Here is a 57,671-nt window from a genome sequence, read left to right on the forward strand (position 1 = left end):
TATAGTGTGACCCCGATGGGGTCAGATGTTTATAGGAAATCATGATAGCTATAAACATTCGACCCCATCGGGGTCGTACTAAAAGAATTACCCAATTCAATTCAACCCTATGACTTACAACCTCAGCCGTACTGGGATTGAAAGCTAAAAACCTCCATTCCTAGCGGTAACGCTAGGAATGGAGGTTTTTTAATGGGTAGTAAATCTTACTTTATTTTTTTGTTGAATCAGGCGAAACAATCGTAGCCGAATCTGTAACCACAGTAGCGCTGTCGCCAGTAGCAATGGTTTCGCTTTCAACAACAGTCGTAGTGTCGGTGTTGGTGGCTTCCGATTCCGTTTTTTTCGACTGACAAGCTACAGTCATCGCCAACATAGCGGCAAAAAAGATCGCTGATTTTACGTTATTTTTCATCGTTTAGATCATTATTGTGCCCGTTAATACCACTACCCACCAAAAGGTAACCCAATCTTTTTTTTTACTTCATTAAATTATTTCTCCTGTCAGAAGAGAACTCTAAAGGGAGGAAAGCTTTACTTAAACTTGCTCTCATCCAACCGGAAGAAACGAACGGCATTGTTGAAAAAAATGTCGCGCTTTTGCTCGAACGATAAGAAGTCGGCATTTTCGATCACACTCATTGAGGTTTCGAATAACTTAGGCCACACCATGAAATCAGTGCCGTAGAGAATTCGTTTGCCAAAGCCTGCCTGCACCAGGCGTTTGAGGTACGCATGAATTTCGGCCTGCGGATAGCTCCAGATAAAACCAGCCAGATCAACGTATACATAGGCATTTGCGCCCATTAACGCGATCATTTCATCGGCCATTGGATAACCCGCATGCATCACCCATATTTTCATTTTAGGATGGCGAGCCAATACATCTTCCAGTAAGAACGGACTCCCCAGCGAAGCCCGGTACTTGGCCTGTGTAAGGTTGGCCATGCCATTACCGCCGGTTCCCATGTGAATCCCTACGGGAATATTCAATTTTTCGGCAGCAGCAAAATAACCATCCAACGACATATCGCTAGGCGATAAGCCCTGATACTGAGGAGCTACTTCGCCCATCACCTTATAAAATCCCGACGACAATGAATCGGTAAAGGCCTGCACCGTCATGTCTTTGGGCGAGCTTACGCCAATTCCTGGAATAACCCGGTTAGGAGCTGCTTTTTTCCATTTCCGTAAGATTTGGGGGTCGCCATAGGCTACGATGGTCATGTTGAGCCGCTCCATCGTTTCCAATACCGCCTTCTCCATTTCTTCGTCCGACTTCGCCGGTTTCAGTGGGTCTACACAATCTTTATTCAGAAAAGAGCTCGTCTGCAAATTCTGGGTCGGGTCGCTGCCAGGCATATCTTTCAGGAACCAGGGACACATTTCGACGGCAAAACCAGGACTTACTTTCATGGCATGCACATGCACATCAATAATAGGCAACGGTTTACGATTGACAGCCTGTGCCATCAACGCACCGACAGATACAACCAGGCAGGCAACTACCAGGACAAGTTTTTTCATAGGATAAATTGGGGAATTGGTAAGGAAAAGCATTACGCATGCCTTTATGTCAAAAGTACATAAAGATAGTTTACCGCAAAACGAGATGAAGCTTTTTATCCGGAATTTGTTAAAATTCGACTACGTATTATACTACAATCAAGCTATTCTGTAGACTTATAGAAGCAGAGCTTTCAAGCTGGTTTTAACGAATTTCCTTAAAAATGACCATGCCAGAAAGGACTTCATCACCAACAAGGCACCAACATTCCGCGTCGAAATCGTTACCTTTGTAACACCCACTTACCACTTGATATCACTTCATGAGTGCCAGTCAACAAACGAAATACCGATGGATGGGCATCTCGCTGGGGCTGAGCATTGTTCTGCTGATTCTCAAATTCACGGCCTATTTCCTGACTTATTCGACCGCCATCTTGTCCGATGCCGTTGAGTCCATCGTTAATGTTATTGCCAGCGGCTTTGCCTTTTACAGTATCTATTTAGCCAGTCAACCTGCTGATCAAAACCATCCTTACGGACACGGTAAAATCGAATTCCTGTCGTCGGGTTTCGAGGGCTCCATGATACTGTCGGCTGGGCTGGTCATTATCTGGCAAGCAATTCTCAGCTTTTTTGAGCCCAAACCGTTAAGCAATCTCGACTGGGGTCTGGTACTCGTTGGCATCACGGCAGGCGCCAATGCATTTGTAGGCTGGCGACTTATTCGATCGGGTCAACAAACGGATTCGGCAGCCCTGACGGCCGACGGCAAACACTTACTAACCGATACCTTTAGCAGTATCGTGGTGATGGTTGGGGTAGCACTGGTAGCTATAACGGGGAAACACTGGATCGATAGTGCCCTATCGGTTGTACTGGCTGTCGGGATCATCTACAACGGATTCCAGATTACCCGCCAGTCAATTGCCCGACTCATGGATGAAGCAGATATCCCGACGCTTCATCGAGTAGTCACATTGCTCACTGTTCATAAGGACCAAAACTGGATTGATGTACATAATCTACGAGTTCAGAAATACGGCGCTGATCTACACATCGATTGCCACCTAACGCTCCCCTATTACTGGGAATTAACGAAAGTACACGATGAGGTGCATCATTTTGAAGATACGCTCAAAGATGGCTTTCAGGGTGGTGTCGAAATTTTTGTTCATACTGACCCCTGCGAGAAAGAATGCTGCCACTATTGCCGCGTAGCCGACTGCCCTGTGCGCGCCTTTGCTTTTGTCGAAGATATTGAATGGACAGCCGAGAATCTTCCGCTGAATCAGAAGCACTTTGTGCCTGTATTGGCGACGGGGATTTAAGAACCGCCTTTAAGGAGCAGGTTGCGCAAGGCAAGCATATTGGCCGCCGTATTGAACAAGGCTCTTACCGGAATGGTAAAGCCAGTAATAGCATGACTAGTTACAGTTTCTTTAATACCAAACGATCCTATCAGCGCATATTCTTCTGTATCAGCATTAATACCATATTGCTCAATTGTTCGGCGAAGCGGGTCAATGATCCAATATTCCGCAACTCGGTGAGCGGCATAATCGGCGAATTTGAGCTCACGATCATTCTTTTCGGTACTTTTTGAAAGCACTTCTGCGATAAAATCAGGAGCAGGATAGTATAATTGATCGTCTGTAATCTGAGAAGCTTTAGCAGGCCCAAAGTAGCAAACATCGGGCTCGTAGCTGTTTCGGGTTAATTCCACTAAAGCCTTTTCAGCTCGGACATAGCCTAACTCACGATCATCTACATAGACACTTAGTAGTGTCGCAAGAAACAACATTGTGGAGTTATGTCGATCCAATGTAGGTGATTGTATAACGATCTCTCCATTAACAAACTCAGCCTTCTTGTCTTCATCGAGCCATTCATAGAACGGCTGCCGTTTCTGGTGCTCATTGTTCAGAATGGCCTGTGCCTGTTGCCAAATAAGCAGAACCTGGGGCGTATCTAAAATTCGTAACAGCAGATCTATTTATCAAAGATAACAGGTTACAGTCAGATACTGCGTTATCTACAACTGGTTGCTCTTGGTTGTTGTGTTTGCTCGTTGAAAATAAATCGAGTAGGGATTTTGTGCGCTTGCGAAAGCCTGAATACTAAAATCTCTTTTTTATTTTATCGAAATAGTTGTATTAATTCTTTTTATTTACCAATTTTGAATCACTTACTGCTTAGGCAGTAGCCAACATTGCTTTTTTCAATTCAGGTTGTATTCAACAGGAAAGGCTGGTCGCCCTACGACCAGCCTTTTTTTATTGGATTTACTAACCTTCTAAGGATTGGAACTCGTACCTTTGCGGCTTCAATCGCCCGCGTTCGGTAATGCCGCTGATTGCCCCATCAAGTTATGTGCCACCCACGCGTTTGTGGAACGGCCACCTGCAAACCATCATTCCCTCGCTGTTCCGCAAGGTAGCAGTCTCCTACGTCCGCGAACGTATCGAAACACCCGACGATGATTTTCTGGATTTGGATTGGTGTTATGGGCACGGAGCAGGGAGCAAGGAGCGGGGTATCGATGTAGTTGCTAACCCCGCACCGAGCACCGAGCACCGAGCTAAAACACTTGTTATCCTCTCTCACGGATTGGAAGGGAGTTCAAAAAGCCCTTACCTGGCGGGAATGGTTAGCCATTTAACGCAATTGGGGTTCGATTGTCTGGCCTGGCATTATCGGTCATGCAGTGGCGAAATGAATCGGCAGGAGCGGTTTTACCATGTTGGTGAAACCGGCGACCTTGATCTGATCATTCAACACGCTCTCACCAAAGGCTATCAAACTATTTATTTGATGGGTTTCAGTGCGGGAGGCAACGTAACCTTAAAATACCTCGGTGAAAAGGGGAAAGCCATTCATCAGGCCATAAAAAAAGCGGTCGTTTTTTCTGTTCCGTTAGATTTAATGGGCTCAGCCAAACGACTCGAACAATGGGATAGCCTGGTTTATAATTACCGATTCAACCGAACACTGAAACGAAAAGTACTGGATAAAGCCGCTGTTATGCCTGGCATTTTTCCTACAGAAGCCGTTCGGAAGGTGCGTAGCGTCCGAGAATTTGACAATACATTTACAGCGCCGATGAATGGGTTTCAGGATGCCAGAGACTACTATACCCGTAGTAGTTCATTGCAATTTATACCCTCTATTGCTATTCCAACACTGATTGTCAACGCTAAAAATGATCCGTTTTTATCACCCGAATGTTTTCCGGAAACAGTAGCTCGGGAACTACCGAACGTCTGGATGGAGTTCCCTGACCAGGGAGGGCATTGTGGCTTCCCGGCAAAAAGCGAAGGGATTCAAGGTACCTATTGGTCGGAGAAACGGGCGGGAGAGTTTTTACAAACCAATAACAGCTAATATATATGGATGGCACACATATTAAACAACTGTTACAAGCAAATAAAGAGCGTTTGTTTGCCGCCTATCCATTGGCTTCATTAGCTTTATTTGGTTCCTATGCTGACGGGACGGCAACTGAAGATAGCGACGTCGATATTTTAGTAGAATTCAAGGAACCTGTTGGCTTTGAATTTATTGATTTATCCATTGAGTTAGAAAATTTGCTGCATAAGCCAGTCGATCTGGTAACTCGCCAGGCAATTAAAACAAAGCTGATTCCCTACATCACTCATCAACTGCAATATGTCTAAACGGTCATCCTACGTCTTGTTAACAGATATGCTGGAAGCCGTCGAAGCCATACAAGAATACATTATCGGTTTAGACTATGAATCTTTTCTTGCAAATAGAATGGCACGCGATGCAGTTATTCGAAATGTGCAAGTTTTAGGGGAAGCTGCGAACCGTATTTCGAAAGAATTTCGTGATCGGCATTCAACAATTGAGTGGATGCGTATTATTCGGACTCGACATATTCTGGTACACGATTATTTTGGTCTGGATTACGAAATTATTTGGCGAATTATCACTGTTCATTTACCTCCTCTTCAAGGAGCCATTAAACAGATTTTAGAAAGTGACCCGCTAGAAGACGCGGATATTGACCCCGTTTAAATCATGCTCACCAAACAATCGAACGTCGGCCAGGCCGAACAAACGTATTACATTATCGATTTCGATAGCACCTTCACGAAAGTAGAAGCGCTAGATGTGCTGGGTGAAATCTCGCTGATCGGTCGCCCCGACCGAGACGATGTGCTCAATCAGATCAAGGCCATTACCGATCGAGGTATGTCGGGTGAAATTTCGTTCACCGAATCGCTTGTCTTACGGCTTGGCCTTTTAAAAGCCCACCGCGACCAGTTGCCTGCGCTCATCGAAAATTTGATGGGTAAGATATCGGATTCGTTTCAGCGCAATAAGCAGTTTTTGACTGAAAATGCGGCCAATATCTATATCGTTTCCAATGGCTTTCGCGAGTTCATTGTTCCTATTGTAACGTCGTTGGGTGTTCGGGCCGATCACGTGTTTGCCAATACGTTTGTGTTCGATGACGCAGGTCTTATTGTCGGATTCGACCCTAAAAACCCACTATCGGCGAATGGCGGGAAATCGCAGGTGATTCGAAATTTGAAACTCGATGGCGAAGTGTATGTTATTGGCGATGGCTATACCGATTATGAAATCAGAGCATCGGGTTTGGCCAATCGCTTCTACGCGTTTACCGAAAATGTACTGCGGCCTCGCGTCGTTGAAAAAGCCGACCACGTAGCCCCTTCACTCGACGAATTCTTATACCATAACAACTTGAGCCGGAGCCAATCGTACCCCAAAAGTCGGATTAAAGTGCTGCTGCTGGAAAACGTTCACCCGGTAGCCGTTCAACTGTTTGAGCAGGAAGGATTTAACGTTGAAATTCGGAAAGGCGCGCTGGATGAGGACGAACTCATCGAAGCTATCCGCGACGTATCGATTCTGGGCATCCGCTCAAAAACGAATGTAACAGCCCGCGTTCTGGAACACGCCAACAAACTCATGACCGTTGGCGCGTTCTGCATCGGTACAAACCAGATTGATTTAGACGCCTGCACTCAAAAAGGCGTCGCCGTTTTCAATGCGCCTTACAGCAACACGCGCTCGGTAGTCGAATTAGCCATCGGCGAAATCATCATGCTGATTCGGAGCATTGTTCCCAAAAGCAACTTGATGCACCTGGGAGGCTGGGACAAGTCGGCCAAAAACAGCTTCGAGGTTCGTGGCAAGAAACTTGGACTGGTTGGTTATGGCAACATCGGTACACAATTATCGGTCGTAGCCGAAGCCCTCGGTATGGAAGTTTATTTCTACGACATTGTCGACAAACTGGCGCTTGGTAATACCCGCAAATGCAAGTCGCTGGACGAACTGCTGGCTATTGCCGATATCATCAGCTTACACACCGACGGTCGGAAAGAAAACAAAAACCTCATCAGCTATCGGGAATTTTCGCTGATGAAAAACGGGGTTATCTTCCTGAATCTGTCCCGTGGGCACATCGTCGATATTCCAGCGTTGGTCGATGCCATCGAGCGCGGTAAAGTTGTGGGCGCGGGTATCGATGTGTTCCCAGACGAACCAAAAACCAATAACGAAGAGTTTATGAGCGCTCTTCGCAAACTGCCCAATGTTATTCTGACTCCGCACATTGGTGGTAGCACCGAAGAGGCCCAGGCGAACATCGGTAACTTTGTACCGGCCAAACTGCTCGAATACATCAATAACGGTAGTACGTATGGCAGTGTAAACTTCCCCGAATTGCAACTGCCTCTGCTGAAGGGAGCGCACCGATTGTTACACATTCATGCCAACGTACCGGGTATTCTGGCCAAAATGAACTCTATTTTTGCCAAATACCACATCAATATTCACGGTCAGTACCTGAAAACCAACGAGCAGATTGGCTACGTAATTACGGACGTTGCCAAAGAATACGCCGACGAAGTGGTTGAGGAACTGAAAGGAATTGACAATACAATTAAGTTTAGATTACTTTATTAAAGAGCGAAAGAGTGAAAGAGTGAAAGAGTGGACGATCCATCTTTCGCTCTTTCACTCTTTCATTCTTTCACTCTTTAAAAATGAAAAACACCTACTTCACTCCCGGCCCAGCCGAACTTTATCCAACGTTCTATCAGCATTTGCAACAGGCGATGGATGAGCAAATTGGCTCAATTTCTCACCGTAGTCAGAAGTTCCGGGATATTTACAAGTTTGCCGATGAACAGTTACGAACACTGTTGAGTATCCCGGCCACGCACGGTATTTTCTTTACAGGATCAGCCTCGGAAGTGTGGGAGCGTGTCTTGCTCAACTGCGTCGAATTCGAAAGTTTTCATGCAGTGAATGGGTCTTTTTCCCAAAAGTTTTACGATTACGCCGTCTCGCTCAAAAAGCACGCGCAACTTCTTCAGAAACCTTTCGGTGAGGGTTTCGATGCGGCAGAAATAGAGGTACCGGCTTACGCTGAACTGGTTTGTCTGACCCATAACGAAACCTCGTCGGGTGTGCAGATGAAGACGTCGGAGATCCACAAACTCAAGCGCAAATACCCTAAAAAGTTGTTTTGCGTGGATATGGTCTCATCGGCTCCCTACCCAGACCTGGATTTTGGAATCATCGACTCGGCTTTTTTCTCGGTTCAGAAAGCCTTTGGTATGCCTGCCGGTCTGGGCGTATGGATCGCCAGTCAAACCTGCCTCGAAAAAGCAGAGCGTCTACAGAAAACAGAAGACTTCACGATAGGTGCGCACAATACATTACCGATGCTCTGGAAGCATTATAAAGATTTCGAAACGCCAGCCACGCCTAACGTGCTCTTCATCTATCTGCTGGGTAAGATCGCCGAAGATTTCAATCGAATTGGGATCGATAACATTCGAAAGCAGACCGAAGAAAAGGCTCGAATGATCTATAAATTTCTGGATAGTTCAGAAGCCTACGAGCCGTTTGTTAAAAAAGAACAGCACCGCTCTCAAACGGTTGTTGTTGCTACGACGAAGAAACCATCTGCCGATGTCATTGCTTCAGTCAAAAAGTCTACTATGATTGTGGGTAGTGGCTATGGTAAGTTCAAGGATTCACAGATACGGATTGCCAATTTCCCAGCTACATCAGCGGAACAAGTAGCCGCCCTGCTTGAGCAATTGGCGTAATACTGAGCTAATTCTGATTATTTTACAGATACCGTCTTTTCCGATTGTGAGAAGACGGTATTGTTTTGTCAATCGACGCGTTGAGTGTAACCACAAACCTTATCTGGGGTTTATAGTTAATAGAACAAGTATTTATATATACTCACTCAACGACGATGAAAAAATTACTTACTCTCCTACTAGTATCGACAAGCGTGTCGATAGTTGGGCTAGCACAGAATCGGTCCGACTCAACAGAACGTTCTAAACCACTCGTGGATGAACGGACGAAACAGGACATGCGTCGCACGGTGAACCGAGCGGGCGACAAATTAGAAGACGAAATCGATAAATCGCTCAGTTATCAGGAAACACACCAGCTCAGTTGGTTCGATCCAGGAAACGTCTTTTTAGGGGGCGGCATCGGCTTTGGCGCAACTAGTGGCCAGGTCTACTTCGATGTCAATACACGCCTGGGTTACTTTTTCCAGCCAGGTTTTGCCGCAGGTTTACGCTATGATGCCGACCGACTGGTAGGTAATAAGTACCACGCCCGACAGGTTGGTGCCTTTGCCCGTTACTACCCATTCCGCACGCGAATCAGCAGTTTTGTGGGCGCGAGTATCAACAGCGGACGCGAATTTTCGGAAGTAATTCCGGAAGGTGTAAAAGCCAAATACACCAGTGTAGGGCTTGAAATAGGGGTAATGGCCTGGATTTTACACCGTCTCGGCGCCGAGGTCTCTTATGAAAGTAACTTTTACAACAAAATTGATCCAACCGTCAGCCGGGGCAAAGGCGGTCGACTGAAATTCGGCGTCAATTATTACTTTGGCCGAGTGGGGAATAAAGGATTGAAACTCGCTCGATAATAGTCAGAAATTGTCTGACTATACTTGACCACCATACGGTAGTAGCTTCAAATGATGTTGCGTATGAATACTCGTAAAGAATAACATCTCCCGAACAGACAGTTTACCAAGCACCGGATGAGGCATACAATAGGTGTCTAACTCCGAATCGGACCAGGTGCTTATAGCATCGATCAGCGTCTGATATATACTAACGAATCGCTCCACAAGCTCACTTTTTTCAGCCTTCATATCCTCCGCACGAGGAGACATGGCGGCAGGTGCTTTAGCTCCTGTCGCCAATATTTTTTTGTAGGCGGATGCTATTTCTTCGTATGCTCTTGCGGGCAATGGGGCCTTGCCCCACTGCGTCAGTACATCACGCGGGCCTGCCATCAACCGGGATACGGGTCGAGCCGACAGATATAGATGCTGCATCACTTCAGCAACGGACCATTTATCGTCAAGCGGTTTACGAAATTGGTCGGCCGATAAGGCATTTACGACAGCGACAAATGCGTTGCAGTCGGCAGATAGTTGTTGTTGCATGGTTTTGTTTGGTTTTACTTATTTTACCCTCACCCCAACCCCTCTCCCGTTCCGGGAGAGGGGCTTTTTTAGTACTCACGTTCTTTTTTAGTACTCACGTTGTGGCTTACTAGCAGGTTTGTCGTCTACTGCGAAAGACATAAAGTTATGAAACAGCATTCGAGCACACCGTCTATGAAAGAGCTTCGCCGGGAACTTCGGCAGAAACAGACTGAGTCCGAAATTTTGCTTTGGGCTGAATTACGTGGACGGCGTTTGGCAAATATAAAATTTCGCCGTCAGCATAGTTTTGGCCATTTCATTGTTGATTTTTATTGCGCCGAGTATAAACTCGTAATTGAAGTCGATGGGTCAGTACACAATACAGCCGAAGCTCGTATGAATGACGCAGAACGTGAAGCAATACTATGTGATCTTGGGCTGACTGTAATGCGCTTTACGAATGACGATATTCAGTATAGGCTAGATTATGTATTGCGAAAGATTCAAGAAAATCTTAGCTAAACACTCCCCTCTCCCGTTTTGGGAGAGGGGCCGGGGGTGAGGGTAAAGCAAAAATCACTAATTTTGATTACATCTAAATACCAGCCAGGTCTAACTCAATTCACAAATCAACCGCAAAATCCATGAAAAGCTTCTTGTTTATACTACTCCTTAGCAGCGCATCCATCATCGCCTTTGCCCAAAACGACGTCAGTTATCATGGCAAAAAAATAACCGAAAAAGGAGCCATTCCAGCTACACAATTAGCCGCAAAAATGATGGACAAGACCGAAATGCCCGCCAAGGTTGAAGGTACGGTAGAATCGGTCTGTAAAGTAAAAGGCTGCTGGATGAAAGTAAAAACGGGCGATAGTCAAACGATGCGCGTTACGTTTAAAGATTATGGCTTCTTCGTTCCGAAAGACATTGTCGGCAAAACCGTTGTCGTTGAAGGTCTTGCAGAAACCTCCACAACACCCGTAGCCGACCTGCGCCATTACGCCCATGACGCCGGAAAATCGAAGGAGGAAATCGAGAAAATTACCGAACCCGAAAAAGCCTTGACTTTTGTAGCTGACGGAGTAATTGTAAAAAAATAAGCGCGTCTTTCCAACCTTTCTCGGGGCAAGAGTATCCTGTTAGAAAACAAATTGCAAGTGCCATGTTAAACTCAATGAAATGGCTTTCTGGTTTTCTCATCGTTGGAACAACACTCTTTTCAGCCTGTAAATCGTCGGATGCGACTCCATACCCCTCTGTTTCGGTTGGCTTACATCAGTCAGCACGCATCGGCACAACGGTTATAGTCCGTGCCGACTCCATTCAGGATAGTCGTTGCCCAACTGGGCTTGTATGCATCTGGGGAGGAGAGGCTAAAGTCAAACTGTTGCTTTCGACAGCTACCGACTCCAGTGCTGTACGCTTGAAATTAGGGGCTGGCGCTAATCGAACAGATTCGACCACTACTGTTCTTGACAACACTATGTACAAAGTGCTTCTGCTTGGGGTGAACCCGTATCCAAGTTACCCATCTACGAATGAAGCGCAGACGGCAACCGTTCAGCTAACAAAATTATAAGGGTTCTTCCCTATCTTTTTGTATTTTGAAGGCAGTAACCAGTGGTTACTGCCTTTTTTGTACCCAACCAACTTCATTTATGAAAAAACTATACCTGCTGGCAGGCTTATCGCTGCTGGCTTCTCCTCTATTTGCCCAGCGGACACTCATTCACTGCGGAAATCTGTTCGATGGTACCGGAAACACGTTACAACCCCAAATGACGGTTGTTGTTGAAGGCAACAAAATTACCGCCGTTCAGAAAGGCTATACAACGCCTTCGGGCCAGGATAAAGTCCTGGACATGAAGGCGAAAACGGTTCTTCCCGGTTTAATCGATATGCACGTCCATTTGGAGATGCAAACCCGCCGGGGCGGTGCCATTGATGGCTTTACCAGCAATCCAGCGGATGTTGCCTACCGGGCAGCAGGTTACGCCAAAACAACGCTACTGGCAGGCTTCACAACAGTCCGCGATTTGGGTGGCTCGGGCGTAAATGTCTCGCTACGTAACGCCATCAATGCTGGTCTGGTAGAGGGGCCTCGCGTCCTAACCGTTGGCAAATCGATTGCTACAACGGGCGGCCACGCCGATCCTACGAATGGCTATCGGAAAGACTTGATGGGTGACCCAGGTCCGGCTGAAGGCGTGATCAACAGCCCGGAAGATGCACGTAAAGCGGTTCGTCAACGGTATAAAGACGGCTCTGACCTGATCAAAATTACGGCAACAGGTGGTGTATTGAGTAATGCCAAAGATGGTTCTAACCCACAATTCACGGAGGAGGAAGTAAAAGCGGTTGTCGATGCGGCCAAAGATTATGGTTTTGCCGTAGCAGCTCACGCTCATGGCGCCGAAGGGATGAAACGGGCAATTCGCGCTGGTGTGCAGACTATTGAGCACGGTACATTGATGGACGACGAAGCCATTGAACTGTTCAAGAAATACGGCACCTATTACGTTCCAACCATCATTGCCGGTAAAACAGCCGCTGATTCGGCCCGGCACTTTGGCTATTATCCGCCTTTAGTAGTTCCTAAAGCACTGGCGATTGGCCCAAAAATTCAGGCAACATTCGGAAAAGCGTACAAAGCTGGTGTAAAAATCGCTTTCGGTACCGATGCGGGCGTATTTATTCACGGCTACAACGCCAAAGAGTTTGAATATATGGTCGAAGCGGGAATGCCAGCCGTAGAAGCCATCAAAGCAGCGTTGATGACCAATGCCAAATTGCTGGGAATGGATGCCGTAGTCGGTTCAATCGAAGCTGGTAAGTTTGCCGATATTATCGCTGTCGATGAGAACCCCATTCAGAATATCAAAACCCTGCAAGCCGTCAAGTTTGTCATGAAAGACGGGAAGGTGTATAAGCAGTAAGTGTAATGTTCTAATCTGGCGCGGGTATTCACCCGTGCCTTTTAATCCAGTCAGCAAATGCTGACGCTTTACTCCAAAACGCCAGTGAATACTGGCTAGATTAAAAGGAACGGGTAAATACCCGCGCCAGCCTCATCCACTAATGATCAACTCCGTTACACGTTTGGCTTCTTCATGTTGAACCCAGTGCGTGGCGGAGTTGATAAATACTACCCGTCCGTTGTCGCAGAGATCAATGCTGGGCTGAGCCATTTCCCGTTTTAGGAATTGGTCTCTGACGCCCCAAATCAGCAGCGTTGGCACAGTAACCCAAATGCTGGCCCGTCGGGCGGGTGGCTTTTGGAACGAAGCCCGGTACCAGTTAATCATGGCCCTAGCAGCATCCGGTTGCGACCAGGCTGCCCGATACTGTTTCAGGTCTGCCTCTGTGAATGTGCCCCGTCGGCTACTACGTTTCATTGTTTGTGCCAGGAAAGCCCAATTTCCTAACCGCACCACAACTTCGGGAAGCCAGGGTATCTGAAAAAAGCCGATGTACCAGCTACGGAACAGTTGTCCCATATCTCGGCTGGCAAACCGCTTCATAACAATTGGATGTGGAACATTGAGGACAACCAGGCGCTCCACTCGCTCCGGGTATGAAACGGCTGTCCACCAGGCCACAGCCGCTCCCCAGTCATGTCCCACGATCACCGCCTTTTGTCGGCCTGCGGCATCAATCAGACTAACCACGTCGGACGCTAAGGTATCAAGCCCATACGCATCAACAGCCGTTGGCTTATCACTGATGTTATACCCCCGCTGATCGGGTACCCAAACCCAGAAGCCCTCTTCGGCTAATGCCTCAATCTGATGTTTCCAGCCGTACCAGAACTCCGGGAAACCATGCAGCAAAATAATGAGTGGCCCCGTTGCCAGACCCGCCTGAACGACATGCAGTCGAACCGGATCAGAATCGGCAGTGGGGCCACTCGTGTTAACAAATGTGTGCGTCACCGTTCGAAGCTAAAATCCGAAATACCGTTCGGCATTGCGGTAGCAGATGTCCTGTATAATCTGGCCAACCCAGGCAACATCGTTGGGGAGCTCGCCATTTTCAATTTCGTTGCCGAAAATATTGCATAGAATCCGTCGGAAATACTCATGACGTGGGAACGATACGAATGAACGAGAATCGGTAAGCATACCCACAAAAGCACTCAACAAGCCCATGTTCGAAAGCGCGTTGATTTGCTTTTCCATACCATCTTTCTGATCCAGAAACCACCAGCCCGACCCAAACTGTACTTTCCCACGAATCGACCCATCGTTAAAGTTTCCGATCATAGTGGCCATCACTTCGTTATCGGCCGGATTCAAGTTGTACAAAATTGTTTTAGCTAGTTGGTCCCGATCATCCAGCCCACCCAGAAAGCGGGAGAGCGAAGCCGCCTGCGGAAAATCGCCGATACTATCCCAACCGGTATCAGGGCCCAGTTCACGTAGTCGACGGCGATTATTGTTGCGGAGGGCGCCCAGGTGAAATTGCTGTGTCCAGCCTTTTTCATGATCCCACTCGGCAAACTGCACCAGCATAAAGGACTTAAATTTCAACACATCTCCGGCCGAAATAGCCACTCCCCTATTCAGGTGATCGAAAATCCATTGAACCTCACCGATGGTATATGGTTCCGCATAGATCATTTCCAGACCATGATCGGACAACCGACAGCCCATTTCGGCAAAATAATCATGTCGGGATTTGAGCGCGTCCAGATAATGGGTTAACGTATGAATTTCGGTATTGGTCAATACGGCCAGTTTCTGCACATAGGCCCGAAAGGCATCGGCATCATCGGCTGCCATCGCTTTATCGGGCCGAAAAGCGGGCAGAACTTTCACCGTAAATCCATCTTCGATAATCTTCTTGTGATGCTCCAGCGAATCCAACGGATCGTCAGTTGTACATACCACCCGAACATTGAAATACTGAAGCAGATCGCGAGCCGACAGGTTCGGTAGCTGTTCGTTGCAGGTATCATACACCGACCGCGCCGTTGATGGATTCAACACATCCGTTATCCCAAATGGATTTTTCAACTCCAGATGCGTCCAGTGATAGAGCGGATTCCGGAGGGTATACGGGACCGTTTCAGCCCATTTTTCGAACTTTTCCCAATCGCTTGCATTGCCCGTGCAGTAGCGTTCATCAATGCCGTGGGTTCGCATTGCCCGCCATTTGTAATGATCACCGTAGAGCCAAAGCTGTGTAATGTTTTCAAAGCGCTTGTTGGCTGCAATCTGATCGGGTGGCAGATGGCAGTGGTAATCGATAATGGGCATTGGGCGGGCATAGTCGTGGTAGAGTCGACGGGCTGTTTCGGTTTGCAATAAAAAATCGTCGGATAAGAACGTGGGAGCGGGCGTTACTGTAGTCATGCGATCAAAAGTAAAAGCCGGTTTCTTTCTCCCGGCTTTCGATTATTTTTTTATAAAATCGACGATGTGATGTCAGATGCTAACATCTGACACAGTGAGGTTTCTCAAAACCTTATGTAAAATCACAAAAGAGTAGGTTTTGAGAAACCTCACTGTGTCGGTTAAAAGTAACCGACACCACACAAAGAAATCTCCACAATCACAACTTATTGGCCGACAATCCGATCATCAGGCCGCGCAACTCGGCTAGGCCACGTAGACGTCCAATAGCAGTATAGCCTGGGTTTGTTCGCTTACCCGAGGTCAGATCGTCAAGCATTCGATGACCGTGGTCGGGGCGGAACGGCATGCGCAAATCCGTTCTACCTTCCTCCTCCCGTCGCTTTTGTTCTAGCAATAAAGCCCGCATAACGCCTGGCATTGGCACATCGCCTTCGAGGTGATTTGCCTCCTGGAAACTCCCATCGGCATCGCGCTGTGTACTGCGCAAATGCACGAAATGAATGCGAGACCCCAATCGTTCGACCATTCCAACCAAGTCATTATCAGCACGAACCCCGTAGGAACCCGTACAGAAACAAATACCATTGGCTGGCGAATCGGCAGCAGCCAACAACGCACGAGCATCCGCTTCGGTACTCACCACGCGAGGCAGGCCCAGAATAGGGTATGGTGGATCGTCAGGGTGAATGGCCAACCGAACGCCTACCGACTCAGCAACAGGCACAATTTCGCGCAGGAATGCATACAGGTTTTGGCGCAGTTCCCGGTCACTCACATCAGCATACATGGCCAGCGCGTCCCGGAATTTCTCAACCGTGTAGCTTTCTTCCGAGCCGGGAAGTCCTGCAATAATCGTCTTGACCAATCGCTTCAGGTCGCTATCGCTCATGCGGTCAAGCTTAGCCTTTGCCAGACGCTTCTGTTCATCATTATATAGATACTCCGCACCAGGCCGTTGAAGAATGTACAGCTCAAAAGCCGCAAACTCCGTGGCATCGAAACGCAATCCTGTCGACCCATCGGGCATCGAAAAATCAAGATCGGTACGAGTCCAGTCGAGCACGGGCATGAAATTGTAACACACGGTATCGATACCCGCCTGCGCCAGATTCACGATCGATTCTTTATAGTTTTCGATGTACCGCACGTAATCGCCTGTACGAGTTTTGATGCCCTCGTGCACCGGAATACTTTCAACCACCGACCACACCAGCCCCTGGCTTTCGATGTACGTTTTACGCGCTAAAATTTCGGAGAGCGGCCATACTTCGCCGTTTGGAATATGATGCAGGGCCGTTACAATACCGGTGGCTCCTGCCTGCCGGACGTCGTTGAGCGATACAGGATCGTTAGGGCCGAACCATCGCCAGGTTTGTTCAAGCATATGTTAAAAGTAGTCTGTAGTCGACAGTCAATGGGATTAATAAGGCGCTATACTACTAGCCGATTGCAAAGATTAACCACGATTCACTAACGACTGATAACTATTGACTTATTTTTAGAAAAAAAAGCGTTCTTTGCGGCTTTTCTCCCTAAACCTTTTAACTTGTTTTGCAAACGTCAACTACTTCGGGCCGTTTTCGGTGGCGGATTGTTGCCTTGCTATTTCTGGCAACCACGATTAACTACATCGATCGCCAGGTGCTGTCATTCACGATGACCGACGATCTGTTTCGGAAAGAAATGCTCGATTTAGCGCCTGACCACAATGGTCAAGCTGTTGTACTCACCAAAGAGGCTACCGACCGGTTTAAGGTTTTGTACGGTGATGTAGATGCGGCTTTTAAATTTGCCTATGCGATTGGTTTTTTGCTGGTAGGCTGGCTTATCGACCGCATTGGTACCCGACGTGGTTTCTCACTCGGCATCATTGTCTGGAGCATTGCCGCCGTTGCCACCACTTTCGTTGGCAACATGTCTGGACTTCGGTGGGCGCGAGCGTTTCTGGGTCTGGGCGAGTCGGCCATATTTCCCTCCTCAGTTAAAACAGTGGCCGAATGGTTTCCGAAAAACGAACGGTCGTTTGCGCATGGATTATTCAATGCCGGAACCAACGTAGGTATTATTATAACTGCACTTATTGCGCCCTATTTGATTTTACAGTTTGGCTGGCGGAGTTCATTTATGATAACCGGTCTTTTGGGATTTGGTCTACTCATTTTATGGTGGTTTACCTACAGCAAACCCGAACGAAGCGCCCAACTATCGGCCGAAGAATTCGCCTATATCCGTAGCGATAACGAGAAAACAGCACCCCGAACGGTATCGTGGGGGCAACTACTGGGCTACAAACAAACCTGGGCTTTCGCCGTTGGGAAATTAATGGCCGATCCGATTTGGTGGTTTTATATGTCGTGGCTACCCGATTTTTTCAATTCCAACGATGCACTCGACCAGAAGCTCGATCTGAAAAGTTTTGGCATGCCCTTCCTGATTATTTACGTCGTGTCCGACGCAGGCAGCGTTTTTTTTGGCTGGCTCAGTACACAGTTTATGCGACAAGGCTGGTCGGCCAATCGAGCCCGAAAAACCACGATGCTCATTTGCGCCCTTTGTGTTGTGCCCATATTTTTTGCGGCCCAAACCAGTAGTCTTACCGTAGCCATTGCTCTTATTTCACTGGCAACGGCTGCCCATCAGGGTTGGTCGGCCAATATGTACACGTTCGCATCGGATCTTTTCCCGAAAAATGTAGTCGCATCGGTCAGCGGGATTGGTGGGATGTTTGGAGCCGTCGGCGGCATTTTATTATCCTTACTAGCCGGGCGTATTATTACCGCTTTTGGTTATTTGCCGATGTTTATCATTGCCAGTTGCTCGTATTTGATTGCGTTGGTGATAATTCATTTAGTATTACCGAAATTAGAGCCCGTCAAAGCCGAAGAATTAGAGAAGGGTGGCCATTGGCTAATCGGTAGCCGCTCCTAATTAACGTATTCGTTTCAAGTTCAATGTTTCACATTTTGGGCTTTAAATTTGGAGGCCATGAGCACAACATTAAACCTGGAACCTGAAACCCAGAATTAATGAAAATTATCACATTTGGCGAAGTCATGCTCCGGCTCAGTCCGCCGGGTGTCGGTCGATTTGTCCAGACCGATAGTCTAAGCATGCACTTTGGCGGTACCGAAGCGAATGTAGCTGTATCGCTGGCACAGTTTGGCTTACAGGCGGCCCATGTTACTCGTTTTCCAGATCATGCTCTGGGCCGATCGGCTGCGGGCTATCTTCGGAAATACAGCGTAGACACCCAACATATCCAATACGGTGATGGGCGTTTAGGGCTTTATTTTCTGGAAACCGGGGCCGGAAGTCGTGCCAGCCAGATTATTTACGACCGGGTCGATTCCGCTTTTTCGCGCATAAAAGCCGATACCATCAATTGGGAATCTGTTTTAACGGGAGCCGATTGGTTTCATTGGACGGGCATCACCCCCGCTCTCTCGCAAGGCGCTGCCGATTGTTTGCTGGCTGGTATTCAAACAGCCAATCGGTTAGGCGTTCCGGTTTCGGCCGACATTGTTTACCGGAGCAATTTGTGGCAATATGGCCGTAGGCCGCAGGAAATTATGCCTGCGCTGACCGAAGGTTGTACGCTTGTACTAGGCAGCAAAGGGCTTTTTTCGGAGCTTTATGATGTAGTGGGCAGTACATTTCAGGAATCAGGACGTGCTCTGATGAAGCGATTCCCGAATGTTCGCTATATAACCGATACGAAACGAACCTCTGTCAGTGCGTCGCATAATCGGCTAGGGGCTAAACTGTTTGACGGAGAGTCTGTTTATAAATCAAGAGTATACGACATTCAACCAATTACGGACCGGATTGGTACGGGCGATGCCTACATGGCTGGTTTGATTTACGGTTTGCTGACGTTCAACGATCTGCAGCGGGCAGTCGAATTTGGTGCAGCGGCATCGGCTTTGAAGCATACGATTCCGGGCGATGTAAATCTGGCGACCGTAGCCGAAGTTGAAACGTTAGCCAATGGCGACAGTTCGGGTAAACTGAAACGGTAAGTAAGTAGACTCCAGTTAATTCTTTAGATTTCGTAGCCGCACAATAGATTCTATAGAATCAACAGGATCAATAGATTCTAAAAAGCCCGGTTTCGCCAAGTAGTTCGTATAATTGCTGAATTATGACGTATCCAGCCATAAATTTCCTTATTAGATAACAGTAACGAATATCCAACTAATGACTGCATCGCAGATTGCCACCCACCCAACTATGGCTAAACTAACCCGTTCAACTCATCCCGCTCCCGTTTTTCCTGAAAAAATATTACAATTTGGTACTGGTGTTCTGCTGCGCGGCTTACCCGATTATCTGGTTCAAAAAGCCAATGCTGAAGGCCAATTTGGTGGTTCTATTGTGGTTGTCAAATCAACGGATAGCCAAACCAATGAATTTTCAGATCAGGACAACCTCTATACGGTGGCGGTTCGGGGTCTTCAGAACGGGCAGGCTGTTTCTGAAAATACAGTTGTTTCAGCAATCAGTCGGGTTTTGGCGGCTCAAACCCAGTGGAAAGAAATCCTGATGCTGGCCCGGAATCCGAAACTCCAGATCGTTATTTCCAACACGACCGAAGTTGGCCTGGATTATGTTGAGGAAAGTATTTTCCAGCATCCTCCCCAGTCGTTTCCAGCCAAATTAACGGCATTTCTCTATGAGCGATTCCGAAGTGTTGGCGGCTCACGCGCTAAAGGGTTGATCGTTATCCCAACCGAGCTTGTCACCGACAATGGCCTGAAACTTCGGGATGCGGTTGAAAAACTGGCCCAATTCAACGAGTTAGGGAAGCTATTCACCAAATGGCTCAAGTTCCACGTTCGGTTCTGCAACTCATTGGTCGATCGCATTGTAACCCGTCCAACGAAAGAAGCTCAGCAAGCTTTGCAAGAGGAAGTTGGTTACGAAGATGATTTGCTGACCTTCACCGAGCCTTATCACCTCTGGGCCATTGAAGGCGACGATCGGGTTCGGGAAACGCTGAGTTTTGCCAATGCCAGTACTCCGCAAATCATCATTGACGAAGACATCAATTTTTACCGGGAACGCAAGTTGCGGGTTCTCAATGGCACTCACTCCTTAACAATGCCACTTGGCTACCTGCTAGGTTTGGAAACCGTTGCCGATGAGATGAATCATGTAAGCATGAGCAAATTCGTTGAGTCGTTGATGCTTACTGAAATTGTGCCAACTGTGCCCGACTACGGGATTCCAGGTATGGATAAAGCGGCTGTTGAGCAGTTTGCCCACGATGTACTGGATCGATTCCGAAATCCCAATCTCGACCATTTGCTACTGAATATTTCACTTCAGGAAACGGCCAAAATGCAGGCTCGGAATGTAGCCACGATCCAACGTTATTTTGAGCAGTTTAATGCTGTGCCCAAACATATAGCCCTGGGTTTTGCGGCCTACTTGCTCTTCATGAAAGCAACTCGTGAAGAAAAGGGCCAGTTCTTTGGCGAGATCGCCGTTAACGGGGGTATCCTGACCTACCCCATCCGCGACGATAAAGCGGGATACTTCTACGGCGACTGGAAAACTGTTAAGCCTAAAGATGCCTCTACTGTACAGGCATTTGTCAAAAGTGTGCTCTCCGATCAATCCCTATGGCAGACTGATTTGAGCTCGCTGCCCGGTTTTGTCGAAGCTGTAGCCCAGTATCTGAGTGAAATGTTAACCACCAGCGTGGAGAAAACGCTTACCAAAGCACTGGCTTAGTCATTAGGACACTCATTTATTCTTTGGTATTCTTCACAAAACAGCTCCTGTCAAACATATTTTGGCAGGAGCTGTTTATTTATTATATCCTACATAATCACCCAAATATTCTATTTATAAGGAATTCTTTTTCTTAACCACACCTTTAAATGAAAATACTTTCCTACTGGGCTAGTCGGCATACGCGCCTTGCCATTTTCCTGATCGTTCTTGGCGAAGTTGTCAATGGCTTTACCGGTGTTCTATTAGGCGCAACGATACTGGACAAAATTCCACTCGCTAGCCTTACTGTCTGTATGGTTTTGTTAATCGGTATGGCTATTTTCATTCAGCTTTACCCATTGGAAACGTCTGCATCGACTAATTACTGGACTGGCCGCCGATGGCTGTTCGTTGCGTTCTTGAGCAACTTCCTGCTTTTCAATTTACTAGGTGGGATATGGAATCATCATATCCAAACGACGCAGCCCACGACCAGCGTTCTGGGTGGTCGACGTATTGTTGTTGTAGGCGATTCGCTGTCGCCAGCAGATACTGGCCGTCGGGCAACTCACTCAGAAATTAAAGCCATTGCTACTGACACAGCCCCAAAACCTCCTCGTGGATTGTACGTTGCGCTGGGCATTTTAGGCATTGTAGTTACCTATTTTATGGCTGCGTTAGCGTGTTCGATTGCCTGCTCGGGCAGCGGTTTTCTGGCCTTATTGACTTTGTATCTCGGTTTGGGAGGCCTGGCAGGCTCCGTATATTACTTTAGTAAGTTAGGGCAGAAACCACTGAAGCGACGTCGCGACATGACAGCCGAGGAGCGCCGACGTGACAGTGGACACTTCTGGCGCCCGTGGGCTATTTTGATTGGGATTACGACGGTAATTCTGTTAATAGTGGCATTAAGAAACTAAGCGTTATGAGTAGTTCCCTCAAGGGGAATTGCGCATAAACCGTTTTTATTGCTTAACCACTTTCCAATTAGCAGACCGACCATCCTGTGTTTCAATGTGTAAGATATACGTTCCAGAAGGTACTCCACTCAGGTCCCATTCTTCCCTTCGGGAGTTTCCTACCGATGCTTTCTGGCGAATCGACCTCCCCTGTCCGTCCTGCAATTGAAGTCTGAGCAATGGGGCAATACCTGCTTTGAGTTCAACTGTAAGCTGGCTAGTAATCGGATTGGGATAAACCGAAATACCATCAGCCACAATTGGTTCATTAGCCAGCACCAATGCACTAATAACAAAGCTACTCGCTACTGTGCCTGCCGCGCAGTAGTTATCATTGAAATTCGTTATAGCAATGCTATAATTTCTGGGTTGGGTTGCCTTTAATGTAAACAAATAAGGAGAATTGCTTGTCTGAATAGTTTGTCCATCCCATCGTGTAAATTGCCAGGGAGGTGTACCTGTCAATTCGATAAAGATACGCGTACTATCCCCTAGAGGAACCATCAGTTTATCTGTAGAAAACTGAGCTGTTGGAAGAGGATTAACAGCAATTCGCACTGAATCGACAGACCGCACAGTTGGGTTTACAGTTTCAACAAAGGCCCAATAATAACTTCCCGGCAGAGTTACAGGGATTTTCATGCTCAATTGATTGTCCCGTACAATGGCTGGAAATGAAGTTGTCTGCTTCGTATTCTTAAGTACAAACGAAAATTGATTGTTTGTTGGCACTTTGCCCTGAAACTCATAGGTGGCTATGAGCGAGTCGTTCTGGCAATAAATGGATTTGTTTAGTTTAGTCAGCCTTAGAGTTGTACCAACACTTACCTTTAGGCTTGCTTCGTTTCCCGTACATCCTCCGTCAACATAGCACCGACTTCGATAGGTTGTATTGACTGTTGGTTGTACAATTAGCTGATTCGTGCCCTGTACCAGTTTATCATTCACCGTTTCGGTTCTGCTGCTCCATGACCAAAGCACATTCGAGCAACCATTTGCCTGTAAGATTACACTTTCGCCAGCGTCAATTACCTTACTAGATGCTGTGAGATCGGGCGTAGGTAAGTCAGGACAAGGCGAATAGCGCATGAGTTGATAACCACCTGAAAACCATACATCTCCCCGATCATCGACAGTCATGTAGCCTAAATTATTATAAAGCTCTAAGTCAGTTAATTTCTTCCAGACGATACCATCATACTTATATAGTGCAGGCGAAGACGAATTATCTATAACATAGAGATTACCAACTCTATCGGCTATCATTCTACTTACATACGAAATAGGCATCGTCGAACTACGATTCATGGCTGTCCAGGTTTGGCCATTAAATTTGGCCAAAGGCGGAAATCCAGTAGTCGAACCTGATTGTGACACCCACAAGTTTCCAAGCCCATCGATTGCCATATATTGTAAATATTTACCTAGTTGTGGTGTGTTATCAGCATTGAAGATCTGCTTAGTGTGTGTAATAGTATTCAGTTGCACAAGTTCGCTTGGTGCTGTTGTACTCGATGAATTTGATTGAATGATCCAGATTATACCTGACTGCGACAATGTATTAATGGATTCATTACCAGGTGGCGTATATAGTTTAACTAAGCTATCAGCTTCTATTCCATAAAGGATTCCATTATATGAATTATATAAACGGGGATTAACCGAAAAGTTGGAAAGCAAATTCGCACCATGAAAAGTTGTTCGTTCGGTTAGATCCTTCGTCTGGGCAGATATACGTCCAGTCTGGTAGTATGGAACAGAAAAGCTATTTTTAAAAATGTTAACCGATATTTGGTTTGTCAACCACACATTACCATCGGTATCACCAGCCAGCAAAGCAGATACATTACCTATTTTCCCTTTGCTGGTTTCCTGATTAAACACCTGTATCTTAAGGCTATCTTGACTAATACGCACGGGACCATCAGTCGCTAAAGTCCAAACAGAATTAGTACCAGCAACCAATGGTCCGGTCCGTCCTTGTGGAAGTGTAGGATGTGTAATACTATTTACAAACGACCAGCGTGTTGATAGGGGTGTATTACCTGTTCGGAATGACTGTATAAATCGGCTTGTCGTACCAACGGGGTAATAGGGTGACCCGATATTGATTTCCTCTACTTTTAAATAATAAGTTGTGTTTGGTGATAATTTATCTAAATATCCTGTATAAGTATATGCATTCTGAAACTCACTCACAGATAGAGGCTTTATAAACAAAGTATCAGTAGCTAGCGTTATTTGAACTTTTGTCTGACTGCTATAGGGAGAATAAATGTACGGAAACGAAAGGGGGGCAAGTCCATAGGAATAGAAAGGAAGTTCTACAAAAAATCTATTTACGCTAAATCGCCGAATAGTTGACCAGGGGCCATTTTTGTCACCTGCTATTGCCCGCACACGCCATAGCATAGCACCCGATGTATACAAACTAAGACTGATAGACGTCGTACCCGAAATAGTTGAGGTCGGGTATCTAAACAATAAATCGGTTGATGAGGCTGCCTGAAGTTCATACTTGGTAGCCCCTTCAACAGGTTCTACCAAAAATTCCCGCTTGTCTCCATTATATGGCATTTGCCGTTGGTCTTGCATAGGAAATACTAACGTTGGGGGCAAGATACCATTCGTGCCTACTAATTGGACTTTCCCTACCGATGACCAACTCGACACACCAAATTTATTAACCGATCGAACCCGTACATAGTAATCTTTACCTAACGTCAAGGCACTCATATCATAACCATTGACGAGGGTGGTATCACTACTAATTTTTTGCATAAAATCAGGATCAGTTGCAATTTCAATAGCATAGTGTTCAGCTAAAGGCTGACCATCCCAGTAAAGAAATGGCGTTCCTGCCAGAAGAGATTGAGCCGGTAGAGTTGGAGCTTTATCAGGTTTGATCAGCTTAGGCAGGTTTTTAATAGCAAAGTCAGTAATTAAAGCCTGACAAAGTGGATGGAAAGTTAGATTAGCATTGTTGCTGCAATAACTCATTATGGTTCCCTTTATGGTTTGCAGTGACCCTGTATAGCAATCGCCTTCGATAGTAGAGCAAAAATCAATAGGCCCTCCAGGCCATGAACAATCATGTGTATGAGGAGAACCAAAGCAGTGGCCGAGTTCGTGAGCAATAGTGTTTAAGTCAACTAAATTAGCACAAACAGCATCAATTCCTCCACCCAGCCCTCCTGCTCCAGTTACAGCTTTTGTTGGGAAGTAAATTCGTTTATCATATGGAATCTGATTAAATTTCCCTCTCCAAGTATTGCTAAAAATCGTACTGAGTTTAAAAATATCCAACTGATTTCGGTAGGGGTCTGGTTCAGTATCTTTCCAGATATGGAAATAAACAACTACAAGCTGAGTATTGATCTCTCGCTCGAAAATCTTCGACACTAATTCTATTCTCTCCAAAAAGAAACTACGAATACGGTTCGTATCCTTCTCAAATTCCAGATACGTATCCGAATCTATCTCAATGGCAAGTCGGCAAACGTTTCGTTCGCCAGCAGCTTTACGGGCTTTCTGATTGGCCATGAGTCGGGGCAATTGGCTCATGAGCCGAACGGTGCTATCTGGGAGGTGACTATCATTAACGCCACATTGGAGAGAAGTTTGAGCAACGGCGCAAGTCCCAAAGAATAGTAATAAACTTAAAAAGGCTACAGTGTAGATTTTTTTCATCGAAGCACGGTGGTATAAATGTTTATGCCCATTCTGTATGACTAAGAGATCTTACATTCGACTCTAATCATACAGAATGGGCATAAAAATAGAGCAATAAATAGTATTTATTGCTCTATAAAGTTACAATTTAAGTAACTATTATTTATAAAAACGCTCGGACCTTTTCTGCCGTCTCGGCTAGTTCGGCTTGCGTTGGCTTTAGTTTATTGTGAAAATTCATATCCGCCATCGAGTTGAGCGGAATCAAGTGAACGTGTGCGTGAGGCACCTCCAGGCCAACAACAGCTACGCCAATGCGTTGGCAAGGAATGGCTTTTTCGATGGCGGGCGCAATCTTTTTGGCAAATGCCATCAGGCCCAGATACAACTCATCATCCAGGTCAAAAATATAATCGACCTCTTTCTTAGGAATGACTAACGTATGCCCCATAGCTGTAGGCATTACATCCAGAAAGGCAAGATAATCGTCGGTTTCAGCGATTTTGTGAGCAGGAATCTCACCAGCAACGATGCGAGAGAAAATGGAAGGCATAAGTCAATGATGAATTATAAATGATGAATTATGAATGTAAAATACACCGGCAACTTGGCAGAAAGCAACCTCATTCATCATTTATAATTCATCATTAAAATTACCGGGCTATCTCGATTACTTCAAACTCCAATACGCCAGCGGGTACTTTGATTTCGGCGGTCTCGCCAACACGTTTGCCCAGCAGACCTTTTCCAATGGGAGAACCTACTGAAATCCGACCCGATTTCAAATCGGCTTCTTCCTCAGAAACCAGCATGTAGGTCATTTCGGCACCGTTCTTCTTATTCTTGATCTTCACCTTCGATAAGATAGATACCTGCGAAGTATCAATCGTCGATTCGTCCAGAATCCGGGCATTGGACAGCACTTCTTCGAGCTTCGATATTTTCAGTTCGTGGAGACCTTGTGCATCTTTAGCAGCATCATATTCAGCATTTTCGCTAAGGTCACCTTTGTCGCGGGCTTCGGCAATCTGGCGGGCAATTGCGGTTCGCCCTTTCGTTTTCAGATCAACTAATTCAGCTTTCAGCCGGTTGAGTCCTTCTTCTGTGTAATATGAAATCTTTGCCATAATAAAATAATACGTACTCGTTATTCACATTGGGTTTGGTGTGCTCCGTAAAAACAAAAAGAACGGTACACCGACCGTTCTGCAACCAAATTGGTTTTCTTTGCAGACGCGTCAGGGATGCCGTCGGGTTTCCGAAGCAAACGGTTCAGGGTTATAAAAAATTGTTAGTCGCATAGGCTGAGCTATTTACCGGCCAATTACATACTGACGCATTTGGAGCAACGCATTAGTGATACAAAAATAGAAATACTTCCCGGCTATATCAACATATAGCCGCCAGGCTTAGCAAAAACTGATTAACTGATTCATGCCAAATCCGCTTCGTATTGTATTTATGGGTACGCCCGATTTCGCCGTTGCCAGCCTACATAGGCTCCTTGGTGCGGGCTGCCAGGTTGTTGCCGTTATCACCGCTCCCGACCGTCCATCAGGTCGTGGATTGCAGTTGACACCTTCACCGGTAAAGAAAGCTGCCGAAGCGGCCAATTTACCCGTTTTGCAACCCGAAAAGCTCCGTGATCCTGCATTTCTGGAACAATTAGCCAGTTATCAGGCCGACCTTCAAGTAGTGGTTGCCTTTCGAATGCTTCCCGAAGTTGTCTGGGCAATGCCTACTATTGGTACGTTTAATTTGCACGGATCGTTGCTGCCGCAGTATCGGGGAGCAGCTCCCATCAACTGGGCCATTATTAACGGCGAAACAGAAACGGGTGTTACGACCTTTTTTATTGAAAAAGAGATTGATACGGGGCAAATGATATTTCAGGATTACGAACCCATTTATCCCGATGACAACGCTGGATCGGTACACGACCGATTGATGGAACGGGGGGCCAATCTGGTGCTGAAAACCGTACATGCCATTGAGGCCGGAGAATACCCACGTACCCCCCAACCCGTCGCCAGCGACTTAAAGCCAGCCCCAAAACTGAGTCGGGAAACTACCGAGATCAACTGGAATCAATCGGCACATGCCATTCGCAATTTCGTGCGCGGCTTATCGCCTTATCCATCGGCCTGGACGTTGATCAATGGAAAAGTGTTCAAGCTCTACGACGTTTCTTTGGCCAACGAATCCCCTTTTGCGGCTGAACCGGGCGAAGCCTACACGGATAACAAAAAAACGATTTTGGTTCGGACTGCCGATGGCTGGTTACAGATTAACGCCCTCCAGGCCGAAGGCAAACGACGCATGACCGCTGAGGAGTTTTTGCGGGGGAATAAATTGTGATGTTGAATACAGAGTTAAAAAATAAACTCTGTGTTCTTTGTGCCTCTGTGTTCAAAATACTTTTTACTTTTCGGCTTATTCCTCAAGTACTCTAAACCTACCTTTTATGAAATTATTCCTTACTTGCTTATTGCTCTCAACCCTAACCCACTTCTCCGCCAACGCCCAAACCGAAACCTACGCAGAGAAACTTGGCTTTCCGAAAGGCAAAAAAGTCGTTATTTTCCACGTCGATGATGCGGGAATGAGCTATGATTCGAACATCGGAACGATAAACGCGATCGATAAAGGGATTGCCAATTCAACCAGTATCATGATGCCCTGTGGCTGGGTACCTCACTTTTTTGATTACCTCAAAAAACATCCAAACGTTGATGCAGGTGTTCACCTGACGCTAACGTCCGAATGGAAAAACTACCGCTGGTATCCACTGGTAGGTCGCGATAAAGCACCCGGTTTGTATGATGAGCAGGGAAGTTTCTGGCCCGAAGTAGCTCAGGTGGTTGCTCACGCATCAGCCGATGAAGTTGAAGCCGAGATTCGGGCACAACTAGCTCGTTACCGGTCGTTTGGGTTGCAACCAACACACATGGATTCGCACATGGGAACGCTTTTTGATCCTAAATTTATTAGAACTTATGCCAAGGTAGCCATCGAAGAAAAAATTCCGGTTCTCTTTCCGGCTGGCCACGCTTCCTTAATCTTCAAAGCCAACAAAGTACCAGAACCGATGCAGAAACTGGCACAGCAGGTAGGCAAGCAACTCTGGGACGCAGGCTTACCGGTTATGGATGATCTGGACGGTAGCATCACCAGCTATAACTTACCAAGCGCCACTGACGAAGCCTTACAGAAATTTAAAACGCAGAAATTCATCGACCTGCTCAATTCCGTAAAACCGGGTCTCACGTACATCATTATGCACTGCACATCCCCTACCCCTACATTTGACTTGATCAGTTCGTCGGGCCAAAGCCGTAAGGGTGATATGCTGGGCATGATGGACCCCGCCTTGAAGGCCTATGTCGAAAAAGAAGGCATCATCGTTACCACCTGGAAAGAGTTGATGGAACGGCGGAAAAATAAAGGCGAAAGAGCGAAAGAGTGAATGAGCAAGCTATATCACTCTTTCGCTCTTTCATTCTTTCGCTCATTCACTCATTAAAATATGAAAATCAGCCTTATCTCTGCTGTTGCCTCAAATGGTGTTATTGGTCGCGACAACGACATGCCATGGCATTTACCGGATGACTTCGCTTTTTTTAAGCGTAAAACCAGCCATCATCCCATTATTATGGGCCGAAAATCACTGGAAGCACTTGGCAAGCCTCTACCCAATCGAACTAACATTGTGATTACCCGCAACCCTGATTTTACTGCGACAGGGGTGACAGTTGTCCATACGCTTGAGGAAGCAATTGAATCGGCGAAAAAAGCCGACCGCGCAACCAATGAAATCTTCGTGATTGGCGGTGCTGAAATCTACGCAATGGCTCTTCCTATTGCCACAACGCTTTATCTAACTGAAATTCATCAGTCTTTCGAAGGCGACACCTATTTCCCTACCTTCGATAAAGCTGATTGGAAGGAAGTTAGCCGACGCCCACATCCAGTTGATGAGCGACACGCAGTCCCGTTTGATTTTGTAGAATATGAACGAGTAGGTTGATGATTTTCTGCGGTGTCAGCTTCTCAAAGCTGACACCTCTTCTGACTTATACTAACTTACTCCCCACGGATTCAAGTAAAGCCTTTGTTCGGCGAATTCCTTCGTCTTCGGCCATACCTTCGCCTTCAAATTCGACACCGATATAGCCTTTGAAACCTGAGGCTTTCACCAGTTTGAGCATGCGGGCGTAATCGATCTTCGTTTCCTGTCCTTGTGCGTTAAATCCGTAACTTTTGGCACTTACTCCACCTTTGGCGTAAGGCAACATTTCGGCCACGCCCTTATAGCGGTCGTATAGCTGATCGCAGTTTTTTTCTGAACTACCCCAATCATGCGACTGGCAGAAATTCCCGAAATCAGGCAAAAGGCCACAGTTGGGCTTGCCGACGGCTTTGGCAACCGAGGCCATCCAGCTTCCATCCGACGAATGCCCGCCGTGGTTTTCGGCTACGACATTGATACCCAACGGAGCAACCTTTTCCGCGAGTCGGCCCATACTTTCGATAGCCCGTTTCTGGACTTCGCTGGCAGAATCCTTGCTTTGTAAATTCACCCGAATTGTTTTACAACCTAAGGTTTTAGCGGCTTCGGCCCACGCATAATGACGGGCAATAGCGTCCGCTCGCTTAGCGGCATCAGCGTCAACTAAATTCCCCGCTGTATCGATCATAAGCAAGTGGTTCACAACGCCTTCATCTTTACTCCGTTTAAGCAGCTCTTTTAGATAAGCCGGTTCGTTCTTCACGAACTGATCAACGTACTCAACGGCCGTTATGCCGAAATCACGTCGGGCCCTGACAGGGAAATCAAGGGTAGTCGTTTCCTTTTTGAGCAATGCCCGATGTAGTGACCATTGCGCCAGGGAAATCTTGAAAAATAAAGGTTTGGGAGCCGCCAGCGAATCGATGGTTGGTAAGATCGGTAATGTAGCGAGGGCACCTAGCTGTCCCAGAAAATGACGACGGGTTGTATTCATTTTAGAATTGATAAAGCTGTTTGTGTTGTATCGCGGGCGGAAGCCCGTGTAGCCGAAGGCTAATATATGTAGCAATACTATAACTTAGCCTTCGGCTACACGGGCTTCCGCCCGCGATACATGACTATTACTTCAAACTCAAAACCGCTTGCTTATACTTCGCGGTTCGGGCATCCTGAATAACGCCTTTCCAGTTCAGGCCAAAGCCAAAGTCATAAACATGTCCTTCCGAATCGCGGTACGATGTCATGTCGCGAGGAACGTCTTCGGCTTGCGCTTCTACCGTTTTCATATCGGCAGGAAACTGCATGGGTAACAGGGCCGACGGTTCATGGACACCCGTCAGAATATCCATAAGCGCCTGATCCTGTACGCCAAAGTGCGCCAGAATTGCATTCGTTTGAGCTTCAAACTCCTTAACGACTGTTGGATTAGATACTTGTAAGGCTACAATCACGGGCTTGCCTTTCATCATAGCAACAGTTTCGGTAACCATGCCCAGATCAGTGGTATTGATTGTTTTAGCGGTTTTGCCGTTGTAGGTTCGGTTCGTGAATTTCTCCAGTGGATCGCCACCAGCGATACTTGGGTCACGGGCACCTTGAGCGGTATAGTCACCGTATTGCAGACTAACCGGAACATAGCCTGTGCCACCCGCTTTGGCATCGGGAATGCTGTAGCCTCCTCCTGAATCCGGACTGCGCATGAACACTAGTGCATAATCAGCTTCGGCGGGGTTATCGGTTACGTTAAAATATTTCTTTACGATGTTCAGGCTAACCGGGTATTCAAGTTTTTCGGGAATATCCATGCCCAGAAAATTACGACCTGCTGGTGTGAATTGCTTCGGGATATATACCGTTTTGCCCTTGGTCAATGGCAACGCTTTAGCTTTGTTTTTCAACATCACGACCGACTCTAGCTGCGCCTGATAACCCGCTTTCATGAATTCAGCCGTTCCTACCGATTTCTGCGACATCTGTGGGTCCAGGTAGGGATTTTCAAACAACCCAACCCGGAAAATATTCTTAAGCAATCGAACCGCCGATTGCTCAAATCTGGCCCGCATAAAGGCTTCACCGTGATCTTTAACACCCATTTTGTACGCTTCAATCACTGGTCCTGATTCGTTATTGCCGCCAAACTGGTCGACGCCATTCATCAGGATTTTATAGTGCCGTTGGGCTACCGACAGTTTTTCGACACCCCACGATTTCCCCGTCAGAAACACATCAACAGCCGTTTCATCGGCCGTAATGAGCCAATCAGTACAGACTACCCCATCGTATTTGTATTTGGTCCGGAGCAGGTCGTGGATGATGTATTTGTTATAGCTATTCCCTACGTTTTCGCCATACTTTTTATCCTGATCAAACGAGATTGTGTAGTAGGGCATTACGGCCGAAGCCATACCCGTTTTGCCACTCAACTTAAAGGCCCCGTTTATAAACGGCAGGAAATGTGTCTGGAAATTCTTGCCTGGATAAACGGCGTATTTACCGTAGCCATAGTGTGCATCACGTCCACCTTCGCCCGAACCACCACCGGGCCAGTGCTTCACCATGGCGTTCACGCTATGATAGCCCCATCCGCCCGTAATTTCGTTGGCACCGGTCGATGTTTGAAAGCCATCGACGTACGCACGGGCCATATCCGTTGCCAGTTTTGGATCTTCGCCAAACGTACCACTTACCCGATTCCAACGGGGGTCGGTCGCTAAATCAACCTGGGGTGAAAGGGCTGTAGCAATGCCTAATGACCGGTATTCCGTCGCAGCGATCTGCCCGAACCGTTGCACCAGTTCAGGCTTGAAGGTCGCGGCAAGCCCTAACGAACCCGGCCACATGGAAATGGCACCGCCTGCTCCGGCGTTAAACTCGGCGTCGGCGCGGGTACCATGCCGTGGGTCCGAACTACTGTTGATGGGAATGCCGAGGCCAAACCCTTCAACTAGCGCCTGGGCATTGTTGTTCCATTCGGCAGCGGCTTCGGGGCTTTGTACCGACGTGATCAGGACATGGCGCAGGTTGTCTTTCGTTAAAAACTCTCGTTGCTGGTCTGACAGGTCAGAAACTTTAGCGCCACTTTGAGCAAATATTTTTCCGTTATAGGTGCCCGCAAATGGTCCACCAGCCGCTGCCGGAATGGGCTGGTGTCTACTATACAACATCAACCCGGCAATCTGATCGACGGTCATTTGAGACGCCAGATCTTTAGCCCGAACATCGGCTGGTAGCCGCCAGTCTTCGTACTTATCTAGCTTACCGTTTTTGTTAAGGTCTTTAAAGGCAAAGCCTTTGTCGGTCAGCAATTTTACGCCCGAAGTAGAGGCATAACCCAGCGTTTGACCGCCCTTGTTCGCGACTTTCGTCCAACTTCCAGACTTGGTTTCAGTCCAGTTTTGGCCAAACGCGACGGCTGCCGAGAGTAGGCTTAAGGCGGTGATATAGATACTTTTCTTTCTCATGGTTGGTCAGTTATTAATCAAATATATTGGGCGTTTTTTGTCATTCCGACGCCAGGAGGAATCTCAAGCTTCGTATTAGTCAAGCTTGAGATTCCTCCTGACGTCGGAATGACAAAAAAATATTTATCTAGGCAATCTTTCGTTACTTCCCAACTCCATAATATTGCTCCCAAAACCCCAGCTGGGGTTTGGTGGGCAATGGGATATTATGAATTGTTATATCTAAAATTAACACGATTTCGATGCCAGGTGTATAAGCGATCCACTTCGGTAAATTTTCGCCGTTGGGATTACCCGTTTTAGCAAAATTCACCCAATACGACGACATCGCATCGGCAATTGCCAGATCGACAGGCTCCCACGGGCGGTTCAATGTATGCAGATTATTATAGGCATACACGATCTCACCCGAGTGAAATGCACCAAATTGTGATTCGGGTGTAGCGGCTGGTAATTTGCGGTTGAAATTGTAGACGTATACCGGCGACTTACCTGCTTTCGTCTGCATTTTAGCCCAGGTATAATCCTGAATACCAAACGATTCATCGCGACTACTCGCTATCTGCGAGGTTGCGGCTTCGCTATCAGTTTGAGCGGGATAAACTTTCAGGAAATCGTCGGCCTTATCGCCAAATCGCTTTTTAACCTGTTCCCGGAACACTTCGGCTTTGGCAGGAGGACCCGAAACGCGATCATCTGCATTCCAGCCGACAATCAACGGCACGTCGTTCTGATGCCCCTTTGCATAGATGTCATAAATGGATTCGGGAACAACATAGCCATCGACAATTGGAGCGCTCAAACCACCGTTAGCCTTCAGGATATCATCGGCCGATTTTGCCCGTAATTCAGCCAGTGAATTTGCACCGAGCGATTTCGCGAACAAAACACCCTGCTGTTCAGCGCCCTGCACTGTCAGCTTAGGACGAATTGGGCTTGCGACAAAACTACCTCCGCTTTCGGCAATAGCGCGCTGAAAAAGCCCTTTCGCCAAAGGTGATGCTGTCAGAAAATTAACCGCAAACGCACCCGCCGACTGCCCTGCCACGGTGACGTTTTGAGGATCGCCACCCAACGCGGCAATATTCTTCTGAACCCATTGAAGAGCCGCAATCATGTCCATCAATGCATAGTTACCCGATGCGCTATGCCCTGACTCCTGCGAGAGTTCAGGATGGGCCAGGAAACCGAAAACGCCGAGTCGATAATTGATATTGACAAACACGACGCCTTTCTTCGCCATTGCCTCTCCATCATAAATAGGGCACGCTCCTCCCCCACTCCGAAAACCACCGCCAGGGATATAAACAATCACGGGCCGTTTTTCAGTAGCCGATTTGGCCGCCGTCCAGACATTCAAATACAGGCAATCTTCGCTAATGGGTTCGGCAGGAATCAGAAATTCCGTCGACCAGTACATAAACGGCGCGGGTTTTCCTTGCATCGGACTTGGCCCAAACGCCTGACATTTCTTAACGCCAGTCCAACTGGCAACAGGCTGTGGTGCTTTCCAGCGAAGATTTCCGATGGGTGGCGCTGCAAAAGGAACTCCCTTAAAGATTCGGACATCGCCCGCTTTGTTAACGGTGCCTTCGATCTGGCCATTTGCGGTTTTAACAATGGTCGATTGACTGAAGGCCGTGCTGGAAAGGAGAGTTAGGAAAAGGAGGAAGGTATGTTTCATAAAAAGATTTTTAGATAGTATAAACTCATCAGCATCTACCTCATGATTACCCATTTTTTATCATCAACCAATCAATTTCAATTCTGCCACACGCAGCACAACCGGGCCAATCAGGCCCGATTCCAGCAAAGGCGAATCTTTATTATAGTGTTTCCAGGTCGTAAACGTCACTCGTCCGTTGGCAGGTTTAGGCTTGCCTTCTTTGTACCAACTGGGCAACTCTACGATAGCGCCATTGCTGAGGCTCGCAAATCCACCCGCTCCGCCACCGGGCGTAAACTTATCAGGATCAGGCAACTGCTCGTCGCCAATCAGGCGATTTGGCCAGAGGTTCGTCACCTTAATTTCCAGCTTGTTTGCCCCAACGTTCACGGCATCGGTGATATCGATTCGGTACGGACGTTTCCAGAGCGTACCCAAATCTTTGCCATTTACGACCACATTGGCAATCACTTCTACCTGACCCAAATCCAGAAATAACTGCTTCCCTTTCCCTTTTGCCGTAGCGGGTATAGTCAGTGTTTTAGCGTAGGTTGCTGTGCCCGAAAAATACTTTACACCATCCTGCGAATGTGTATTTAAGGGAATCAATTTAGGAAGCGTAATCTGTTCAGGAGCGCCCAGATTTGGCGGAAAACTCACCTGCCAGTCGCCGGTCAGTTCCGTTGGCGAATTGATTCCAGACACAGCTACGGTTGTAGCATGGCCCGACTTATCCTGCAATGAGTATTGTCCATTTTGCCAGAACAGCAGCGCCGATTTCCCATCCCGTGCCAACTCGACTTTGGGGAGTGAACTGGTCGGCGATTTTGGTTGAGCGGCTAATTGCCGGATGCGGTCATCGGTCAATACCTCTGGGAACAATTCGGGCTGAGTCATATCGCCATTATAAAACGAAGCTCCATCACTGAGCAACGCCTGTCCCAAGCCCGGATGTACAATACTTCCTCCACTTTTCCCTTCCTGGATCCGCTTACCATTTACAAATACTGATGGAACGCCTTCTTTGTAAACTAACGCCACATGACTCCAGCCAGAAATAGCCGTGGGAGCCGCCATTCGGAAAACAGGCTTACCAGTTGTCCGTTCCCATACCGCCACACCATTTCGGCCAATGGCAAGCCCGCAGGTCGCGTGCCCAGTTCCATATAAGTCGGTGCCTGCGTGTGGATAAATGGCGTAGTAGTCCGTCCAGGGGTCTTTCACATGCTGCATAAACCCAGTGGGTGAAAGCATGATGTTCAGCTCTGGCTTCGCCCAAAGGCTAATGGAGAAATTGTTCGTTACGTCTTTATATTGTTTGGGAGTCGATGTAGAAAAAGGCCTTGCACTCAGCAACGTTTCCTTGCCACTCACCACTGCCCGTATCTGTTTTTCCGAAGCGGGTGAACGAAATACAATGAATTGCGAACCTGCCGGATCGAACTGAATTGGTAATCGAGTTTCGCCCGGAAGGTTTTCGTAGATCGAGATCGGGCTTAGTTTACCAGTAGCTGCGTCCCAACATTCTGGTTGCTTTCCGCCCACGCGGAACGTACAAACGGTTTCTTCGTACATCCGGCGTTGATTGGCCAGAAAATACACGTGCGCATCACCAATACGTCGGTGTATCCACGTAATGGGCGCATCGCCGGAGCGGGACGCTACCACAACGTCGGGTTTTATAGCCAGTGTGTTGAGAACAGCTTGAATCGGTTGCCCCCAGAATACGCGCCCTTTACCCAGTCGGTTTTCGGTAACGGTCGTCCCGTTTATGCCCCCCCAGATTTCGGACGCTAGCTGGCTGAATTCAGTACTTCCGTTAGTCTGTCCACGGAGGCCTAGTGAGGTAGATGGCTTGGCACCAATCAGCACTAAACCACTGTTAACCAGCCCCCGCAGCTTACGCAACAGTTCCAGACTTAGCGCTTTATGGTCCTGAAGTACCAGAACCCGGTAGCTCATGCCATCGGGCAGGCTAAGGTTTCCGTTTTCGATTTTGGCTTTTCTGACAAGCGTCTCGCCGTTGATCAGATCATAATCATAACCCTGTGCGGGTGGCGTCGGCGTCAGTTCGTGCGGTTCAACTTTTGTATATTCATTGCCTTCTTCTCCCGTGAAGTAGGCCAGGTCGGCCACAAAAAGGCCCTGCTGCAACAAACTCTGACAACGCGCCAGGTAATCGAGCCACGCCCGGCCCTGTTTCCACCAGGTTGTGGTTCGGTCGAAGTGAATACCCCAGGGGCCCATTGTCATACCGGGTAAGGCGGTTGGGTGTGGCTGGTGGGCGTATCGGTGAAAAATAATTCGGTTTAAACCCTGCGTAAACATCTTGTCGCCCAGGGCTTTCATGGCAAACGGGTACTCCTGCCAGCGCGATGATTCCGGCTCACCCGTGAAGGCTTCGGCCCCTACAACTTGCGGATTAGCGGGCGTGCCTCCTCCTGTCTGTTTGCCATTAGTATGTGCAATGGAAGCTGCCAGTTTGGTTGTCCGGTGCATGGTCAGGTTGTTCTGAAACAGCGACGACAGACCATTCCAGAATTCACCCATGTTCACATCGACGCGCGCACCAATCTGCATTTCCTCCATTGGCCCACGGTCGTACGGTTCGGCATAGGCAACGATTCCTTGTTGGTGGCACAACTCCCGGAATCGTCCGTAATAGTTGTCGGCCATCAAATCAGCTTGTGTTCGACGGAAATCCCACAGGAACCGCTCTGTAGTATCGATCGTATCAACCAAACGACCGGTTAATGTTGGCAGATACTTGAGCAGTGAATAGCCGTTGCGTCTCCTGAATTCTTCAGCAAACTGCGGTGTCCAGTTCTGCATACCCACCTCATAGCTGTCGATAAGCAGGCCAACTTTCCCTTTCTGGGTCAATGGTTTTAACGTGGGCAGCAGATTTTCCATCATTTTATTAAAATGAAAATCGATGGCCGCCTGACTGTATTTATCACATTCCAGCCCGATGCCCGTATCGGGTGCCGAACGATTCAACTCGCCGTTGGGCGTATAACCTAGTCGCAGAATTGTCCAGTTACCTGCTGGGGCATTCCAAGTAAGTAACCCATCTTTATTCATGAATGACGAGACATCGACAATCGAAGACAGGTTGATGGCTGCTTTGTCAGCTCCCTCCTGATCGTTCGACACGCCCATCACGCCAAAGTCCTTGTTGGTTTTCTTCTGCCAATCGGCTAGTCGAGCTGTTCCCGAAAAACTGAGTTGTGCAAACTGTCGGGCACCCGGCGATATGATCCGAAAATACTTTGCTTTCACGGGCGCAAATTCTGCCAGGCTATGGGCGTAATCGGCCGAGCGGCCCGCGCTGCCAGTTAGTACTTTTCGAAACTGAGTACCATCATCTGACGCTTCAAGGGTCAGTTGTGGCCCACCTCCAAAACCGCCACCACCGCCTGTCTGTTTACCCACTGACTTACTCAGAAAGCTAATTGATCGGGCTTCATACGGCTGTTTGAACTCAATAAGTAAATACGCTGGCTGCCCTTCGGCGGCTGGTTGTACCGTTACGCCTTCTGACCCGGCTAATGCACCGGGTGTACTGGAATTCGTGCCCCCACTGGCTGTAACCGTGTTGACCAAGGCTTCCAGCGATCCCTCTCCAGGTAACGATGGAAAGGCCAGAACGGCAACATCCCGGTAATAATCCAGCTTGCTAAGCGGTTGGGGCAGTTTGAGCGTTACTGGTTGACCACCTGTTGCGTAGGCTTCGCTCCAGGTAATCTCCTGCATGGCCAATTCGGGGGTAATCCACGGCCCACCGCTCGACGACCAGCCGGGGCAGTTGTGCATCGTAAACTCCAGTCCCAACCGATCGGCCTCCTTCATGGCATGCTGTTTCAGGCTGAGCCATTCGGGACTTAAATACACAACCGGGCCTTTGGGAATACCGGTACCTGCATCGAAATTCTGAAACCCACCAATCCCAATTTGCTGCATCGCTTCCAGATCGCGGGTGATGCCATCGGCTGTTACGTTGCCGTTCATCCAGTGCCACCAGACCTGCGCCCGTGCCGACATCGGTGGATTTACGAACGCGTCGACAAAGGCTTTGGCGGCTTTTACATCTGAGACAGCTGATTTAGCAGCAACCTGAATAACTCCCGATGGCGTAACCAACGCTACGATACCAGCGGCAGAGGTGTTTTTCAGAAATGTACGTCTTCTCATTTAAGTAATAGCAACTAGGCGGTGGGTAATGGATAATGTAAAATGAACCGCATGGCCGACCCCGAATAAATAGTCAGGACACCTTCCATGATGCATTATTCATTACCCATTCATTTACTAAGGCGTCAATGCGCCATTTCCTTTCAGGATTTTACTAAAAAACAGGACGTGGAAAGGTAGTGAGTTCTCCCAATATTCCCAGGTATGGCCGCCAGGATGTTCGGTGTAATCGTGTGGTGTCTGATTATACACCAACCGGCGATGCAACTCCCGATTCGGCTCAATCAGGAAATCATCAACACCACAATCAATGATCAGCGGCAAGCCATTCGCTTTTATCTTATCGGCCATGTTGACCACTGAATTCAACGCGTACAGGTCTGGCGTTGAGCCAACGGGACCCAAAATCCGGGCAAATTCAGGGGCAATTTGTTTGGCAAACTCAGGGGTTATTTTCCAATGGGTTGCACTCAGGTCCAATGCGCCACTCATGCTGCCAGCCGCACAGTACAACTCCGGGTGACGGGTTGATAGGTATAGGGCGCCATGTCCACCCATACTCAGGCCCGTTATAACCCGCCCTTTCCGGTCGCGGATTGTCCGATAGGTCTTATCAATCTTCTCGATGACCTCCTTGGTGATGTAGGTCTCAAACAGATTGTCTTTCTGAATTGGGCTGTCTAAATAGCCACTTAACGGCTCTCCTTCTGGCGTCACGATAATCAGGTTGTACTGATCGGCCAGATTATGCAACAGCATTTTGTCGGGTGTTTTGGCCAGCCAGTCGCTGAATTTACCTCCGCCACCATGTAGCAGATACAGCACAGGATAGGCCGACTTGCTTTTGGCGTAGGAGTTAGGAAGAATGATACCAGCCCCCAGGTTCTTCTGCATAGCTGCCGATGGAATGTCCAGCGTATCGACTTTGGCCGCGAATGAAAAGGCAGATACGTTTAGGAAGGTAAAGAAGAGAAAGAGTCGAATTAAGTTCATCCAGTTGAAGTGGTTAATGGTAATGGTATAACATAGTTGCATAGCAACGAAAGCAATCAGGTCGAACTAAATTGAAGTATATCTCGTGTGACCCCGATGGGGTCAGATGTTTATAGAGATAATTGCCTTTCCATAGACTTTTGACCCCATCGGGGTCACACAAGATAATCTAAACTTGCGTAGCCGAATAACTCAAATTGTCTTTCGCCTACTTAAACAGCATTGGCGTATATTCATTGAGGTACTGGCGCCAGTTAACCCAGGTGTGGCCACCCGATGTTTCTTTGTACTGGTATTTGATGTTATGCTTGTCGAGCATGGCTAACGTTTTCTTGTTGGCCTCCATCACAAAATCATCTTTACCAATGGCTACCCAGAACAGTTTTTTGCCTTTGTTGAACGAAGGATCGTTCAGGACCTTGGCATATTTCGTATCGGCTTCGTCGGCGGTTGCGCCAAAGAAGCCCGAACTGAATACACCTACATAATTAAACAATTCGGGGCGTGTCAGGGTAACGTCCAGCGTTTGGAAGCCACCCATCGACAGACCAGCAATCGCTCTGCTTTCGGGCGTAATTAATGTACGGTAGCTTTTCTCAACGGTAGGCATTACGTCTTTCAGTAATTCGCTGGAGAACAAATCCCGCATGCGATTCATCGTATTCGCATCGGGCATACCTGTTTGTGGAGGTAATGGCATACTCCCGTTTGGCATTACAACGATCATCGGTTTCGCTTTCCCGGCTGCAATCAGATTGTCCAGAATAAAACCCGACCGCCCAATGGTATTCCAGCCCGAATCGTCATCACCACCGCCGTGCAGCAGATAAAATACGGGGTATTTCGTTGTTCCTTTTTCATAACCTGGTGGGGTATACACATGCATCCGACGCATCATACCCAAGGTGTTCGATGAATACCAAACTTCCCGTACTTCGCCGTGAGGCACTGCTTTATTATCTTCAAAAGCGGTTTCCGGGCCAGTGAGCGCCATCATGTTTTCTAAACTGCTGATGCCCTGTTTGATCACCGGATTCTTGGGGTCCATCGTCCGCACGCCATCTACCATCAGCGTGTACGAATAATAATCGGGTTTCAGTGGCCCAATCAACACCGACCATACCCCCTGATCGTTTTTGGTCAGGCTAAGTGGTTTTGGGCTGGACAGGAAGTCCCCGCCTATCGTTACTTCGCTCGCTTTGGGAGCGTAAATCTGAATCATCACTCGTTTGTCGTCCAGCACCTTGGGCGACTTTAAGGTATCGTTTGGCGTTTTCTGAGCCATTTGAGCCATTGCGCCTATCGATAAACAAGTAGTGCAAAGCGCCAGCAAAATACTGCGTGTGTTTTTCATAGGGTATAGAATTGGTTTTAAAGACTGATAGATGCGATGGTGCGAGGCTCGCGCCATAACACTTTACTATTTCCGCCAGAGGCTTGGCAGTAATTTATAATACAGCAAATGCCGCCAGGTTCCCCAATCGTGGGCACCTTCTCCACCGACATAATACTCATGCTTGACGTTGTGTTTCTGCAAAGCCTCGTGCAGGGCCACGGCCCGTTTGCCAATGGTCTCTACTTCGCCCGTGCCCTGCCCAACTAGTAAGTAATCTACTTTCTGATTAGCTGCCGGATCGTTCAATAAGGCCGCACTCACTTTCTCCGTTTCCAGATCACCCGCGCTCAAAACACCGAACGAACTGAACAAATCGAGGTTTTTAAGCCCCACCAACTGCGTGTGTCGTCCGCCCATCGATAGGCCCGCCAACGCACGTCCTTTCCGGTCGGCACGAGTACTGTAGGTCTTGTCGACAAAGGGAATAATCTGCTTTTTTAGCTCCTCTTCGAACAACGGAAAGGTTTTCTCCGTATGATTCGGGTCGGTGCGGTGAACAACCTGATTGTTGGGCATCGCAATCAGCATAGGAACCATTTTACCCTCGGCAATCAGGTTATCTGCGATGAAATTAGCTCGCCCATCGAGCGCCCAACCTGATGCCAGTTCACCACTACCACCGACCAGATACAGAACTGGGTATTTCTTTTTGGGTGAATAACCTGGTGGCGTGTAGACATAGATTTCTCGTTCTCCATTCAGCACATCAGAATGGTAAATATGCCGCGTGACAGCACCGTGTGGTACCGGTTTGGCATCGTAATAGGCCGGACCATCGCCCTGAACGACCAGATTGCTATAGCCCGGTTGGTCGTTGAAACCAGTCAGGGTATTGTTGGGATCAACAACCTGAACGCCGTCGATGATAAATTTATAGACGTAGATATCTGGCTTGACTGGCCCAACGGTTAGCGTCCAAAGACCGTCGTCACCTTTTTGAAACGGAATAGGATCTTTCGCTTTCAACGCTAGCAACATCGGCCCACCCGTTAGCATCACCTGCTTCGCATCGGGCGCTTTGAGCCGAAACGTTACGGTATGATCATCGCGAACTTCGGGGGAGATGACGGTAGCGCCAAACGGAATCAGATTCTGGGTATTTTTTTGCGGATTCCAGTCCAGATTAACGTGCGCCTGCTGGGCCGTCGTGTAGTGGCTCCCTGCCATCAAAAGGGCAGCAAGCAGATAGTTGACTCGGTTCGTAGTCATTGTTGTTCCTTTGCGTCAAAAGTACGTAAAGAATTTTAGCACCTATAAGCGTACGAAGATTTTTTTGCAGCTTTTCAGGATAGACGAATAGCCACTTGCCCTGTCTCTTTCCTAAACCCACTAAAAACACTGGTGCTTTGGCAAAATAGATTCTAACTGTTTCTATAGATTCTCCCGATTGCTATTGTACTGATAATCAGAAACGATAGAATCAACCGCGCGGGCGGCCCCGAGAATCTATAGAATCTAAATTGGACGAGCACTAACTGGCCTGGCGAAAAGTAACCTCACCGACGATTAGTGAAAAACACGTTGCTGAGAGTCTGGCATAAATCAATAAATTTATGATTATGTCCCTGTTAGCGAATCCGTTAATCAACGAGAAAAATTAGCTCAATCCCTCTCATGCTTTACATCACGCAATTAATTTTCATCAAGGAAGGCCAGGAGCAGGTGTTTCATCAGTTTGAAGACATTGCCATTCCCACCATCGCCAAATACAACGGTCGGCTCTTGCTAAGAATGCGGCCATCAGACGACGCGTTTATCGAGCATCACATCGACAAACCCTACGAAATTCACCTCGTCGAATTTGATGCCGAGCAGGATTTTCAAAACTTCATGCAGGACGAGGAACGAAAGAAGTTTCTACACCTTAAAGAGCAGTCCATTAAAACATCAATTCTGATTAAAGGGACGAAGTTATAATAGCGCCAATCAGAATTCGGCCCTCACAAAGTCACTCACCCACCCTTAGTCCAACAGGTTGCGACGACTCGCGGATAATCATCCGGGTTGGAATCCGAAGCATGTTGGGTTGCGCTGCTTTTTGTTTCCCTTCAATCTGATCGATAAGTAGTTCGGCAGCAGTCTGACCAATTTCAAGGGCGGGCTGCTCAACGGTACTCATGGGTGGAGCCAGTAAATCGGCTACGGGTGTATTCGTAAACCCAATCAGCGAAACGTCTTCAGGAATAGACACATTTCGTTTTTTTAAGGCAGCCAGACAACCCAACGCCAGACGGTCGCCAGCCGCAAAGAAGGCATCGGGCGACTGATCCAATAAATCGTTTACAACGGGTTCTACATTGTTCTGGCCAAATTCAGAATACCGAATCAGGTTTTCGTCATAGGGCAATCCATACTTTTCAAGGGCAGCCCGATAGCCCGCCAATCGCTCCTGCGTGATGGAGATATACGACGGGATGGTTAGGTGTGCGATGCGCCGACGACCCGACTGAATTAAGTGCTCCGTTGCGGCAAAAGCACCCGTAAAATTATCGGCGGTTACGGCCAGTGATTTAAGGTCTTTGGATACGCGATCGAAGAGGACGATAGGCAGTTTTCGCTCCTGCAAAGCGCGTAGATGCGATACATCCGACGTACTTCCCGACAAAGAAATAAGCAAGCCGTCTGCTTTTCGGGCAACTGCCTGCTGCACGGTCAACAACTCCCGCTCGTAGGACTCGTGGCTTTGAAAAATGATAACCTGATACCCTCGACTATAGGCAACAGCATCAATGCCATTGATGGCCTGTGAAAAATAATTATTGGCAATTTGGGGAACGATAACGCCAATAACCCGGCTTCGATTCTCTTTTAAACTAAGTGCAATAGGATTTGGCTGATAGTTGAAGCGTTCGGCGTACTCGACTACCAAACGTTTGGTCTCTGAATTAATTTCATAACTACCCCGCAAGGCCCGCGAGACCGTCGAGGTTGACAGATTTAAGGCCCGCGCAATATCTTTTATGGTAATCGTCTCCAAAGCAACATATTGGTAAAATACAAAAACAGCGGCAATCCGTCAGGCGCTATGAGTATAAGTGTCGAGCCCTGGTCAACTACTCGTTTTACGGCTTTCCAGTAATATACCCAGAACTCGGCAACGTTCCCGATAACGTTTGCGTGAATAAATATCCCGAAAAGTTTCTACTTAACAAATAGCCTGCTTAACCTTAGGAAAGCAAGTAGCTAAGCCGTACATCTAATAGCTCACCTGGTTTCCATAAAAAAGACAATTTTTCGATCTATCATATCCGGTATTATGAATTCCTTATCCCTACAGTTGCTACCGCTGCTTCAATCCAGCACCGATGTCAGTCTTCCAACTGATCAACTCCTGCATTTACCTGAGCGCGTATTGCAATTTGGAACAGGAGTTCTGTTGCGCGGTTTACCCGATTATTTGATCGACAAAGCGAATCGTCAGGGCATTTTCAATGGGCGAATTGTAGTCGTAAAATCAACGGACGGGGGTGATATGTCGGCCTTTGCCCGGCAGGATAATTTATATACGCTCTGCATTCGGGGTATTGAAAATAAGAAACTCGTTGAAGAAAATGTCGTTTGTTCGGCCATTAGCCGCGTGTTATCGGCCAAACAGCAGTGGGATGAAATTCTACAGGTGGCTACCAGCCCTGACTTACAGATCGTGATTTCCAATACGACCGAGGTTGGTATTCAGTTGGTTCAGGACGACATTCGGCAATCGTCGCCGGAATCGTTTCCGGGCAAATTACTGGCCGTTTTGTATGCCCGCTATCAGGCATTTAACGGCGACCCAACCAAAGGATTAGTCATCGTCCCTACTGAACTCATTCCGAATAATGGCACCAAACTAGCCGCTATTTTACTGAAACTAGCAAATCAGAATGGACTGGAAGAAGCATTTATTCATTGGCTCACCACAGCTAATACCTGCTGCAATTCGCTGGTTGATCGCATTGTGCCCGGCCGACCAGATGCGTCGACCTATACTGCGATTAGTGAACAACTTGATTATCAGGATGAGTTGTTAACCGTTTCGGAAGTGTACCGACTCTGGGCTATCGAGGGTGATGAGCACGTACAAGAGGTGCTATCGTTCCATCAGGCCGACGAGAATATTTTTATCCGGCCTAACATCGATCAGTTCCGCGAACTGAAATTACGACTGCTCAACGGCACACACACATTAAGCTGTGGACTGGCTTATCTGAGTGGCTTCGAAACGGTTCGGGAAGCGATGGCCGATGAAGTATTATCTGCCTTTATTAGCAGTGTCATGCTGGCCGAACTGATTCCGGGTATCCCCTACGCTGTCGACGATAAAATTGCTCAACGTTTTGGCTTCCATGTACTCGATCGCTTCCGTAACCCATTCATTGAACATCGTTGGATAGCCATCACCATGCAATATTCGGCGAAGATGCAGATGCGGAACATTCCAACGTTGCTTCACTATTACAAGCAGTTGAACGTTACGCCCCGCTACATTGCCTTAGGCTTTGCCGCCTATCTGCTGTTTATGCGGGCTACCTCGCAACAGGATGGCGTGTGGTATGGCGAACGTGATGGACAAAAATACCCAATTCAGGACGCACAGGCTGGCTATTTTGCTGACTTGTGGGCGCGCCTGAATCCGCAGGACTTAACTAGTACGGTGCTACAAAATACCGACTTATGGGACTCAGATTTAACGCAGTTACCGGGCTTTGCCGATTCAGTGGCGAATCATTTAACGCAAATGGCCAACTCAAGTGTATTAGCGACGGTGGCTACCCATTTCGATCACATTGAAACCGTAACAAAATGAAAATAGCCCGTTGATTGTTATGATCAGTATGATTAAGGGATGAGTTACATCGTAATGAGTCTTAAACAATCATAAAAATCTGCGTCCTATAAGATCAAAATGAAACAGAACGTTTTAAAAATACACCCTAACGACTCCGTGCTCGTTGCGCTTACCGATTTAGAACCGGGCGAACGAGTGCAAAACGATGGCAACTCTTTAATCGTTACGGAAGCAATTCCGGCCAAACATAAACTAGCCATTCAGGCGTTTGAGCCCGGCGACTCCATCACTATGTACGGTGTACTCGTTGGGAAAGCTAAACACGCTATTCCTGCCGGAGGTCGACTCACGACGTTCAACGTACAGCATGCGACCAATAGCTACGACCTTCATGCGACTGCGTATCAATGGACAGCGCCAGCCGTTGATCAGTGGCAGAACCAGACGTTCATGGGCTATCATCGTTCTGACGGAAGCGTAGGAACGGGCAACTATTGGCTCGTGATTCCGCTGGTTTTCTGCGAAAATCGGAACATTCAGGTGCTGGAAGATGCCTTAGTTAACGACCTCGGTTATGGCCGCAAGAAAACCTATCAGCGGCAAACGGAAGAATTGAAGGCGCTGGTTCAGGCCGGTCGTACTGTTGAAGAGGTGCTACAAGCCGATTTACAAACCGCAGAACAGTCGCTCAATGGTCAATTACGGCTCTTCCCTAACGTCGACGGTGTAAAATTCCTCATACACGATGGCGGTTGCGGAGGCACCCGGCAAGATGCCCAGGCGCTCTGTGGTATGCTAGCCGGATACGTCACTCACCCCAATGTAGCCGGTGCAACCATCCTCAGCCTGGGCTGCCAGAATGCGCAGGTGAGCATGTTGCAGGAAGAAATTCAGAAGCGGAGTCCCCAGTTCGACAAGCCTTTCTTTGTTCTTGAACAACAGACTATTGGCACCGAAGAATCGCTGATTAGTCAGGCACTCCGGCAGACATTCGCCGGGCTCATGCAGGCCAATACAGCTGTCCGAAAACCAGCTCCGCTGAGCAAACTGGTCATTGGACTGGAATGTGGTGGATCAGATGGTTTTTCGGGAATTTCGGCTAACCCTGCGGTGGGTCACGCTTCCGATTTGATGGTTGCATTGGGAGGAACGGTTATCCTATCAGAATTCCCTGAACTTTGCGGAGTTGAGCAGGAACTGTGCGACCGAGCTGTTGATGCCGAAACCGCCAGTCGTTTCCGCGAACTGATGAACACCTACGCTCAACGAGCCCAGGAAGTAGGATCAGGTTTCGATATGAACCCATCGCCGGGAAACATCCGCGACGGTCTGATTACCGATGCTATGAAATCGGCGGGAGCATCTAAAAAAGGCGGTAGTTCACCCGTAGTGGCCGTGCTCGATTACCCCGAACCCGTTCGCAAACCTGGACTCAATTTACTCTGCACACCCGGCAACGATGTCGAATCGACCACAGCCGAGGTGGCTTCGGGCGCAACGGTCGTGCTATTTACAACGGGACTTGGTACGCCAACGGGAAATCCAATCACCCCCGTCATTAAAATAGCCAGCAATACCGCTTTAGCTAACCGAATGCCCGATATTATTGACATCAATACAGGTACTATCATTGATGGCGACGAAACCATTCAGCAGGCTGGCGAGCGCATTCTGGAACACATTATCCGTGTAGCTAGTGGTGATCTGGAAATAGCCGCCGTCCGTCACGGTCAGGATGATTTCATACCCTGGAAACGGGGGGTATCGTTATAAAGAGTGCAAGAGCGAAAGAGTGAATGAGTGTTTAACTAGTCTCCTTTCTCTTTTCGCTCTTTCGCTCATTCACTCTTTCGCTCTTTACACATGAAAAAGCCCTTTCTAAACGAAAACTTCTTGCTGCAAACCGAAACAGCGCAGCAGCTTTATCACGAGTTTGCCAAGCCGATGCCCATCATCGACTATCACTGCCATCTTCCACCCGATCAGATTGCGGAGAATAAGCAGTTTGAGAACCTGACGCAAATCTGGCTCTACGGCGACCATTACAAATGGCGGGCGATGCGGGCGAATGGGGTCGATGAAAGCTATTGCACAGGGAATCAGCCTGATTTTGCCAAGTTTCAGAAATGGGCAGAAACCGTGCCGTATACCCTCCGAAACCCGCTCTATCACTGGACGCACCTAGAATTACAACGATATTTTGGGATCACTGAAACTCTCAACGGCAAAAGTGCCCGACGGATTTATGACGCCTGCACCGAACAACTACAGTCGCCGGATTTCTCGGTTCGGAATCTGCTACGCCGGATGAACGTTGAAACCGTTTGTACAACCGACGATCCCGTCGATTCATTGGAAAACCACCAAAAACTGGCCGACGAAGGCTTCGAGATTGGTGTTCTGCCAACCTTCCGGCCCGACAAAGCCATGGCTGTTGACGATACGGCAGCATTCAACCAATACGTGGGCCGATTAGAAGCCGCCAGCAACCTATCGATCACCAACTTCGCTGACTTCCTGGCTGCCCTGCGCCAACGGCACGACTACTTTGCCGCAATGGGTTGCAAACTCTCCGATCATGGTCTGGAACAGATTTACGCGGAAGATTATTCCGACGGCGAGATAAGCATTATTTTCGACAAAATTCGCTCGGGAGATGATCTGACCCAGTTAGAAGTCCTGAAGTTTAAATCGGCTATGCTGGTGTATCTGGCCGAGCTAGATTGGGAAAAGGGCTGGACACAACAGTTTCACCTGGGCGCTCTCCGAAACAACAATAGCCGGATGCTTCGGCAGCTTGGTCCCGATACGGGTTGGGACAGCATCGGCGATTTTGCGCAGGCACGTGCCCTCTCCCGTTTCCTTGATCGGCTCGATACCAACGACAAATTGGCCAAGACAATTTTGTACAACCTCAACCCCAACGATAACGAACTTATTGCCACCATGATTGGTAACTTTAATGATGGGTCGGTGGCAGGAAAAGTACAATTTGGCTCTGGCTGGTGGTTTTTGGACCAGAAAGAGGGTATGGAACGTCAAATAAATGCTCTTTCCAATATGGGTCTGCTCAGCCGGTTTGTTGGTATGCTCACCGATTCACGTTCGTTCCTGTCGTACCCACGGCACGAGTATTTCCGCCGGATTCTGTGCAACATGCTCGGCAACGACATTGAAAACGGCGAACTCCCCGACGACATGGACTGGACCGGCCAAGTTGTACAGAACATCTGCTATGGCAACGCCAAAACTTACTTTGGGTTCAGCAATAAGCCAATGTCGCTGGCGGTTTGAGTAGATTCTAGGTACGAGTGGTGTCAGGTTCTCAAACCTGACACTGAGCGATTTCGGGGACGCCAGTCCGCCCAAAATCGTCTGAATAAATGTAAAACGCGGTTTCTTAAAACCGCTCTATGTCAGGTTTGAGAACCTGACACCACAGGAGTTAATATGACTAAAGTCTGCTGCTTCGGCGAATTATTATTACGATTTTCTCCAGTCGCTAATGGCGAATGGATTCGGCAAACAGCCATGCCCGTGTTTGTGGGTGGTGCTGAACTGAATGTAGCAACAGCATTAGCCAACTGGGAGGTGCCTGTGAAATACAGTACGGTATTGCCCGAAAACTCACTGGCCGATGATATTATCGGGTACGTGTCCGACAAAGGCATCGACCCATCGGGTATCCTTCGGTTTGGGCAGCGGGTAGGCAGCTATTATCTGCCGCAGGGCAGCGACCTCAAAAATGCGGGGGTCATCTACGATCGGGCACATTCTGCCTTTTCGGAGTTGGCAGTTGGTAAAGTTGATTGGGATACCGTGTTGCAGGATACGAGCTGGCTTCACGTCAGCGCTATCAGTCCGGCCCTAAATGCCGATGTAGCCGCTGCCTGTCAGGAATTGGTAGCGGTGGCGTCGTCAAAAGGTATTACCGTATCGATTGATCTGAACTACCGGGCACGACTCTGGCAATACGGCAAAACTCCTGTCGAAATCATGCCGGGCATAGTCCAATACTGCGACGTTGTGATGGGAAATATCTGGGCCGCCAATTCGCTATTAGGTATTCCTGTTGATCCAGAAGTCCACATTCGAGATCAGAAGGACGAGTATCTGGAACATTCATTGGCGACGGCAGAAGCGATTCAACGGCAATTTCCACGCTGTAAAGTCGTGGCCAACACGTTTCGATTCGATACGCCACCAACTGGCCTTCGGTATTATACGACTCTTTATACCCACGGTCATCAGTACGTTTCGTCCGAATTGCTAACCGATTCGGTTGTCGATCGGGTGGGTAGTGGCGATTGCTTTATGGCAGGACTTATTTACGGCCTGTATAACCAACACGATCCGCAGGCCGTAGTCGATTTTGCCGCTGCCGCTGCTTTTGGTAAGTTGCAGGAACTTGGCGATGCGACGGGTCAAACAGTGGCCGATATAACGAAACAACAACAGAATAATTTACGGTTTTTGGTTTAAGGTTTGAGGTTTACGGTTGGCTGGCGCGTCAGCTATTTATGCGTCAGCCAACCGTAAACCTTAAACCTTAAACCTCATACCACTTAACCAAAAAAACATGCCCGTATTCTCGCCCGAAAAAATCTTTGATCTGGTTATCAATCACCCGATTGTACCCGTCTTCTATCATCCCGACGCCGACCATGCACAAGCTATTGTCCAGGCTTGTTACGACGGAGGTTTGCGCGTATTTGAGTTCACTAACCGGGGCGACAAGGCACTGGCAGTGTTTACCCAATTAATAAGCTACGTACGGAAAAACTGTCCCGACATGGCGATGGGTATTGGCACGATTCTGACAGCCGATGACACCAAAAAATTCATCGCTGCGGGTGCCGACTTCGTAGTACAACCCGTGACAACACCAACCGTGGGCGATGTATGCCGGAATTACGGAATACCCTGGATGCCAGCTGGCTCTACGTTGAATGAAATTTATCAGGCAACCTTGTTAGGGGCTAATCTGGTGAAAGTATTTCCGGGCAATGTCGTTGGTCCTGGTTTTATCAAAGCCATCAAAGGCCCAATGCCGTCGCTAAAGTTGATGGTAACGGGGGGTGTCGAACCAACCAGCGAGAGCCTGAATGCCTGGTTCAAAGCGGGCGTTACGGCAGTCGGCATTGGTTCACAATTATTCTCCGGCGACAGTGCCGATCCGTCGGCCTTGCGTGATCGTGTGGCTTCGCTTGTCCAGATTGTTACACCCTTTATTCCTCAATCCGCATGAGTAAACCCGTCGGAAACTATCGCTGGACAATTGTAGCCCTGTTGTTCTTCGCTACAACCATCAACTACCTCGACCGGCAGGTGGTTGGTCTCCTGAAACCTACGCTGGAAAAAGAATTTAACTGGTCGGAACTGGACTACAGCCGCATTGTGCAGGTTTTCTCGGCCGCTTATGCCATTGGGCTACTGATTTTCGGGCGAATTATTGACCGCATTGGTACGAAGGTTGGCTATACGGTTGCCATCATTTTCTGGAGTATTGCGGCTATGGCGCATGCTATGGCCACCAGTACTATAGGCTTTATCTTCGCCCGTATTGGGCTGGGTCTTGGTGAAGCTGGTAACTTTCCGGCCGCCATTAAAACGGTTGCCGAATGGTTCCCCAAAAAAGAACGGGCGCTCGCAACGGGGATTTTCAACTCGGGCGCTAATATTGGAGCCGTAGTTGCCCCGATTCTGGTTCCCTGGATTCTGGGTATCTGGGGTTGGCAAATGGCCTTTATCGTTACGGGCGCTGTCGGCTTCATCTGGCTTATTTTCTGGTATATCGGCTACGAAATTCCCGCCAAACAGGCCAAACTGTCCAAAGCCGAGTTCGACTACATCCACAGCGATAACGAAACAACGCCCGATGCCGTTGCGGATCACGGCAAACCCGTTTCGTGGGGTTTATTACTGGGTAAGCGCCAAACCTGGTCGTTTGTGTTCGGTAAAATGCTGACCGACCCCATCTGGTGGTTCTTCCTGTTTTGGTTACAGGATTACTTCGCAACAACATTCCATCTCGATACAAAGAAACCGAATCTGTATCTGGCAGTCCTCTACACGCTGGTCAGTATTGGTAGTATTGGCGGTGGTTACCTGTCGTCGGCGCTGATTAGCCGAGGTTGGAGCGTCTGGAAAGCCCGCAAAACAGCCATGTTTATTTTCGCCCTGCTGGTATTACCCGTTATGGCCGTACGTTTTGGGCCGGGTATTTGGGGAGCTGTCGCCCTGATTGGTCTGGCCGGAGCAGCGCACCAGGCCTGGAGCGCCAACATTTTCACCACGGCCTCTGATATGTTTCCGAAACGGGCGGTTAGCTCCGTTGTGGGTATCGGCAGTATGGCCGGTTCCATTGGCGGTATTATCTTCCCGGAAATTGTTGGCCGGATTCTGGACAGCTATAAAAAGGCCGGTGACGTACAGAGCGGTTACGGTATCATCTTCCTGATGTGCGGCTCGGCTTACCTGCTGGCATGGTTGGTCATGCATTTCCTAACGCCAAAAATGCAACCCGTTCAACTGGAGACGCCTGAATCAGAACCGGTTAGTTAAATAAAATTTGTCATGCTGACAAAGGAAGCATCTTTACTTAAGAATCCATAAGCCTTGAGACGCATTCTTTGTCAGCATGTTGATCAATCCTTAATATTCTTTAACTAGGGTATCAAATAAACCTTCAAGCCATGCGTAATTATCCAGGCAGGTAGGTTTTCAGTATGCAGTCGGGGTTCCGTCGTAATCGTATTTTGAACGTCAATCAGTCGAACGCTGGAAAATATCTGCTTATTCTGTTCGAAGAGCGGCATTGTACTGTTATACATCTCCTGAATAATCTCCAGTTTTACTTCATGACCACCACTTAAATGCCTAACCTTAGCCCGATCAATACAAAGAGCTAAATTATCGGTGAAGAAAAGTAGTAGATGAATTTGGTTTGATGAATCGAATCCAGCGATGGATTTCAAATACTCGTAGTGAGAGGGAAAGCCTAAATTTAACTCCAGGGCAAAGCTTTTCTTTGCAAACAAATGATCCCTTATTTTCTGTTGGGTACTCAACGAAGCCAAATCCCGATAATCAGAAAATCCCTGTTTCTTGTATTGATAGCCAGCCAGATCCTGATCAATAATCGGTATTTTTCGGGGAATAAAGTTTTTACCGCTTGTACTTTTACCAATACCGGGTGGGCCAGCGATCACATAAATGTTCATCGAATCACCATCACATTTCCATCTTTATATTCGGCAATGGTATGCCCATCTTCTCGAATATAAACTAATGGCTGATTAATTGAAAACAGATAGGTACGGGCATTATCGGCACACTGTTTCTGCCAGATCACAAGCTCCTGGTCTGTCATATTTCGAGGATCTTTCTCCATCGTGCCTTGTTGGTATCTGATTTTATCCGTCATAGCCAAATTCACTTTATACAAAGATAACGAAAATGGACACTACTGATTCGTCTATAAAACTGTGGGGTATTACTAAGTTGCCCCATCTGTATCCATCTACTGTTTAAGTAGCCAGCGCCAGAATACCGAAAATCCCTAGTTTTATCCTATCCTAAAAAGACGCTATCTTGTCGGTCTCATTTCCCATTCGTAGACTAACCGATAAGATGCTATTTGTTCGTTATTTACTTGCTGCTTTGGGGCTGGCTTGTCCAATCTCGCTTCTGTTTGCACAGCAACCTATTTCGATTTCTTCTCCCGATAAATCCATTGTTGTTTCCGTCAGTACTAATCCGGTAGGTAACGTATTGTACCGGGTTTCCTATAAAGGCAAAAAAGTGCTTGAGCCATCAGGCGTGGGTTTTGTTCTCAGTAAACCCAAGGTATCACTAACCCAGTTCACCATTGCGGCTGCGGACTCATCAGCAAAAGATGAAACCTGGAAACCCGTTTGGGGCGAAGTCAATCAGATTCGTAACAACTATAAAGAACTGGCGCTTACGCTGGCCGATAAAGGTACTTCAGGAATAAAGGTGCTGGTGCGGTTTCGGGTGTTTAACGATGGGGTCGGTTTTCGCTACGAGTTTCCGCAACAAAAGGCGCTGACGCATTTCGTCGTAGCCGATGAGAAAACACAGTTTGCGCTAGCTGCCGATCATAAAACCTTCTGGCAACCTGGCGATTACGATTCTAACGAATACCTCTACAACACCACCCGATTGAGTGAGGTCGATGCAACTACAGCCTCAAACAAAGAGAAAGACACGGCTTTAAAATCGCTCATTGGCCCCAATGCGGTCCAGACTCCGTTGCTCTTTAAAACGGGTGATGGCTTATATATCAGCCTCTACGAAGCGGCCTTGATCAACTATCCGGTTATGCATCTGCAACTGGATAAGAAAAAACTAACGCTCACCTCACAACTGGTCCCCGATGCTGTTGGCAACAAAGCGTATCTGCAAACACCCGCTCAAACGCCTTGGCGAACCCTTATCGTCAGCGATAAAGCTACCGACATTCTGGCCTCCAAACTCATCCTGAACCTAAACGAACCTTCCACCATCGCCGACCCATCCTGGATAAAGCCCCAGAAATTTGTGGGCATGTGGTGGGAGATGCACATCGGCAAAGCGACCTGGGAAAAAGCGGGCGGCAAACATGGCGCCAATACCCAAAACGTAAAAAAGTACATCGACTTTGCCGCCAAATACGGCTTCGATGGCGTGTTGGTGGAAGGCTGGAACGTGGGCTGGGAAGACTGGTTTGGCAACTGGAAAGAGAATGTTTTCGATTTCGTAACCCCCTACCCCGACTACAACCTCGATTCGTTGACGGCTTACGCACAATCAAAAGGCGTTCGCATCATCATGCACCACGAAACGTCTGGCTCAGTTACCAATTATGAACGCCGTATGGATGCGGCCTTTCAATACATGGTGAAAGAGGGAATCAATACGGTGAAGACGGGCTACGTAGGCCGGATCATTCCACGGGGCGAACACCACGACGGGCAATGGATGGTTGGGCATTATGAGCGCGTGGCCGAAAAAGCCGCTCAGTACAAGATCATGATCGACTCCCACGAATCGGCACACCCAACCGGCTTGCACCGTACCTATCCGAACTGGATGGCGAGCGAAGCTGCACGGGGAAGCGAGTTCAACAACGCCCCTACCCTCGGCATTACGCCCGAACATACGACCATCCTGCCCTTTACGCGGATGCTGGGTGGTCCAATGGACTTTACACCGGGCTTGTTCCGATTTAAGCTAAACCAGTTCGACAGCACCCGCACAACACGCGTTCGAACGACGCTGGCGAAACAATTGGCGCTGTACATTACCCTCTATAGCCCGTTGCAGATGGCCGCCGATTTGCCAGAAAACTACGAGAAGCATCTGGATGCGTTTCAGTTTATCCGGGATGTACCCGTCGATTGGGACGACACTAAGATTATAGCAGCCGAACCAGGTGATTACCTGACTATTGCCCGAAAAACCAAAGGGAAAGACAGTTGGTTTTTGGGTGCCATTACGGACGAAAGCAGCCGCGATATCTCCATTGATTTTGATTTTCTGGAACCCGGCCAAGCCTACGAAGCCACCATCTATCGGGATGCCGCTACAGCCGACTGGTTTGCCAACCCAGAAGCCTATAAAATTGAAACGATCCCCGTGAACAGTAAAACAAGACTGCCCATTCATCTGGCGAAAGGTGGTGGCTGTGCAATTCAAGTGAAGAAGAAATAATCGAAGGCTTATTCCAACCAGCTTGGTTATTGCAGGGTCTATCAGGCAACTAAATGGCAACCATCATGAAAAATGGAATACAATTTCTTTGCCTACTGGCTTGCATCTGGGCCTGTTCAAAGTCAAACAACGACTCACCTATAAGCCCGGAAAGCGGCCCTAAGAATACCACTGCTTTGCTGAATAATGAAGACTGGTACGGAACCGGAAGTGCGCTTAAGATAACGGCCACCTCTGCTGACACTTGCCTGACCAATCGGTTCAGCGTTTATATTTCAAACGAACTTCCTTATCCCAAAGGAGCCAGAAAAGCAGCGCCTTACAATTGCATTGGTCCCTGTAATACAACCCAATACCTCGCTTTCGAGAAAGTACCGCTAGCTATTGGCAAATACGATGTAACCCGGTTGACAAGTTGTACACCTGCCCCCGTTACAGGGGCCAGCTACGGATTGATTATTGGGGGCGATGCCGTCTTTTCTTCGTACCGAGCCCAGGGAGCCAATAGCGGCTGGATTGAAGTTACGCGCGCTGATACAATTGCGAATGTCGTTGAAGGCAAGTTCGAACTAACGCTGACCTCGCAGGATGCCAAAACAGTTCAATTCCGAAACGGTAATTTCGCGCTTCCTCTGAAGAAATAAATCGAACGTCGATGAGTAGGTTGATTTCGTGAGTTGACTTATCAAACAAAGTGCTTCTATTTTGCCTTAGTTAACTACAGACAGAATACGATCTTTTCATTCACGTTCATTCATCTTTAAAACAGAAGCTCAGTATGCAAATCAAACGGAACGCTTCGGCCCATTGGGCAGGTTCAGGCAAAGACGGAAAAGGAACCGTTTCAACCGCCAGCACCGTACTTAACCAGTCGCAGTTCTCCTTCAACACGCGCTTTGCCGATGGCATTGGCACAAATCCTGAAGAGCTGGCCGGTGCGGCTCATGCCGGTTGTTTCTCCATGCAATTAGCGTTCAACATCCAGGGTGCAGGTTTCACTGCCGACTCAATCGACACCCAGTGCACCATAACCCTCGATACCGATAGTGCCAGCATCAGCGGCTCACATCTGGTGGTAAAAGCCAGCGTGCCCGGTCTTGATCAGGCTAAATTTCAGGAGTTGGTTGAGCATGCAGAGAAAAACTGCCCCATTTCCAAGCTATTCAATACCAAAATCTCGGTGGATGCTACATTGGTGTAGTCTCCGTGATTAAAGAATAACGCAAAGGCGCAAAAGATTGACGCAAAGAACGCAATGAAATACTCTTGGCGATCTTTGCGTCATTTCTTTGCGCCTTTGCGTTAAAAAGTAGAGCACACAATAAACCGATGCAACTACCTAGTCTTTTCAGATACGTCAGCTTATTCGTTAGTTTCATAGCTAGTGCTATCAACCCATTTTGTGCATCTGCTCAATCTGGTTTTGCCAAGCCGCTTGCCTTTCCGGGTGCAGAAGGTTTCGGCAAATACACCAGCGGAGGGCGTGGTGGGCAAGTGCTCGTTGTTCGAAATCTGAACGATAGCGGCCCAGGCAGCTTTCGGGAAGCTGTTACAACGCGAGCCCCCCGGATTGTTGTTTTTGCGGTTTCCGGTACCATCGCCCTGAAATCAAAGATCCTGATTCGACAGAATAATTTGACCATTGCAGGCCAGTCGGCACCGGGCGGTGGCATTTGTCTGAAAAACTACAACCTGACCATTGAAGCCAACGACATCATTATCCGGTACTTACGCTTTCGGCTGGGCGACGAAGCCAAACAACAGGACGACGCCATCACC

The 57,671-nt window shown here is 47.9% G+C and carries 49 protein-coding genes (1 of these 49 running past the window's edge); 29 read left to right on the top strand and 20 right to left on the bottom strand.

What is annotated here, in order from left to right:
• Nucleotides 1–211: 211 nt before the first annotated feature.
• On the bottom strand, nt 212–415 hold the full coding sequence (locus tag ACYVGR_RS01460) for a hypothetical protein (protein WP_460953335.1): 204 nt from the start codon (nt 413–415) through the stop codon (nt 212–214).
• A gap of 119 nt (nt 416–534) precedes the next feature.
• Nucleotides 535–1,527, bottom strand: coding sequence for an amidohydrolase family protein (locus tag ACYVGR_RS01465; RefSeq protein WP_182461617.1), 993 nt, complete (start codon nt 1,525–1,527; stop codon nt 535–537).
• A gap of 302 nt (nt 1,528–1,829) precedes the next feature.
• Here ACYVGR_RS01465 and ACYVGR_RS01470 point away from each other — a divergent pair, with 302 nt between their 5' ends.
• Nucleotides 1,830–2,837: a cation diffusion facilitator family transporter gene (locus ACYVGR_RS01470; RefSeq protein WP_460953337.1), complete on the top strand. Its 1,008-nt coding sequence runs from the start codon at nt 1,830–1,832 to the stop codon at nt 2,835–2,837.
• Here ACYVGR_RS01470 and ACYVGR_RS01475 read toward each other — a convergent pair.
• A complete protein-coding gene (locus tag ACYVGR_RS01475; protein WP_460953506.1) occupies nt 2,834–3,502 on the bottom strand; it encodes a Uma2 family endonuclease in 669 nt (222 codons plus the stop codon). The genes ACYVGR_RS01470 and ACYVGR_RS01475 overlap by 4 nt on opposite strands.
• Before the next feature lie 350 nt (nt 3,503–3,852).
• Between ACYVGR_RS01475 and ACYVGR_RS01480 the strand changes: the two genes are divergently transcribed.
• The 6 genes from ACYVGR_RS01480 to ACYVGR_RS01505 all read left to right on the top strand — a co-directional run bounded on the left by ACYVGR_RS01480 (nt 3,853) and on the right by ACYVGR_RS01505 (nt 9,475).
• Nucleotides 3,853–4,890, top strand: a complete 1,038-nt coding sequence (locus ACYVGR_RS01480) for a YheT family hydrolase (RefSeq protein WP_460953339.1) — start codon at nt 3,853–3,855, stop codon at nt 4,888–4,890.
• 5 nt (nt 4,891–4,895) lie between these two features.
• Nucleotides 4,896–5,183: a nucleotidyltransferase family protein gene (locus ACYVGR_RS01485; RefSeq protein WP_460953341.1), complete on the top strand. Its 288-nt coding sequence runs from the start codon at nt 4,896–4,898 to the stop codon at nt 5,181–5,183.
• Complete coding sequence (locus ACYVGR_RS01490) at nt 5,176–5,547, top strand: HepT-like ribonuclease domain-containing protein (protein WP_460953343.1); 372 nt, start codon at nt 5,176–5,178, stop codon at nt 5,545–5,547. The genes ACYVGR_RS01485 and ACYVGR_RS01490 overlap by 8 nt, the downstream gene beginning before the upstream one ends.
• Before the next feature lie 3 nt (nt 5,548–5,550).
• Nucleotides 5,551–7,470, top strand: a complete 1,920-nt coding sequence (gene serA, locus ACYVGR_RS01495) for a phosphoglycerate dehydrogenase (RefSeq protein WP_460953344.1) — start codon at nt 5,551–5,553, stop codon at nt 7,468–7,470.
• An 80-nt stretch (nt 7,471–7,550) separates the two neighbouring features.
• Nucleotides 7,551–8,624: an aminotransferase class V-fold PLP-dependent enzyme gene (locus tag ACYVGR_RS01500; protein WP_460953346.1), complete on the top strand. Its 1,074-nt coding sequence runs from the start codon at nt 7,551–7,553 to the stop codon at nt 8,622–8,624.
• Nucleotides 8,625–8,779: 155 nt separating this feature from the next.
• Nucleotides 8,780–9,475: a hypothetical protein gene (locus ACYVGR_RS01505; protein WP_182461608.1), complete on the top strand. Its 696-nt coding sequence runs from the start codon at nt 8,780–8,782 to the stop codon at nt 9,473–9,475.
• Between the two features lie 18 nt (nt 9,476–9,493).
• Here ACYVGR_RS01505 and ACYVGR_RS01510 read toward each other — a convergent pair whose 3' ends face one another.
• A complete protein-coding gene (locus ACYVGR_RS01510; RefSeq protein WP_460953348.1) occupies nt 9,494–10,003 on the bottom strand; it encodes a DinB family protein in 510 nt (169 codons plus the stop codon).
• A gap of 174 nt (nt 10,004–10,177) precedes the next feature.
• On the opposite strand from ACYVGR_RS01510, the gene ACYVGR_RS01515 reads away from it, so the two are divergent.
• The 4 genes from ACYVGR_RS01515 to ACYVGR_RS01530 all read left to right on the top strand — a co-directional run bounded on the left by ACYVGR_RS01515 (nt 10,178) and on the right by ACYVGR_RS01530 (nt 12,921).
• A complete protein-coding gene (locus ACYVGR_RS01515; protein ID WP_460953349.1) occupies nt 10,178–10,507 on the top strand; it encodes an endonuclease domain-containing protein in 330 nt (109 codons plus the stop codon).
• A gap of 122 nt (nt 10,508–10,629) precedes the next feature.
• Nucleotides 10,630–11,085 (top strand): DUF4920 domain-containing protein, encoded by a 456-nt coding sequence (locus ACYVGR_RS01520; protein ID WP_460953351.1) that lies wholly within the window; start codon nt 10,630–10,632, stop codon nt 11,083–11,085.
• 74 nt (nt 11,086–11,159) lie between these two features.
• The gene (locus ACYVGR_RS01525) at nt 11,160–11,564 is read left to right on the top strand and encodes a hypothetical protein (protein WP_460953353.1); all 405 of its coding nucleotides are present in this window, start codon (nt 11,160–11,162) and stop codon (nt 11,562–11,564) included.
• A 79-nt stretch (nt 11,565–11,643) separates the two neighbouring features.
• A complete protein-coding gene (locus ACYVGR_RS01530) occupies nt 11,644–12,921 on the top strand; it encodes a metal-dependent hydrolase family protein (RefSeq protein WP_460953355.1) in 1,278 nt (425 codons plus the stop codon).
• Nucleotides 12,922–13,053: 132 nt separating this feature from the next.
• On the opposite strand, the gene ACYVGR_RS01535 is transcribed toward ACYVGR_RS01530, so the two are convergent.
• The 3 genes from ACYVGR_RS01535 to uxuA form a co-directional block, all read right to left on the bottom strand.
• Entirely contained in the window at nt 13,054–13,917 is an 864-nt protein-coding gene (locus tag ACYVGR_RS01535) for an alpha/beta fold hydrolase (RefSeq protein WP_460953356.1), read from the bottom strand.
• 9 nt (nt 13,918–13,926) lie between these two features.
• Nucleotides 13,927–15,339: a glucuronate isomerase gene (gene uxaC / locus ACYVGR_RS01540; protein WP_460953358.1), complete on the bottom strand. Its 1,413-nt coding sequence runs from the start codon at nt 15,337–15,339 to the stop codon at nt 13,927–13,929.
• 199 nt (nt 15,340–15,538) lie between these two features.
• On the bottom strand, nt 15,539–16,726 hold the full coding sequence (gene uxuA / locus ACYVGR_RS01545) for a mannonate dehydratase (RefSeq protein ID WP_460953360.1): 1,188 nt from the start codon (nt 16,724–16,726) through the stop codon (nt 15,539–15,541).
• 167 nt (nt 16,727–16,893) lie between these two features.
• On the opposite strand from uxuA, the gene ACYVGR_RS01550 reads away from it, so the two are divergent.
• From ACYVGR_RS01550 to ACYVGR_RS01565, 4 genes are all read left to right on the top strand, one after another.
• Nucleotides 16,894–18,270 carry an MFS transporter gene (locus ACYVGR_RS01550; protein ID WP_460953361.1) on the top strand — a complete coding sequence of 459 codons (1,377 nt, stop codon included), beginning with the start codon at nt 16,894–16,896 and terminating at the stop codon, nt 18,268–18,270.
• A gap of 98 nt (nt 18,271–18,368) precedes the next feature.
• A complete protein-coding gene (locus ACYVGR_RS01555) occupies nt 18,369–19,361 on the top strand; it encodes a PfkB family carbohydrate kinase (RefSeq protein ID WP_460953363.1) in 993 nt (330 codons plus the stop codon).
• A 178-nt stretch (nt 19,362–19,539) separates the two neighbouring features.
• The gene (locus tag ACYVGR_RS01560) at nt 19,540–21,078 is read left to right on the top strand and encodes a tagaturonate reductase (RefSeq protein ID WP_460953365.1); all 1,539 of its coding nucleotides are present in this window, start codon (nt 19,540–19,542) and stop codon (nt 21,076–21,078) included.
• 149 nt (nt 21,079–21,227) lie between these two features.
• The gene (locus ACYVGR_RS01565; protein ID WP_460953367.1) at nt 21,228–21,980 is read left to right on the top strand and encodes a hypothetical protein; all 753 of its coding nucleotides are present in this window, start codon (nt 21,228–21,230) and stop codon (nt 21,978–21,980) included.
• Between the two features lie 45 nt (nt 21,981–22,025).
• On the opposite strand, the gene ACYVGR_RS01570 is transcribed toward ACYVGR_RS01565, so the two are convergent.
• The 3 genes from ACYVGR_RS01570 to greA form a co-directional block, all read right to left on the bottom strand.
• Nucleotides 22,026–25,709, bottom strand: coding sequence for a M12 family metallo-peptidase (locus ACYVGR_RS01570; RefSeq protein ID WP_460953368.1), 3,684 nt, complete (start codon nt 25,707–25,709; stop codon nt 22,026–22,028).
• Nucleotides 25,710–25,854: 145 nt separating this feature from the next.
• The gene (locus ACYVGR_RS01575; protein WP_460953370.1) at nt 25,855–26,244 is read right to left on the bottom strand and encodes an HIT family protein; all 390 of its coding nucleotides are present in this window, start codon (nt 26,242–26,244) and stop codon (nt 25,855–25,857) included.
• A 100-nt stretch (nt 26,245–26,344) separates the two neighbouring features.
• Nucleotides 26,345–26,818: a transcription elongation factor GreA gene (greA, locus tag ACYVGR_RS01580; RefSeq protein ID WP_460953372.1), complete on the bottom strand. Its 474-nt coding sequence runs from the start codon at nt 26,816–26,818 to the stop codon at nt 26,345–26,347.
• Nucleotides 26,819–27,125: 307 nt separating this feature from the next.
• Between greA and fmt the strand changes: the two genes are divergently transcribed.
• The 3 genes from fmt to ACYVGR_RS01595 all read left to right on the top strand — a co-directional run bounded on the left by fmt (nt 27,126) and on the right by ACYVGR_RS01595 (nt 29,718).
• On the top strand, nt 27,126–28,049 hold the full coding sequence (gene fmt / locus ACYVGR_RS01585; RefSeq protein WP_460953373.1) for a methionyl-tRNA formyltransferase: 924 nt from the start codon (nt 27,126–27,128) through the stop codon (nt 28,047–28,049).
• 106 nt (nt 28,050–28,155) lie between these two features.
• Nucleotides 28,156–29,157: a polysaccharide deacetylase family protein gene (locus ACYVGR_RS01590; protein WP_460953375.1), complete on the top strand. Its 1,002-nt coding sequence runs from the start codon at nt 28,156–28,158 to the stop codon at nt 29,155–29,157.
• 60 nt (nt 29,158–29,217) lie between these two features.
• Nucleotides 29,218–29,718: a dihydrofolate reductase gene (locus ACYVGR_RS01595; protein WP_460953376.1), complete on the top strand. Its 501-nt coding sequence runs from the start codon at nt 29,218–29,220 to the stop codon at nt 29,716–29,718.
• 46 nt (nt 29,719–29,764) lie between these two features.
• Here the strand turns inward: ACYVGR_RS01595 and ACYVGR_RS01600 are convergent, their stop codons facing one another.
• The 7 genes from ACYVGR_RS01600 to ACYVGR_RS01630 all read right to left on the bottom strand — a co-directional run bounded on the left by ACYVGR_RS01600 (nt 29,765) and on the right by ACYVGR_RS01630 (nt 42,619).
• Nucleotides 29,765–30,694 (bottom strand): sugar phosphate isomerase/epimerase family protein, encoded by a 930-nt coding sequence (locus ACYVGR_RS01600; protein WP_460953378.1) that lies wholly within the window; start codon nt 30,692–30,694, stop codon nt 29,765–29,767.
• 127 nt (nt 30,695–30,821) lie between these two features.
• On the bottom strand, nt 30,822–33,161 hold the full coding sequence (locus tag ACYVGR_RS01605; protein ID WP_460953380.1) for a glycoside hydrolase family 3 protein: 2,340 nt from the start codon (nt 33,159–33,161) through the stop codon (nt 30,822–30,824).
• A 142-nt stretch (nt 33,162–33,303) separates the two neighbouring features.
• Nucleotides 33,304–34,845: a carboxylesterase/lipase family protein gene (locus tag ACYVGR_RS01610; protein ID WP_460953381.1), complete on the bottom strand. Its 1,542-nt coding sequence runs from the start codon at nt 34,843–34,845 to the stop codon at nt 33,304–33,306.
• A 63-nt stretch (nt 34,846–34,908) separates the two neighbouring features.
• Nucleotides 34,909–39,021 (bottom strand): glycosyl hydrolase, encoded by a 4,113-nt coding sequence (locus ACYVGR_RS01615; protein WP_460953383.1) that lies wholly within the window; start codon nt 39,019–39,021, stop codon nt 34,909–34,911.
• 117 nt (nt 39,022–39,138) lie between these two features.
• Nucleotides 39,139–40,014 carry an alpha/beta hydrolase gene (locus ACYVGR_RS01620; RefSeq protein ID WP_460953385.1) on the bottom strand — a complete coding sequence of 292 codons (876 nt, stop codon included), beginning with the start codon at nt 40,012–40,014 and terminating at the stop codon, nt 39,139–39,141.
• A gap of 208 nt (nt 40,015–40,222) precedes the next feature.
• Nucleotides 40,223–41,368: an esterase gene (locus ACYVGR_RS01625; protein WP_460953387.1), complete on the bottom strand. Its 1,146-nt coding sequence runs from the start codon at nt 41,366–41,368 to the stop codon at nt 40,223–40,225.
• 66 nt (nt 41,369–41,434) lie between these two features.
• On the bottom strand, nt 41,435–42,619 hold the full coding sequence (locus ACYVGR_RS01630; protein WP_460953389.1) for an esterase: 1,185 nt from the start codon (nt 42,617–42,619) through the stop codon (nt 41,435–41,437).
• A gap of 405 nt (nt 42,620–43,024) precedes the next feature.
• On the opposite strand from ACYVGR_RS01630, the gene ACYVGR_RS01635 reads away from it, so the two are divergent.
• The gene (locus ACYVGR_RS01635; protein WP_460953391.1) at nt 43,025–43,327 is read left to right on the top strand and encodes a DUF1330 domain-containing protein; all 303 of its coding nucleotides are present in this window, start codon (nt 43,025–43,027) and stop codon (nt 43,325–43,327) included.
• 31 nt (nt 43,328–43,358) lie between these two features.
• Here the strand turns inward: ACYVGR_RS01635 and ACYVGR_RS01640 are convergent, their stop codons facing one another.
• Complete coding sequence (locus ACYVGR_RS01640) at nt 43,359–44,387, bottom strand: LacI family DNA-binding transcriptional regulator (protein WP_460953393.1); 1,029 nt, start codon at nt 44,385–44,387, stop codon at nt 43,359–43,361.
• A gap of 279 nt (nt 44,388–44,666) precedes the next feature.
• Here ACYVGR_RS01640 and ACYVGR_RS01645 point away from each other — a divergent pair, with 279 nt between their 5' ends.
• From ACYVGR_RS01645 to ACYVGR_RS01670, 6 genes are all read left to right on the top strand, one after another.
• The gene (locus ACYVGR_RS01645; protein WP_460953394.1) at nt 44,667–46,196 is read left to right on the top strand and encodes a tagaturonate reductase; all 1,530 of its coding nucleotides are present in this window, start codon (nt 44,667–44,669) and stop codon (nt 46,194–46,196) included.
• A gap of 99 nt (nt 46,197–46,295) precedes the next feature.
• A complete protein-coding gene (locus tag ACYVGR_RS01650) occupies nt 46,296–47,951 on the top strand; it encodes a UxaA family hydrolase (RefSeq protein WP_460953396.1) in 1,656 nt (551 codons plus the stop codon).
• A gap of 90 nt (nt 47,952–48,041) precedes the next feature.
• Nucleotides 48,042–49,472 (top strand): glucuronate isomerase, encoded by a 1,431-nt coding sequence (uxaC, locus tag ACYVGR_RS01655; protein WP_460953398.1) that lies wholly within the window; start codon nt 48,042–48,044, stop codon nt 49,470–49,472.
• A gap of 156 nt (nt 49,473–49,628) precedes the next feature.
• Nucleotides 49,629–50,660 (top strand): sugar kinase, encoded by a 1,032-nt coding sequence (locus ACYVGR_RS01660; protein WP_460953400.1) that lies wholly within the window; start codon nt 49,629–49,631, stop codon nt 50,658–50,660.
• Nucleotides 50,661–50,757: 97 nt separating this feature from the next.
• Nucleotides 50,758–51,426 carry a beta/alpha barrel domain-containing protein gene (locus tag ACYVGR_RS01665; RefSeq protein WP_460953402.1) on the top strand — a complete coding sequence of 223 codons (669 nt, stop codon included), beginning with the start codon at nt 50,758–50,760 and terminating at the stop codon, nt 51,424–51,426.
• A complete protein-coding gene (locus tag ACYVGR_RS01670) occupies nt 51,423–52,742 on the top strand; it encodes an MFS transporter (RefSeq protein ID WP_460953404.1) in 1,320 nt (439 codons plus the stop codon). Before ACYVGR_RS01665 ends, ACYVGR_RS01670 begins: the two co-directional genes overlap by 4 nt.
• 104 nt (nt 52,743–52,846) lie before the next feature.
• Here ACYVGR_RS01670 and ACYVGR_RS01675 read toward each other — a convergent pair whose 3' ends face one another.
• Nucleotides 52,847–53,401 (bottom strand): hypothetical protein, encoded by a 555-nt coding sequence (locus tag ACYVGR_RS01675; RefSeq protein ID WP_460953405.1) that lies wholly within the window; start codon nt 53,399–53,401, stop codon nt 52,847–52,849.
• The gene (locus ACYVGR_RS01680) at nt 53,398–53,604 is read right to left on the bottom strand and encodes a hypothetical protein (RefSeq protein WP_460953407.1); all 207 of its coding nucleotides are present in this window, start codon (nt 53,602–53,604) and stop codon (nt 53,398–53,400) included. The genes ACYVGR_RS01675 and ACYVGR_RS01680 overlap by 4 nt, the downstream gene beginning before the upstream one ends.
• Nucleotides 53,605–53,810: 206 nt before the next feature.
• Between ACYVGR_RS01680 and ACYVGR_RS01685 the strand changes: the two genes are divergently transcribed.
• The 4 genes from ACYVGR_RS01685 to ACYVGR_RS01700 all read left to right on the top strand — a co-directional run.
• On the top strand, nt 53,811–55,892 hold the full coding sequence (locus tag ACYVGR_RS01685; protein WP_460953409.1) for a glycoside hydrolase family 97 protein: 2,082 nt from the start codon (nt 53,811–53,813) through the stop codon (nt 55,890–55,892).
• Between the two features lie 65 nt (nt 55,893–55,957).
• Entirely contained in the window at nt 55,958–56,536 is a 579-nt protein-coding gene (locus ACYVGR_RS01690) for a hypothetical protein (RefSeq protein WP_460953411.1), read from the top strand.
• Nucleotides 56,537–56,670: 134 nt separating this feature from the next.
• Entirely contained in the window at nt 56,671–57,093 is a 423-nt protein-coding gene (locus ACYVGR_RS01695; RefSeq protein ID WP_460953413.1) for an OsmC family protein, read from the top strand.
• Between the two features lie 128 nt (nt 57,094–57,221).
• Nucleotides 57,222–57,671: the beginning of a pectate lyase family protein gene (locus tag ACYVGR_RS01700; protein ID WP_460953415.1), read on the top strand. The gene runs 906 nt beyond the window's last position; only the first 450 of its 1,356 coding nucleotides appear in the window; it begins with the start codon at nt 57,222–57,224; its stop codon lies off the right edge, out of view.

The sequence above is a fragment of the Spirosoma litoris genome, assembly GCF_054776755.1.

Excerpts from the sequence above, each read along its gene's own strand:
- ACYVGR_RS01460 (WP_460953335.1), bottom strand. The coding sequence starts at position 415 with ATGAAAAATAACGTAAAATCAGCGATCTTTTTTGCCGCTATGTTGGCG.
- ACYVGR_RS01465 (WP_182461617.1), bottom strand. The coding sequence starts at position 1,527 with ATGAAAAAACTTGTCCTGGTAGTTGCCTGCCTGGTTGTATCTGTCGGT.
- ACYVGR_RS01470 (WP_460953337.1), top strand. The coding sequence starts at position 1,830 with ATGAGTGCCAGTCAACAAACGAAATACCGATGGATGGGCATCTCGCTG.
- ACYVGR_RS01480 (WP_460953339.1), top strand. The coding sequence starts at position 3,853 with ATGCCGCTGATTGCCCCATCAAGTTATGTGCCACCCACGCGTTTGTGG.
- ACYVGR_RS01485 (WP_460953341.1), top strand. The coding sequence starts at position 4,896 with ATGGATGGCACACATATTAAACAACTGTTACAAGCAAATAAAGAGCGT.
- ACYVGR_RS01490 (WP_460953343.1), top strand. The coding sequence starts at position 5,176 with ATGTCTAAACGGTCATCCTACGTCTTGTTAACAGATATGCTGGAAGCC.
- serA (WP_460953344.1), top strand. The coding sequence starts at position 5,551 with ATGCTCACCAAACAATCGAACGTCGGCCAGGCCGAACAAACGTATTAC.
- ACYVGR_RS01500 (WP_460953346.1), top strand. The coding sequence starts at position 7,551 with ATGAAAAACACCTACTTCACTCCCGGCCCAGCCGAACTTTATCCAACG.
- ACYVGR_RS01505 (WP_182461608.1), top strand. The coding sequence starts at position 8,780 with ATGAAAAAATTACTTACTCTCCTACTAGTATCGACAAGCGTGTCGATA.
- ACYVGR_RS01510 (WP_460953348.1), bottom strand. The coding sequence starts at position 10,003 with ATGCAACAACAACTATCTGCCGACTGCAACGCATTTGTCGCTGTCGTA.
- ACYVGR_RS01515 (WP_460953349.1), top strand. The coding sequence starts at position 10,178 with ATGAAAGAGCTTCGCCGGGAACTTCGGCAGAAACAGACTGAGTCCGAA.
- ACYVGR_RS01520 (WP_460953351.1), top strand. The coding sequence starts at position 10,630 with ATGAAAAGCTTCTTGTTTATACTACTCCTTAGCAGCGCATCCATCATC.
- ACYVGR_RS01525 (WP_460953353.1), top strand. The coding sequence starts at position 11,160 with ATGAAATGGCTTTCTGGTTTTCTCATCGTTGGAACAACACTCTTTTCA.
- ACYVGR_RS01530 (WP_460953355.1), top strand. The coding sequence starts at position 11,644 with ATGAAAAAACTATACCTGCTGGCAGGCTTATCGCTGCTGGCTTCTCCT.
- uxaC (WP_460953358.1), bottom strand. The coding sequence starts at position 15,339 with ATGACTACAGTAACGCCCGCTCCCACGTTCTTATCCGACGATTTTTTA.
- uxuA (WP_460953360.1), bottom strand. The coding sequence starts at position 16,726 with ATGCTTGAACAAACCTGGCGATGGTTCGGCCCTAACGATCCTGTATCG.
- ACYVGR_RS01555 (WP_460953363.1), top strand. The coding sequence starts at position 18,369 with ATGAAAATTATCACATTTGGCGAAGTCATGCTCCGGCTCAGTCCGCCG.
- ACYVGR_RS01560 (WP_460953365.1), top strand. The coding sequence starts at position 19,540 with ATGACTGCATCGCAGATTGCCACCCACCCAACTATGGCTAAACTAACC.
- ACYVGR_RS01565 (WP_460953367.1), top strand. The coding sequence starts at position 21,228 with ATGAAAATACTTTCCTACTGGGCTAGTCGGCATACGCGCCTTGCCATT.
- ACYVGR_RS01570 (WP_460953368.1), bottom strand. The coding sequence starts at position 25,709 with ATGAAAAAAATCTACACTGTAGCCTTTTTAAGTTTATTACTATTCTTT.
- ACYVGR_RS01575 (WP_460953370.1), bottom strand. The coding sequence starts at position 26,244 with ATGCCTTCCATTTTCTCTCGCATCGTTGCTGGTGAGATTCCTGCTCAC.
- greA (WP_460953372.1), bottom strand. The coding sequence starts at position 26,818 with ATGGCAAAGATTTCATATTACACAGAAGAAGGACTCAACCGGCTGAAA.
- fmt (WP_460953373.1), top strand. The coding sequence starts at position 27,126 with ATGCCAAATCCGCTTCGTATTGTATTTATGGGTACGCCCGATTTCGCC.
- ACYVGR_RS01590 (WP_460953375.1), top strand. The coding sequence starts at position 28,156 with ATGAAATTATTCCTTACTTGCTTATTGCTCTCAACCCTAACCCACTTC.
- ACYVGR_RS01595 (WP_460953376.1), top strand. The coding sequence starts at position 29,218 with ATGAAAATCAGCCTTATCTCTGCTGTTGCCTCAAATGGTGTTATTGGT.
- ACYVGR_RS01600 (WP_460953378.1), bottom strand. The coding sequence starts at position 30,694 with ATGAATACAACCCGTCGTCATTTTCTGGGACAGCTAGGTGCCCTCGCT.
- ACYVGR_RS01605 (WP_460953380.1), bottom strand. The coding sequence starts at position 33,161 with ATGAGAAAGAAAAGTATCTATATCACCGCCTTAAGCCTACTCTCGGCA.
- ACYVGR_RS01610 (WP_460953381.1), bottom strand. The coding sequence starts at position 34,845 with ATGAAACATACCTTCCTCCTTTTCCTAACTCTCCTTTCCAGCACGGCC.
- ACYVGR_RS01615 (WP_460953383.1), bottom strand. The coding sequence starts at position 39,021 with ATGAGAAGACGTACATTTCTGAAAAACACCTCTGCCGCTGGTATCGTA.
- ACYVGR_RS01620 (WP_460953385.1), bottom strand. The coding sequence starts at position 40,014 with ATGAACTTAATTCGACTCTTTCTCTTCTTTACCTTCCTAAACGTATCT.
- ACYVGR_RS01625 (WP_460953387.1), bottom strand. The coding sequence starts at position 41,368 with ATGAAAAACACACGCAGTATTTTGCTGGCGCTTTGCACTACTTGTTTA.
- ACYVGR_RS01630 (WP_460953389.1), bottom strand. The coding sequence starts at position 42,619 with ATGACTACGAACCGAGTCAACTATCTGCTTGCTGCCCTTTTGATGGCA.
- ACYVGR_RS01635 (WP_460953391.1), top strand. The coding sequence starts at position 43,025 with ATGCTTTACATCACGCAATTAATTTTCATCAAGGAAGGCCAGGAGCAG.
- ACYVGR_RS01645 (WP_460953394.1), top strand. The coding sequence starts at position 44,667 with ATGAATTCCTTATCCCTACAGTTGCTACCGCTGCTTCAATCCAGCACC.
- ACYVGR_RS01650 (WP_460953396.1), top strand. The coding sequence starts at position 46,296 with ATGAAACAGAACGTTTTAAAAATACACCCTAACGACTCCGTGCTCGTT.
- uxaC (WP_460953398.1), top strand. The coding sequence starts at position 48,042 with ATGAAAAAGCCCTTTCTAAACGAAAACTTCTTGCTGCAAACCGAAACA.
- ACYVGR_RS01660 (WP_460953400.1), top strand. The coding sequence starts at position 49,629 with ATGACTAAAGTCTGCTGCTTCGGCGAATTATTATTACGATTTTCTCCA.
- ACYVGR_RS01665 (WP_460953402.1), top strand. The coding sequence starts at position 50,758 with ATGCCCGTATTCTCGCCCGAAAAAATCTTTGATCTGGTTATCAATCAC.
- ACYVGR_RS01670 (WP_460953404.1), top strand. The coding sequence starts at position 51,423 with ATGAGTAAACCCGTCGGAAACTATCGCTGGACAATTGTAGCCCTGTTG.
- ACYVGR_RS01675 (WP_460953405.1), bottom strand. The coding sequence starts at position 53,401 with ATGAACATTTATGTGATCGCTGGCCCACCCGGTATTGGTAAAAGTACA.
- ACYVGR_RS01680 (WP_460953407.1), bottom strand. The coding sequence starts at position 53,604 with ATGACGGATAAAATCAGATACCAACAAGGCACGATGGAGAAAGATCCT.
- ACYVGR_RS01685 (WP_460953409.1), top strand. The coding sequence starts at position 53,811 with ATGCTATTTGTTCGTTATTTACTTGCTGCTTTGGGGCTGGCTTGTCCA.
- ACYVGR_RS01690 (WP_460953411.1), top strand. The coding sequence starts at position 55,958 with ATGAAAAATGGAATACAATTTCTTTGCCTACTGGCTTGCATCTGGGCC.
- ACYVGR_RS01695 (WP_460953413.1), top strand. The coding sequence starts at position 56,671 with ATGCAAATCAAACGGAACGCTTCGGCCCATTGGGCAGGTTCAGGCAAA.